Source organism: Candidatus Pantoea edessiphila (assembly GCF_002933355.1).
GTDB classification, from domain to species: Bacteria; Pseudomonadota; Gammaproteobacteria; order Enterobacterales; family Enterobacteriaceae; genus Pantoea_C; species Pantoea_C edessiphila.
In genome coordinates this window covers 1-57,671 of sequence record NZ_PDKU01000005.1, presented here as the reverse complement: position 1 = coordinate 57,671, position 57,671 = coordinate 1, and the positions used below count along the sequence as shown (strand labels likewise).

General features: G+C 28.0%; 47 protein-coding genes, 1 rRNA gene, 1 other RNA gene and 2 pseudogenes. 33 read left to right on the top strand and 18 right to left on the bottom strand.

What is annotated here, in order from left to right; genetic code table 11:
- Positions 1-112: 112 nt before the first annotated feature.
- Positions 113-970, top strand: coding sequence for a bifunctional methylenetetrahydrofolate dehydrogenase/methenyltetrahydrofolate cyclohydrolase FolD (gene folD, locus CRV10_RS03405; protein ID WP_136130418.1), 858 nt, complete (start codon positions 113-115; stop codon positions 968-970).
- A gap of 6 nt (positions 971-976) precedes the next feature.
- Here folD and cysS read toward each other — a convergent pair whose 3' ends face one another.
- Positions 977-2,380: a cysteine--tRNA ligase gene (cysS, locus tag CRV10_RS03400; RefSeq protein WP_136130417.1), complete on the bottom strand. Its 1,404-nt coding sequence runs from the start codon at positions 2,378-2,380 to the stop codon at positions 977-979.
- 572 nt (positions 2,381-2,952) lie between these two features.
- Here cysS and purE point away from each other — a divergent pair.
- On the top strand, positions 2,953-3,468 hold the full coding sequence (gene purE, locus CRV10_RS03395; protein WP_136130416.1) for a 5-(carboxyamino)imidazole ribonucleotide mutase: 516 nt from the start codon (positions 2,953-2,955) through the stop codon (positions 3,466-3,468).
- Positions 3,468-4,568: a 5-(carboxyamino)imidazole ribonucleotide synthase gene (gene purK / locus CRV10_RS03390; RefSeq protein ID WP_136130415.1), complete on the top strand. Its 1,101-nt coding sequence runs from the start codon at positions 3,468-3,470 to the stop codon at positions 4,566-4,568. Before purE ends, purK begins: the two co-directional genes overlap by 1 nt.
- A 43-nt stretch (positions 4,569-4,611) precedes the next feature.
- Here the strand turns inward: purK and proC are convergent, their stop codons facing one another.
- Complete coding sequence (proC, locus tag CRV10_RS03385) at positions 4,612-5,418, bottom strand: pyrroline-5-carboxylate reductase (RefSeq protein WP_136130414.1); 807 nt, start codon at positions 5,416-5,418, stop codon at positions 4,612-4,614.
- 317 nt (positions 5,419-5,735) lie between these two features.
- Here proC and brnQ point away from each other — a divergent pair, with 317 nt between their 5' ends.
- The 10 genes from brnQ (at position 5,736) to thiL (ending at position 16,087) form a co-directional block, all read left to right on the top strand.
- Positions 5,736-7,046, top strand: a complete 1,311-nt coding sequence (gene brnQ / locus CRV10_RS03380; RefSeq protein WP_136130434.1) for a branched-chain amino acid transport system II carrier protein — start codon at positions 5,736-5,738, stop codon at positions 7,044-7,046.
- Positions 7,047-7,077: 31 nt separating this feature from the next.
- Entirely contained in the window at positions 7,078-8,151 is a 1,074-nt protein-coding gene (gene queA, locus CRV10_RS03375) for a tRNA preQ1(34) S-adenosylmethionine ribosyltransferase-isomerase QueA (RefSeq protein ID WP_136130413.1), read from the top strand.
- A gap of 41 nt (positions 8,152-8,192) precedes the next feature.
- Positions 8,193-9,308 carry a tRNA guanosine(34) transglycosylase Tgt gene (gene tgt / locus CRV10_RS03370; protein ID WP_136130412.1) on the top strand — a complete coding sequence of 372 codons (1,116 nt, stop codon included), beginning with the start codon at positions 8,193-8,195 and terminating at the stop codon, positions 9,306-9,308.
- A 34-nt stretch (positions 9,309-9,342) separates the two neighbouring features.
- Entirely contained in the window at positions 9,343-9,675 is a 333-nt protein-coding gene (yajC, locus tag CRV10_RS03365; protein ID WP_136130411.1) for a preprotein translocase subunit YajC, read from the top strand.
- 19 nt (positions 9,676-9,694) lie between these two features.
- On the top strand, positions 9,695-11,548 hold the full coding sequence (secD, locus tag CRV10_RS03360) for a protein translocase subunit SecD (RefSeq protein ID WP_136130410.1): 1,854 nt from the start codon (positions 9,695-9,697) through the stop codon (positions 11,546-11,548).
- 10 nt (positions 11,549-11,558) lie between these two features.
- Positions 11,559-12,488: a protein translocase subunit SecF gene (gene secF, locus CRV10_RS03355; protein ID WP_136130409.1), complete on the top strand. Its 930-nt coding sequence runs from the start codon at positions 11,559-11,561 to the stop codon at positions 12,486-12,488.
- Positions 12,489-12,966: 478 nt separating this feature from the next.
- A complete protein-coding gene (gene ribD, locus CRV10_RS03350) occupies positions 12,967-14,085 on the top strand; it encodes a bifunctional diaminohydroxyphosphoribosylaminopyrimidine deaminase/5-amino-6-(5-phosphoribosylamino)uracil reductase RibD (RefSeq protein WP_136130408.1) in 1,119 nt (372 codons plus the stop codon).
- Positions 14,086-14,164: 79 nt separating this feature from the next.
- The gene (gene ribH, locus CRV10_RS03345) at positions 14,165-14,635 is read left to right on the top strand and encodes a 6,7-dimethyl-8-ribityllumazine synthase (RefSeq protein WP_136130407.1); all 471 of its coding nucleotides are present in this window, start codon (positions 14,165-14,167) and stop codon (positions 14,633-14,635) included.
- Between the two features lie 26 nt (positions 14,636-14,661).
- Positions 14,662-15,084 carry a transcription antitermination factor NusB gene (gene nusB / locus CRV10_RS03340; protein WP_136130406.1) on the top strand — a complete coding sequence of 141 codons (423 nt, stop codon included), beginning with the start codon at positions 14,662-14,664 and terminating at the stop codon, positions 15,082-15,084.
- A gap of 22 nt (positions 15,085-15,106) precedes the next feature.
- On the top strand, positions 15,107-16,087 hold the full coding sequence (thiL, locus tag CRV10_RS03335; protein WP_136130405.1) for a thiamine-phosphate kinase: 981 nt from the start codon (positions 15,107-15,109) through the stop codon (positions 16,085-16,087).
- A 34-nt stretch (positions 16,088-16,121) separates the two neighbouring features.
- Here thiL and dxs read toward each other — a convergent pair whose 3' ends face one another.
- Positions 16,122-17,987 carry a 1-deoxy-D-xylulose-5-phosphate synthase gene (gene dxs / locus CRV10_RS03330; protein WP_136130404.1) on the bottom strand — a complete coding sequence of 622 codons (1,866 nt, stop codon included), beginning with the start codon at positions 17,985-17,987 and terminating at the stop codon, positions 16,122-16,124.
- 361 nt (positions 17,988-18,348) lie between these two features.
- On the opposite strand from dxs, the pseudogene thiI reads away from it, so the two are divergent.
- Positions 18,349-18,582: pseudogene (gene thiI / locus CRV10_RS03325) on the top strand (thiazole biosynthesis protein); the annotation flags it as partial.
- Between the two features lie 35 nt (positions 18,583-18,617).
- Here the strand turns inward: thiI and CRV10_RS03320 are convergent.
- From CRV10_RS03320 to cyoA, 6 genes are all read right to left on the bottom strand, one after another.
- Positions 18,618-19,985, bottom strand: coding sequence for an MFS transporter (locus tag CRV10_RS03320; RefSeq protein WP_136130402.1), 1,368 nt, complete (start codon positions 19,983-19,985; stop codon positions 18,618-18,620).
- Between the two features lie 47 nt (positions 19,986-20,032).
- On the bottom strand, positions 20,033-20,887 hold the full coding sequence (gene cyoE / locus CRV10_RS03315) for a heme o synthase (protein WP_136130401.1): 855 nt from the start codon (positions 20,885-20,887) through the stop codon (positions 20,033-20,035).
- Positions 20,888-20,899: 12 nt separating this feature from the next.
- Positions 20,900-21,229, bottom strand: coding sequence for a cytochrome o ubiquinol oxidase subunit IV (gene cyoD, locus CRV10_RS03310; protein WP_136130400.1), 330 nt, complete (start codon positions 21,227-21,229; stop codon positions 20,900-20,902).
- Entirely contained in the window at positions 21,229-21,813 is a 585-nt protein-coding gene (cyoC, locus tag CRV10_RS03305) for a cytochrome o ubiquinol oxidase subunit III (protein ID WP_136130399.1), read from the bottom strand. The genes cyoD and cyoC overlap by 1 nt, the downstream gene beginning before the upstream one ends.
- The gene (cyoB, locus tag CRV10_RS03300; RefSeq protein WP_136130398.1) at positions 21,803-23,794 is read right to left on the bottom strand and encodes a cytochrome o ubiquinol oxidase subunit I; all 1,992 of its coding nucleotides are present in this window, start codon (positions 23,792-23,794) and stop codon (positions 21,803-21,805) included. The genes cyoC and cyoB overlap by 11 nt, the downstream gene beginning before the upstream one ends.
- A 90-nt stretch (positions 23,795-23,884) precedes the next feature.
- A complete protein-coding gene (cyoA, locus tag CRV10_RS03295) occupies positions 23,885-24,760 on the bottom strand; it encodes a ubiquinol oxidase subunit II (protein WP_136130397.1) in 876 nt (291 codons plus the stop codon).
- Between the two features lie 612 nt (positions 24,761-25,372).
- On the opposite strand from cyoA, the gene bolA reads away from it, so the two are divergent.
- The 7 genes from bolA (at position 25,373) to ppiD (ending at position 34,082) form a co-directional block, all read left to right on the top strand.
- Positions 25,373-25,690, top strand: a complete 318-nt coding sequence (bolA, locus tag CRV10_RS03290) for a transcriptional regulator BolA (protein WP_136130396.1) — start codon at positions 25,373-25,375, stop codon at positions 25,688-25,690.
- 249 nt (positions 25,691-25,939) lie between these two features.
- Positions 25,940-27,256, top strand: a complete 1,317-nt coding sequence (gene tig, locus CRV10_RS03285) for a trigger factor (protein WP_136130395.1) — start codon at positions 25,940-25,942, stop codon at positions 27,254-27,256.
- A 100-nt stretch (positions 27,257-27,356) separates the two neighbouring features.
- A complete protein-coding gene (gene clpP / locus CRV10_RS03280; protein ID WP_136130433.1) occupies positions 27,357-27,947 on the top strand; it encodes an ATP-dependent Clp endopeptidase proteolytic subunit ClpP in 591 nt (196 codons plus the stop codon).
- An 87-nt stretch (positions 27,948-28,034) separates the two neighbouring features.
- Positions 28,035-29,291 (top strand): ATP-dependent Clp protease ATP-binding subunit ClpX, encoded by a 1,257-nt coding sequence (clpX, locus tag CRV10_RS03275; RefSeq protein WP_136130394.1) that lies wholly within the window; start codon positions 28,035-28,037, stop codon positions 29,289-29,291.
- A gap of 208 nt (positions 29,292-29,499) precedes the next feature.
- Positions 29,500-31,830, top strand: coding sequence for an endopeptidase La (lon, locus tag CRV10_RS03270; RefSeq protein ID WP_136130393.1), 2,331 nt, complete (start codon positions 29,500-29,502; stop codon positions 31,828-31,830).
- Between the two features lie 120 nt (positions 31,831-31,950).
- Positions 31,951-32,223: an HU family DNA-binding protein gene (locus tag CRV10_RS03265; protein WP_136130392.1), complete on the top strand. Its 273-nt coding sequence runs from the start codon at positions 31,951-31,953 to the stop codon at positions 32,221-32,223.
- Between the two features lie 17 nt (positions 32,224-32,240).
- Positions 32,241-34,082 (top strand): peptidylprolyl isomerase, encoded by a 1,842-nt coding sequence (gene ppiD / locus CRV10_RS03260; protein WP_136130391.1) that lies wholly within the window; start codon positions 32,241-32,243, stop codon positions 34,080-34,082.
- 91 nt (positions 34,083-34,173) lie between these two features.
- Here ppiD and queC read toward each other — a convergent pair whose 3' ends face one another.
- Positions 34,174-34,869: a 7-cyano-7-deazaguanine synthase QueC gene (gene queC, locus CRV10_RS03255; RefSeq protein WP_136130390.1), complete on the bottom strand. Its 696-nt coding sequence runs from the start codon at positions 34,867-34,869 to the stop codon at positions 34,174-34,176.
- 507 nt (positions 34,870-35,376) lie between these two features.
- Here queC and CRV10_RS03250 point away from each other — a divergent pair.
- From CRV10_RS03250 to ffs, 3 genes are all read left to right on the top strand, one after another.
- On the top strand, positions 35,377-37,128 hold the full coding sequence (locus CRV10_RS03250; RefSeq protein ID WP_136130389.1) for a SmdA family multidrug ABC transporter permease/ATP-binding protein: 1,752 nt from the start codon (positions 35,377-35,379) through the stop codon (positions 37,126-37,128).
- Between the two features lie 17 nt (positions 37,129-37,145).
- The gene (locus CRV10_RS03245; protein WP_136130388.1) at positions 37,146-38,894 is read left to right on the top strand and encodes a SmdB family multidrug efflux ABC transporter permease/ATP-binding protein; all 1,749 of its coding nucleotides are present in this window, start codon (positions 37,146-37,148) and stop codon (positions 38,892-38,894) included.
- A 144-nt stretch (positions 38,895-39,038) separates the two neighbouring features.
- Positions 39,039-39,135, top strand: an RNA gene (ffs, locus tag CRV10_RS03240) — signal recognition particle sRNA small type.
- An 81-nt stretch (positions 39,136-39,216) separates the two neighbouring features.
- Here ffs and CRV10_RS03235 read toward each other — a convergent pair.
- On the bottom strand, positions 39,217-39,432 hold the full coding sequence (locus tag CRV10_RS03235) for an HHA domain-containing protein (RefSeq protein WP_136130387.1): 216 nt from the start codon (positions 39,430-39,432) through the stop codon (positions 39,217-39,219).
- Positions 39,433-40,035: 603 nt separating this feature from the next.
- Between CRV10_RS03235 and dnaX the strand changes: the two are divergent.
- The 5 genes and pseudogenes from dnaX to hemH all read left to right on the top strand — a co-directional run.
- Positions 40,036-41,109, top strand: a pseudogene (dnaX, locus tag CRV10_RS03230) (DNA polymerase III subunit gamma/tau); the annotation flags it as partial.
- A gap of 300 nt (positions 41,110-41,409) precedes the next feature.
- Positions 41,410-41,739 carry a YbaB/EbfC family nucleoid-associated protein gene (locus tag CRV10_RS03225; protein ID WP_136130385.1) on the top strand — a complete coding sequence of 110 codons (330 nt, stop codon included), beginning with the start codon at positions 41,410-41,412 and terminating at the stop codon, positions 41,737-41,739.
- A 242-nt stretch (positions 41,740-41,981) separates the two neighbouring features.
- Positions 41,982-43,847 carry a molecular chaperone HtpG gene (htpG, locus tag CRV10_RS03220; RefSeq protein ID WP_136130384.1) on the top strand — a complete coding sequence of 622 codons (1,866 nt, stop codon included), beginning with the start codon at positions 41,982-41,984 and terminating at the stop codon, positions 43,845-43,847.
- Between the two features lie 178 nt (positions 43,848-44,025).
- The gene (gene adk / locus CRV10_RS03215) at positions 44,026-44,670 is read left to right on the top strand and encodes an adenylate kinase (protein WP_136130383.1); all 645 of its coding nucleotides are present in this window, start codon (positions 44,026-44,028) and stop codon (positions 44,668-44,670) included.
- Positions 44,671-44,740: 70 nt separating this feature from the next.
- The gene (hemH, locus tag CRV10_RS03210; RefSeq protein WP_136130382.1) at positions 44,741-45,700 is read left to right on the top strand and encodes a ferrochelatase; all 960 of its coding nucleotides are present in this window, start codon (positions 44,741-44,743) and stop codon (positions 45,698-45,700) included.
- A gap of 15 nt (positions 45,701-45,715) precedes the next feature.
- Here hemH and ybaL read toward each other — a convergent pair whose 3' ends face one another.
- The 3 genes from ybaL to CRV10_RS03195 all read right to left on the bottom strand — a co-directional run bounded on the left by ybaL (position 45,716) and on the right by CRV10_RS03195 (position 50,681).
- Complete coding sequence (gene ybaL / locus CRV10_RS03205) at positions 45,716-47,404, bottom strand: YbaL family putative K(+) efflux transporter (protein WP_136130381.1); 1,689 nt, start codon at positions 47,402-47,404, stop codon at positions 45,716-45,718.
- 792 nt (positions 47,405-48,196) lie between these two features.
- On the bottom strand, positions 48,197-49,450 hold the full coding sequence (hpxK, locus tag CRV10_RS03200; protein WP_136130432.1) for an allantoate amidohydrolase: 1,254 nt from the start codon (positions 49,448-49,450) through the stop codon (positions 48,197-48,199).
- On the bottom strand, positions 49,440-50,681 hold the full coding sequence (locus tag CRV10_RS03195; protein WP_136130380.1) for a pyridoxal-phosphate-dependent aminotransferase family protein: 1,242 nt from the start codon (positions 50,679-50,681) through the stop codon (positions 49,440-49,442). Before CRV10_RS03195 ends, hpxK begins: the two co-directional genes overlap by 11 nt.
- 231 nt (positions 50,682-50,912) lie before the next feature.
- Between CRV10_RS03195 and CRV10_RS03190 the strand changes: the two genes are divergently transcribed.
- From CRV10_RS03190 to CRV10_RS03180, 3 genes are read left to right on the top strand one after another with little or no spacing between them, the layout of a single operon-like run.
- The gene (locus CRV10_RS03190; RefSeq protein WP_136130379.1) at positions 50,913-52,511 is read left to right on the top strand and encodes a gamma-glutamyltransferase family protein; all 1,599 of its coding nucleotides are present in this window, start codon (positions 50,913-50,915) and stop codon (positions 52,509-52,511) included.
- 13 nt (positions 52,512-52,524) lie between these two features.
- Positions 52,525-52,710, top strand: a complete 186-nt coding sequence (gene hpxX / locus CRV10_RS03185) for an oxalurate catabolism protein HpxX (RefSeq protein WP_136130378.1) — start codon at positions 52,525-52,527, stop codon at positions 52,708-52,710.
- Entirely contained in the window at positions 52,707-54,104 is a 1,398-nt protein-coding gene (locus CRV10_RS03180) for an AtzE family amidohydrolase (RefSeq protein WP_136130377.1), read from the top strand. The genes hpxX and CRV10_RS03180 overlap by 4 nt, the downstream gene beginning before the upstream one ends.
- Before the next feature lie 56 nt (positions 54,105-54,160).
- Here CRV10_RS03180 and puuE read toward each other — a convergent pair whose 3' ends face one another.
- The 3 genes from puuE to dnaQ all read right to left on the bottom strand — a co-directional run bounded on the left by puuE (position 54,161) and on the right by dnaQ (position 57,006).
- Positions 54,161-55,129 carry an allantoinase PuuE gene (gene puuE, locus CRV10_RS03175; RefSeq protein ID WP_136130376.1) on the bottom strand — a complete coding sequence of 323 codons (969 nt, stop codon included), beginning with the start codon at positions 55,127-55,129 and terminating at the stop codon, positions 54,161-54,163.
- An 11-nt stretch (positions 55,130-55,140) separates the two neighbouring features.
- Entirely contained in the window at positions 55,141-55,875 is a 735-nt protein-coding gene (locus tag CRV10_RS03170) for an aspartate/glutamate racemase family protein (RefSeq protein ID WP_136130375.1), read from the bottom strand.
- Between the two features lie 381 nt (positions 55,876-56,256).
- Positions 56,257-57,006, bottom strand: a complete 750-nt coding sequence (dnaQ, locus tag CRV10_RS03165; RefSeq protein WP_136130374.1) for a DNA polymerase III subunit epsilon — start codon at positions 57,004-57,006, stop codon at positions 56,257-56,259.
- A gap of 47 nt (positions 57,007-57,053) precedes the next feature.
- Here dnaQ and rnhA point away from each other — a divergent pair, with 47 nt between their 5' ends.
- On the top strand, positions 57,054-57,515 hold the full coding sequence (gene rnhA / locus CRV10_RS03160) for a ribonuclease HI (RefSeq protein ID WP_136130373.1): 462 nt from the start codon (positions 57,054-57,056) through the stop codon (positions 57,513-57,515).
- An 87-nt stretch (positions 57,516-57,602) separates the two neighbouring features.
- Here the strand turns inward: rnhA and CRV10_RS03155 are convergent.
- Positions 57,603-57,671, bottom strand: a 16S ribosomal RNA gene (locus tag CRV10_RS03155); the annotation flags it as partial.

Below are 57,671 nucleotides of genomic sequence, written 5' to 3'. Positions count from 1 at the left end.
GTATATGATTAAAATCTAATTATAGTATTATGAAATGATATTTTATGGTACTATAAAATATATATTATTTCTTACTTTCTTAAGTGTAATACAACTATAGTAGATATATTATATGATAGCAAAGATCATTAATGGTAAAATAGTTGCACAAGAATTACAATTGCAAATAGCAAAAAAAGTTGAAAACCGTCTTAAAAGAGGAAAAAGATTGCCAGGTATAGCCATTATACTTATAGGCAATAATCCAGCATCAAAAATTTATGTTATTAATAAGCGTAGAGTGTGTAAAGAAGTTGGTTTTTTATCTTTCTTTCATGCCTTACCATCCAATATTAGTGAATCTAAATTATTACAATTAATTGATAAACTTAATGATGATATTACAGTTGATGGTATTTTAATACAACTACCTTTACCAAAGAATATTAATTATTTTAGAATATTAGATAGAATAAAGCCGGATAAAGATGTAGATGGTTTCCACCCTTATAACATAGGAAGTTTATGCCAAAGAATACCTAAATTAAGTCCATGTACTCCACATGGTATTGTAACTTTACTTAAATATTATAATATTAATACTTACGGTCTTAATGCTGTAATTATAGGTGCTTCAAATATTGTAGGTAGACCAATGAGTATGGAACTACTGTTGGTCGGTTGCACTACTACTGTTACACATCGTTTTACTCAAAATCTTATTTATCATGTAAAAAATGCAGATCTTTTAATTGTAGCTGTTGGTAAACCAAAATTTGTCCCTGGTAACTGGATTAAACCGGGCGCAATAGTAATTGATGTAGGAATAAATCGTCTTAACAACGGTAAATTAGCTGGTGATGTAGATTTTGAAACAGCTTTTGATAGAGCATCTTTTATAACTCCTGTACCAGGAGGTGTTGGTCCTATGACAATTGCTATGTTAATTCAAAATACTTTACACGCATGTGAAAAATTTCACAATTACTAGTCGAATTTATTTGTATCTCCACGTAGATTCGTATAAATTATCTTCTACAATAACTCCAAGCTTATCAAGCTTACTACGTGCAATGTCAGCTTCTTTCCAGTTTTTTAAATTCCTAGCTATATTACGAATTTTTATTAATCTATTAATTTCATCTGATATGTCAGTATTTGTTGTATTTTTCTTCTGCAAAAATAAATCTGGATCTTGCTGTAATATTCCTAATATACTGGCTAGGTTACGTAATTGTAAAGATATTCTATTAGCTAATTTCATATTTTTGTTTTTTAGGCGATTTATTTCATGAGCCATATCAAACATTATGGAATATACTTCTGGTATGTTAAAATCATCATTCATGGCATTTAAAAAGCGATTTTCAAATTTCTTATTTATTTCATTACCTTTTAAGATATCACTGTTATTTATTATATTAGTACCTCGCAAAGCGGTATATAAACTTCTTAATGACATATTAGATTGAGATAGATTATTAACGGAATAATTTAATTGATTGCGATAATGAGAAGACATTAAAAAATATCTTAAAGTTTCTGAATCAGAATCAAATAACGCTTCACGTAAAGTCAGAAAATTACCTAATGATTTTGACATTTTTTTGTTATTTACCATTACCATACCACAATGTATCCAATATTTGATAATAGTATCTTTGTAAGCACACACAGACTGAGCAAATTCATTTTCATGATGCGGAAATATTAGATCTGATCCACCTCCATGGATATCTAAATTTAATCCAATTTCTTTATTCTGCATAGCAGAACATTCAATATGCCATCCAGGACGACCATGACCCCATGGAGAATTCCAATAAGGCTCATTCTGTTTCGATATTTTCCATAATACAAAATCCATAAAATTACGTTTAATTTCTAAAGTTTTATTCTGTTTACCAATCCATAATTCTTTTAATTTTTGACCAGATAACTTACCGTAATCATGATATTGTTGAACATCAAACATTACATCACCATTATTAGCAATATATGCATAACCATTATTTATAAGTTTTTTTATTATATTAATAATTTCTAAAATATGGCATGTAGCTCTTGGTTCACTATCTGGTGGTAGTATATTTATAGATGCAAAATCATTTTGCATATTTTTAATCATTATATTTGTAAGATTTTTAATAGATTCATTTTTTTTATTAGCACGATTTATGATTTTATCGTCTATATCAGTTATATTACGAACATAATTTAATCTATAACCTATATAACGTAGATAACGTGAAATAACGTCAAAAACTACAAATGTTCTTCCATGTCCTATATGACAAAAATCATATACTGTCACTCCACAAACATACATATTAATCTTATCTTTATTTATAGGTTTAAAAATTTCTTTCTTATGGCTTAGAGTATTATAAATTTTTAGCATCTAACCTATTTCCGCTGTCAAATTTTAATATTTAGTATCAATTCATTTATATCATAGAACTTATTAAATAAGCTAAGTTATAAATACAATAATACATGTAACTTTAATAATTAATGAATAAATTAAAATAAAATTGATAGAATTTTAATATATTGTATTATACAATAGTATTGCTACTAAAATTTAGTGAATAATTTCGTTAGAATATTTTTTGATTATGCAACTAATGTATTTTATTATCTGAAGTAATTATCAATTTTTACTTTAGTATAATAGAATGAGCTATTAAAATAAATTTTTTAATCATTTAAAAATATTTAAGATAATTATTCTCATAGGCAATTTCAGACTGTTATTTATTAACAGTTTTAAATTATTTCAGTTTACTTTGTATCGTAACAAAGACATATTAATAATATGACTAACTTTGATAAGGAGATAGGATAATTGTTTAATAGAAACTATAAAACAATTATTTAATATAAATGTAAAAAGATTTAAAACAAAAATTTTTCTTATTATTATCTAATCTAAGTAGCAGATTTTATATCTTTAATTAAGAGTTATTTATTATGTTATCTAATAAAGATTCATCAGTGGATGTAGCGATTATAATAGGTTCAAAAAGCGATTGGTCTATTATGAAATATGCCGGGGAAATTTTAAATGAATTTGAAATTTTATTCCATACCGAAATAATTTCAGCACATAGAACTCCAGATAGATTATTTAGTTTTGCTGAAAGTACTTTAAATAATTCCTATAAGGTTATAATTGCAGGTGCTGGAGGTGCAGCTCATCTACCAGGAATGTTAGCATCAAAAACTATAATTCCAGTATTAGGAGTACCAATACCAACTACTTATCTTAATGGTGTGGATAGTCTTTATTCTATATTACAAATGCCAAGTGGAATACCTGTTGCTACGTTAGCAATTGGTAAAGCAGGTGCTGTAAATGCTGCTTTATTTTCCGTAGAAATACTTGCAGTTAATAATAAAAATTTATCTTTAAACCTTGTTAAATGGCGCCAAAAACAAACTAATAAGATATTGAATCATCCAAATCCGAGGGAAAAGAAAAATTAATGCAATCTATTATTGTGTTAGGTAATGGTCAGCTTAGTCGTATGCTACGTCAAGCTGGAGAGTTGCTAGGTATTATGGTTTATCCTGTTAATTTTAATAGTGATTTAAATCATATTCCAATATCAAATAGTGTAATTATTGCTGAAATAGAATATTGGCCAAAAAATAGTGTTATAGAAAACTTAAGACATCATATTTCGTTTATTAATAGACATATTTTTCCACTTATAGTAGATCGATTAGAACAAAAAAAGATGTTAAATTCACTAAAAATGAGTACCGTACCTTGGCAAGCGTTGTCAAACAGACATGATTGGCCAAATATATTTGATGTTTTGGGTGAATCAGTGATAGTTAAAAGTCGTTTTGGAGGGTATGATGGTCACAGTCAGTGGCATGTAAATCCACAAAAAACTCATGAAATACCTGATTTGTGTTACGGTAAGTGCATTGTTGAAAGAAAGGTTAATTTTATTAAAGAGGTCTCTATTATAGGTGCACGTAATAAAGAAGGTGAAACTGTTTTCTATCCTCTTACTAACAATTTACATGAAAAAGGTATTTTACTGATTAGTAGTACAGTGCCGCAAGTTAATCCATTTTATCAAAAACAAGCAGAAAATATGCTTAAGATAATAATGCAAACACTTAATTACATCGGAGTGATGACAATGGAATGTTTTATTACTTCAGAAGGATTATTAATTAATGAGTTAGCACCAAGAGTCCACAATAGTGGACATTGGACACAAAATGGAGCATCTATCAGTCAATTTGAACTACATTTACGTTCAGTACTGAATTTAGCTCTTCCAAGTCCTATTGTATTTGGATATTCAGTAATGATCAACCTTATTGGTATTTTAATAAATTTTGAATGGTTCAAACAACCTATATTACATTTACATTGGTATAATAAAAAGGTAATTAAAGGAAGAAAAGTGGGTCACTTAAATTTACATGATTACAACCAATCTCGTTTAAAAACAGCTTTAAATTCTTTGATATCACAATTTCCTGTCGATTATTCTAATGCCATTAAATGGGCAACTGCTAACATATCTTGTATAAAAAATAGAGAAGACAGTATGCAATATTAAATAACATGTAAGTTAATTTATATCAATTAAAATTTATTTTATATTACATACTTAATTCCCTAGATTTTAATATACACTTATAAACAGCTTCTATTATAGCTGACCGGAAGTTTTTTTGTTCTAATACCTTGATGGACTCTATAGTTGTACCTCCTGGTGAACATACCATGTTTCTTAATTCTCCTGGATGTTTTCTGGTCTCTAATAACATCTGAGCAGATCCTTTAACCGCTTGTGAAGCAAATTGATATGCTTTTGAATATGTCATACCGCTTAATACTGCTGCATCAGCCATAGCTTCTATCAAGATAAAAACATATGCTGGAGCGGAACTGCTTATTCCTATAACAGAATGAATTAATTTTTCATCTACAAGATGAGTTTCACTAAAACTTCTAAATATAGATTCTACTAAATCTATTTCAAATTTATTTAAAAATGAATTTGGTGTTATTGATGTCATACCTGCACAAATACTAGAGTTAATATTAGGCATTGCTCTAATAATTTTACGATTAACTCCAATTACCGATTCTATTGCATTAATAGTAATGCCAGCCGCTAATGATATTATTATTGTATTTTCTTTTATACTATTAGAAATATTTTGCAATTCTTTAAGAATTACATGAGGTTTTAATGATATAAATAAAACATCAACTTTCTTAACTAACTGTATATTACTTTCAGTATAATTAACCTTATATTTAAGACTAACTTCTTTATTGGTTGTTAATTTATGATCATAAATCCATATTTGAGAAGGAGCAATATATTCACTTCTTGATAATCCTTTAATGATTGACTGTGCTATATTACCTACACCAATGAAACCAATATTTTTTTTCAATTTATATATTTCCTATTAGAAAAATGCTTCCATAAAAATATAGTTAATATTATACTATAGTCTTAGGTATTTTTTATTTCAATACTCATGATATACTATTATATCATTTTAAACAGTTTCCAATGCTATATATACTATCATAAATTATAAGTTTTAATATAATTATACAATGCATCAACTAAATATATGCTGTTGTTATTTATTTGTAAAAAATCATTACAATATTTTATTTTAAAAAATTTACTTGATTTATAAAATAATACATTTCAATTAAGATCATTTTTAATTTGAACACAAATATTGATACTATAAATATTATGATATATCAATTATCCTTGAGAGATGTTTTAGCACTTGGTTTTATGACTTTTGCTCTATTTGTTGGAGCCGGAAATATAGTGTTTCCTCCTATGGTTGGTATTCAATCTGGTGAATATATATGGATTGCTGCTATAGGTTTTTTGATTACTGCGGTTGGTTTGCCAATCTGTACTATAATTGCATTAGCAAGATCAGGTGGCGGTATTGAAGTAATTAGCTCTCCTATAGGAAAAATAGCTGGCTTAATATTAGCAACAATATGTTATCTACTTATCGGACCTTTATTTGCTATACCTCGTACAGCAACAATTTCTTTTGAAGTAGGTTTTTTACCTTTAGTTAATAACCACAATGGTACACCATTGTTATTATATAGTATAATATATTTTTTATGTGTAACTGTTCTATCTCTATATCCTAGTAAATTACTAGATATTATCGGTTATTTTCTTGCTCCAGTGAAAATCATTGCATTAATTATTCTTAGTTTGTCTGTGTTTATTTGTCATCATGATAATACTTCCCTAACTTTAGCTACAGCTACTCAAGATTATCAAAAATCTGCATTTTGTACTGGTTTCCTTAATGGTTATTTAACCATGGATACATTAGGTGCATTAGTATTCGGTGTTGTGATTGTTAATGCAATTAAATCAAGGGGAATAAAAAAACCAGAAGTATTGGTATATTACACTATAATGGCAGGTTTAATTTCTAGCATTGGTTTAACAATAGTTTACTTAGGTCTTTTAAAATTAGGTTCTAGCACTAATGGATTAGTCAATCAACATGCAGATGGTGCAACCATTTTAAATGTTTACGTGAATAATACTTTTGGATATATAGGCAGTGTTTTCCTTGCTATATTAATTTTTATTGCTTGTATATTGACAGCAGTAGGTTTGACTTGTGCGTGGGTAGATTTTGTAACTAAATACTTTAAATTATCATATAAATCATTAGTTTGCTTTTTGAGTTTATTTTCAATGTTGATATCAAATCTTGGGTTAGATTTTTTAATAAAACTTTCTATTCCAATATTAACTATTATTTATCCACCTTGCATCATACTAGTGGTCTTAAGTTTTACATTAACATGGTGGTACAATAATACAAGAGTATTTATACCAACTATACTAATTAGCCTAATTTTTAGTACTTTAGATGCTTTAAAATTCATTGATTTGAAAAGTAAAATTAATTTACTAATTCATTGGCCATTAATAAATGAAATTTCCTGGTTATTACCAACAATTACAGTTCTAATTATTGCTGGTATTACCGATCGTATTATAGGTTTAAGATGAATATATTTTTTAATATAAATATAATATCTTTATGTTAATAAAAAATTTTAATTTTGACTTACCTAAGTCTCTTATTGCATATTTTCCTACGAAACAACGTAGAAAATGTAGATTATTATTTCTTAATGGATTATCTGGTTCTATAAATCATGGCATATTTAGTGATATAACAAATAGAATTAATCCAGGAGATTTATTAATATTAAATAATACTCGTGTTATTCCAGCTAGAATATTTGGAAGGAAAAAACTTAGTGGAGGAAAAATTGAAATATTAATAGAACAGATATTGGATAATAACTGTGTTCTAGCACAAGTGAAAGCATCACATAAATTAAAACCAGGTATGGAGATTCAATTAGAAAAAAATGGAAGTACTGTAAAAGCAATATCGATAATGCGTTATGGTAGGTTGTTTAAAATATTTTTTGAAGATAATCGAAATGTAATCGATATTATTAATAATATCGGACATATGCCGTTACCACCATATATTAAACGTCCTGATATTAATTTAGATCAAGAATTGTACCAGACTGTTTATGGTACTATTCCTGGTGCTATCGCCGCCCCTACTGCTGGACTACATTTTGATCAATTTTTATTAAATAAACTTCGAGAAAAAGGTGTCAATATAGCTTTCATTACATTACATATTGGTTCTAGTACCTTTCAACCAGTTAAAGTTAAAAATATCAAAGATCATAATATGCATCCTGAATACGTGGAAGTATCACAGGAAGTGGCAGATGCAGTTATTAACTGTAAAAATCAAGGAAAAAAAATTATAGCTGTTGGTACTACGTGTGTTCGTTCGCTTGAAAGTGCTGCTAAAATAAATGAAAACAAAATAATTTCACCATTTTTTGACTATACAAATATTTTTATCTATCCTGGTTATAAGTATAAAATTATAGATGCTTTGATAACTAATTTTCATTTACCTCAATCCACTTTGATTATGTTGGTATCCTCCTTTGCTGGTTATCAGCATACTATGAATGCATATCAAACAGCTATTCATAACAAATATAGTTTTCTTAGTTATGGTGATGCAATGTTTATAACTAAAAATCCTATGGCACCACAAGAAAAATTTAATTAGTAATTAAAAAAATATTTAGCTGATTATGAGGCTAAAGCATTATGAAATTTAAGATAGAATTCGTAGATAATCATGCACGTCAAGGTTACTTAATATCTGATCGTGGTGTAATAGAAACTCCAGCATTTATGCCAGTTGGTACTTACGGTGCTATAAAAGGTATTACGATTGAAGAAATCTTAAAATCTGGTACAAAAATTATTTTGTCAAATACCTTGCATCTTTTTATGCGTCCCGGTATAGAAATTATAAAACTGCACGGTAGTATACATGATTTTATGAATTGGCCAGGTCCAATATTAACTGATTCTGGCGGTTTTCAAATATTTAGTCTTAATAAAATTAATAGAGTTCAAGAAGAAGGTGTATATTTTTTAAATCCAATTAATGGTAGTAAGTTTTTTTTAAATCCAGAAAAGTCTATTGAAATTCAAAATGATATCGGTTCAGATATTCTAATGGTGTTTGATGAATGTATAAAGTACCCTGTTAATTGGAATGATGCTAAAATTTCTATGGAAATGTCTTTACGGTGGGCTGAACGAAGTCGTAACCAATTTGATCGTTTAGGTAACAAAAATTTGCTTTTTGGTATTATTCAAGGATCTACGTATGAAGATTTGCGTAGCATTTCTTTGAAGAATCTATTGGAAATTGGTTTTGATGGATATGCCATAGGAGGCTTATCAGTAGGCGAACCAAAAGAACAAATGTATAATATAGTTGATCATATTTGTAAAGAAATTCCATTACATAAACCACGTTATTTAATGGGAGTTGGTAAGCCTGAAAACATAATAGAATGCGTCATGCGCGGTGTAGATATGTTCGATTGTGTGATACCTACTAGAAATGCACGTAATGGTTATTTATTTGTAAATAATGGAGTAATTAAAATACGTAACACTCAGTATAAGTCTGATATTAAACCAATAGATACATCATGTGATTGTTACACTTGCTGTAATTATAGTAGATCTTATTTACATCATTTAGATAAATGTAATGAGATATTAGGTGCAAGATTAAATACTATTCATAATTTACATTATTATCAAAGTTTGATGGTTGGCTTACGTAAAGCTATTAAAGAAAAAAAACTGAAACAATTTATTAGTAAATTTTATCAAAAACTGGACAAAAAAATTTCTTTTTAATTAAAAATAATACTTGATTAGTGAGGTATATTTAATGAATTTTTTTATTTCTGATGTATTTGCTGCATCAGGAGAACGTTTTCAGAAAAATTATTATTCTTTAGTTATTATGCTAGTAACATTTAGTATAATTGTTTACTTTATGATTTTACGTCCTCAACAAAAACGTGTAAATGAACATAAAAAATTAATAGATTCAATCAGTAAAGGAGATGAAGTGATTACTAACGGTGGTTTGGTTGGGTTGGTAATAAAAATAACAAAATGTGATTATATTACTATATTATTAAATGACACTACTGAAGTAATTATTAAGCGTGATTTTATATCTTCTATTTTACCAAAAGGTACTATAAAAAAATTATAATTTGTTAAGAGCGATCATTGTGTTAAATCGTTATCCAATTTGGAAATGGAAATATATTTTTGTATTTACTATATTAATTGTAAGTTTATTATATGCAATTCCTAATTTATATGGGGAAGATCCTTCTGTACAAGTTATTAGTAAAAACGGTGATTTTGTAAATCAAAATGTTTTTCGTACTATTAAAGAAGTAATACAAAAAAATAGAATTAAATATAAATCTATTTCATTAGAACATGGAATTGTTACATTACGGCTCAACGATTTAAATACACAACTTTTAGCACATGATATAATTAAAAAAAGAATACAAAATAAATATATTACTTCACTAAATTTAATTCCGGCTACACCCAATTGGTTTAACTGGATATCGGCAAAACCAATGCAGTTAGGTTTTGATCTTCGTGGTGGAGTAGAATTATTAATTGAAGTAGATATAAAAAATCTAGTGAAAAATATTATAAATCAGAAAACTAGTAATTTAATAGGTGAATTACGTCAAAAAAACATCTTATATAATAAAATATATAGTGATAAAAATTTTAATATAAAAATTATTTTTAATAATTTTTATGATTGTAATCAAGCCTTGACTTATTTAAAATCAATTCATAAAGAATTATTATTTAACATCAATGATCATAATATCATTAACATCAACATATCTACGTCTTATATAAATCAACTACGTGAAAATGCTATCCAACAAAATATTATTATATTACGAAATCGTATTAATCAACTTGGTATATCTCAATCTTCAATTCAACGTCAAGGATTTGAACATATTTTAATTAATTTACCTGGTATTCAAGACATTTCTAGCGCTAAAAAACTCATAGGAACAACTGCAACATTGGAATTTCGTTTAGTAAATACTAGCATGCATTCAAATCTAATATCTCATAATATAATACCCTTTGATTCTGAAATTAAATATACAAGTAATGGACAACCAGTTTTGTTGTATAAGCATGTAATATTGACAGGAAATCATATAACATTTTCAACTGCCAGTCTTGATAAAGATAATAATCCTGAAATTAATATTGTTCTAGATAGCAAAGGTGGAGATATAATGTCTAATTTTACCAAAGACAACATTGGAAAATTTATTGCAACTTTATTTATAGAATATAAAGATAGTGGTAAAAAATATTCTCAAGGTAGTTCTATTTTAATGAAAAATGAAGAAATTATTAACATTGCTAATATTCAATCTCAAGTAAGCAATAATTTTCGTATAACTGGAATTAAAAACTTAAATTCAGCCCGTCAACTAGCAATATTACTTCGTGCAGGTGCTTTAGTCACTCCAATTCAGATTATAGAAGAACGCACCATTGGTCCTACAATGGGACAAAAAAACATTTCTCAAGGAATAAAAGCTTGTTTATTTAGTTTATTTTCTTGTGTTATCTTCATGATATTATTTTATAAAAAATTTGGATTAATTTCTGTCACTACTTTATTAATTAATTTAATTATTATAATTGCTATTACTTCATTACTTCCAAACGTAACACTCACAATGCCGGGTATTGCTGGTATTGTGTTAAGCTTAGCAGTAGCTATAGATGCTAATATTTTAATCAATGAACGGATTAAAGAAGAAATCTATAATGGATGTGCTATTGCTAAAGCAATTAATAAAGGATATAAGAATGCTTTATCTAGTATAATAGATTCAAACATAACCACTTTAATCAAGGCTATTATCCTTTACATATTTGGTATTGGTTCTGTCAGAGGATTTGCTATAATGACTATCATTGGTATAATGACATCAATGCTGACTTTAGTTGTGTTTACAAAATCCATTATAGATTTTTTTTACAGCAATAGAAATATTAAAAATTTATCTATATAGGATTACACTAATGTCACAAATTTCTTATATTAATGAATTTAATGAAAAAAATAAAATATTTGACTTTATGCGTTGGAATAAATTAGCATTTTTCATCTTAGGATTGCTTATTATATTTTCTTTTGTATTTATTTTTATGATTAAATTTAATTGGGGCGTTGATTTTACCGGAGGTACTGTAATAGAGATTAATTTAGAAACAGCAGTTGATCTTAATTTAATACGTAGTACTTTAATACAATCTGGTTTTAATAAACCTATAGTAAGCACTGCAGGTAGCAAGAGTATAATGATAAAAATTCACTCATATTTTAATTCAAAAAACAGCGATGATTTATCTAGTAAATTAATTAATGCAATTAATAAAAATATAAAACAAAAAATAATAATCAATCATATTGATTTTGTTGGACCAAGTGTTGGGATAGACCTAATAAAAAACGGTGTGATAGCTCTTTTATGTGCAATAGCAAGTGTTTTGTTATATGTTGGTTTCCGTTTTGATTGGTATCTTGCATTTGGTATAGTGGTAGCTTTATTTAGTGATTTGATTATTACTTGTGGATTTTTATCTTTATTTCACATAGAAATTGATCTAACTATCCTCGCATCATTAATGTCTGTAATTGGTTACTCACTGAATGATAAAATAGTTATTTCAGATCGAATTAGAGAAAACACAAGGCATATAAAATCTTTTTCTTATTATGAAATAATTAATATTTCGTTAAATCAAGTATTAAAACGTACGTTAATAACTTCTTTGATTACTTCAATAATGGTAATAATTTTATTATTATTTGGTGGTTCATTATTAACAGGTTTTTCATTAACTATGTTGATTGGTTTAATATTTGGGACATTATCATCAATTTATGTTTTTCTATCGTTAGCATTGATAGCACATAGTATAAATAATCGAGTATTTTTATATCAATAAGAAATTTTAAAAATTATAGAATTAATAAAATATACTGAAATTTTTGTGTTTATGATCAATAAATCTATATAAAATAATTTAATTTCTTATTAACTTATTAATATGATAAAATATAAATCATTGATTATTTAATTTTTTAATATATTATGTACTCTAAATTTCAATATATTTAATAACGTTTTACTAAATTATAAATATTTACAATAAATGATTTATTTTAATATTAAAATAATTAGCTTATTAAGAGAATAATTTTTAGAAAATCACTCCATAGTATAAATATAATAAAAACATAGGTAATAAATTTAAATTAAGTGATACCGCTGAATATTTAATGTAATAGAAAACAACCAGTAAGTTTAATTATATATTATTTAAAAATTTATTAAAAATTAATCATGTTATTTTTTTATATTATACATTTGGATTTATTATTAATGACACTAAAGAAAAATATTAAGTTAATTAGGATTATATTTTGACAGATGAATTATATATGGCACATGCTTTAAAGTTAGCAAAAAGAGGTTGTTTTACTACTACTCCAAATCCAAACGTAGGTTGTGTAATAGTATTGCATGGTAATATCGTAGGTGAAGGATGGCATCAAAAAGCAGGTGGAAATCATGCAGAAATACATGCTTTACATGCAGCTGGTGATAAAGCTAGAGGATCTACTGTATATGTAACTTTAGAACCATGTAGTCATCATGGATTGACACCACCTTGTTGTCAGGCATTAATTGATGCTGGAGTTGATCGAGTAGTAGTTGCAGCACAAGATCCTAATCCCAAAGTATCAGGAAAAGGTTTTATTTTTCTTAAGCAAGCTGGCATAAAAGTTAGTCATGGGTTAATGATGAAAGAAAGTAAAGAAATTAATCGTGGATTTTTTAAGAGAATGGTTACTGGATTTCCTTGGGTACAGTTAAAATTTGGTATATCTTTAGACGGCTGTATTGCAATGAATAATGGTCAAAGTAAATGGATTACTTCACATCATTCACGTCTTGATGTTCAGCGTTATAGAGCACAAAGTTCTGCCATACTTAGTACCAGTAATACAATATTAGCTGACAATCCTTTTCTTACTGTACGTTGGCCACAATTAAAGAAAGATATAGAATTTATACCCGATCAAAAATTATTACGTCAACCTATAAGAGTAATTATGGACAGACAAAATCAGGTTACACCTAAGCATAAAATAATTAATCAACCTGGTGAAACTTGGTTAATACGCCAAAGTCATGATAATCAATGTTGGCCAAATAACGTAGTGCAAATGATATTACCTGTAAATAAGCAAAAAATTAATTTGTCGGAAATGTTGTTACTGTTAGGTAAAAATCAAATTAATAATATATTAGTTGAAGCTGGTGCGAAATTTGCTGGTGCATTAATTCAAGATAATATGATAGATGAATTAATAATTTATATTGCTCCTAAAATACTAGGTGACAGTAGCATAAGATTTTGTAAATTACCAAATTTAATTGATTTAAATAGTACACCAAAATTTTCATTTACTGATATATGTAAAATAGGTAGTGATATCCGTATGACTTTAATACCAGAAGAACAGAAATCTATATAATATATTAAATATTATATATTTATATTAAATGAAATTTAAACATTCAATTAACTGATATTCTAATCAATAAAGGATCAACATGAAAGTAATCGAAGCTACCATTACAGCTCCTGAAGCTAATATTGCTATTATTGTTTCACGTTTTAATAACTTCATTAATCATAATCTTCTAGATGGTGCAATATCTTCTCTAAAACGCCTTGGCCAAGTAAAACATGAAAATATAACTATCGTTTGGGTACCAGGTGCTTATGAATTACCACTGATAGCTAATGTATTAAGTAAAACGGATAAATATGACGCAATAATTGCCTTAGGTACTATTATTCGTGGTAATACTTCTCATTGTGAGTATATAGCTCATGAATCCAGTTCAGGTATTGCTAAAATTTCAATAAGTAGCTGTATCCCTATTGCTTTTGGATTATTAACTACTGAAAATATTGATCAAGCTATTGAACGTTCTGGTACTAAAGCTGGGAATAAAGGTGCTGAAGCGGCAATAGCTGCTCTTGAAATGATTAATTTATTAAAAATCATTAAAAATTAATTAACAGATAAGAGAGATATCACATTATGAATGTTATTGCTCGTCGTCGTGCTCGTGAATGTGCTGTACAAGCGCTTTATTCTTGGCAATTATCTAAAAATGATATATCAGAAATAGAATTATATGTTTTAAATGAACAAAATATAGTTGATATTGATATTGTTTATTTTCATAAATTATTGCTTGGAGTAACAAAAAACAATAATTATTTAGATCAACTTATGAAACCATATCTATATCGTGAATTAAAACAATTAGGTAATATAGAAAAAGCTATTTTACGTATAGCATTATATGAAATTAGCAAATGTAATGATATGCCATATAAAGTTGCAATTAATGAAGGCATTGAATTAGCAAAAATTTTTGGAGGTGAAGATAGCTATAAATTCATTAATGGAGTGTTAGATAAAGCCGCTATGAATATTCGATTAAATCGTACAAAATAAATAATTAAGAGATTTATCAAACATGAATTCTGGTGAATTTGAGTTAATAAAAAAATATTTTAATCATACAAAAAATACATATAATTATAGTAATTATATTGAATTAGGAATTGGTGATGATTGTGCACTGTTAAAAATACCAAAAAACCAAATTTTAGCCGTTAGTAATGATACATTTGTAGCTGACGTGCATTTTTTAAATAATATTAAACCTTCTGATTTAGCTTATAAAGCTTTATCAGTGAGTCTTAGCGATTTAGCTGCAATGGGAGCAGATCCAACCTGGGTTACATTATCAATAACTTTACCTAAATTAAATGATTCATGGTTATTTAGTTTTAGTAAAAGCCTTTTTAAATTATTAAATTATTATAATATAGAACTTATTGGTGGAGATACTACTCGGGGTCCATTAAGTTTAGGTTTTAATGTTTATGGTATAATTCCAAAAGGCTGTGCGATTAAACGTTCAGGAGCAAAATTAAATGATTTAATTTACGTAACTGGAAATTTAGGTGATAGTGCAGCTGGTTTACAATTACTTCAAAATAACTTAAAAATAAAAAATGCAAAATCATATAGATCACTAATTAAACGCCATTTACGTCCAGTGCCTCGTATTGAACAAGGGAAAGCATTGCGAAGTATTGCATCATCAGCAATCGATATTTCAGACGGCTTAATTTCTGATTTGGGTCATATACTACAACATAGTAGTTGCGGAGCTTATATAAATTTAGATAATATTCCTTTATCACACGATCTTACTAGTAATTTTGAATTCAATCAAATTTTATCTTGGGCATTAAGTGGAGGAGAAGACTATGAACTATGTTTTACTATTCCAGAAAAAAATATCCATAAATTAGATACAGCATTTAATGATCTTGATTTACCATATACTTATATAGGAAGAATTACACATAAATCTAAAGGTTTAGTTTGTTTTAAAAATGGAAAACCCCTAGAATCATATAATAAAGGATTTGATCACTTTAAATAAAATATTAAATCTAAATTACGCACACAACCATAAATTACGCACACAACCATTCGTAAATTTGCTCTTGTATACCCTTAGCATCAAGCTTATATTCTCTTCTTATTTCGTTTTGTTCGCCTTGAGGAATAAATTCATCAGGTAAACCAATATTTAGAACTGGTATTTTTAATTTTTTAATCATTACAAATTCATTTACTCCACTACCAGCTCCTCCTTTAATACTGCCTTCTTCTAAAGTTATTAAAAATTCATGATTATTAGCTAATTGCAAAATTAATGATTCATCTAATGGTTTAACAAATCTCATATCTGCTAGTGTTGAATTTAATACTTCTGCAACATTGATAGCTTCTATTAATAATGTACCAAAATTAAGAATTGCTATTTTTTTGCCCTTACGCTTTATAATACCTTCGCCAATATTTATTGTTTTTAGAGATGTTAATGGTATTCCAATACCACTACCACGAGGATAACGTACAGCAGTAGGACCTTCCATATATTGGTATCCTGTATACAACATTTGACGACATTCATTTTCATCACTCGGTGTCATAATTACCATATTTGGTATACAGCGTAAAAAAGATATATCAAAAGCACCTTGATGAGTTTGCCCATCTGCTCCTACAATACCGCCTCGATCAATAGCAAACATTACAGGCAATTTTTGAATAGCTACATCATGAATTAATTGATCATAAGCACGCTGTAAAAATGTAGAATAAATAGCTACAATAGGCCTGTAACCACCAATAGCTATACCTGATGCGAATGTCACTGCATGTTGTTCGGCAATCGCTACATCAAAATATTGATTTGGGTATTCACGTGAAAAATCTACCATGCCAGAACCTTCACTCATTGCTGGTGTTATTGCTATAAGTTTAGAATCTTGAGAAGCCATTTCACATAGCCAATCACCAAAAATCTTTGAATAACTTGGTAAAGATTTTAAATGTTTTGGCAATATTCCACTTATAGGATCAAATTTAGGAACAGCATGCCATGTAACTGGATCTTTTTCAGCAGGATCATATCCTTTACCTTTTTTTGTAATCACATGCAAAAACTGTGGTCCTTTAAGTTTACGCATATTTTTTAAAGTATTAATGAGTGTTAATACATCATGTCCATTAATAGGTCCTATGTAATTAAATCCTAATTCCTCAAATAATAGTCCTGGTACTGCAATGCTTTTTAAATATTTTTCAGTTCTTTTGAAAATATTTTTTATTGGAGGGATATTAGTTAAAACTTTTTTACTTCCTTCCCGAAATCTCAAATATGTTCTTCCAGATAAAATCTGTGCTAGACGATTATTAATAGCACCTACATTTTTAGAAATAGACATTTCATTATCATTTAGAACTACAAGTATATTAGGTTTAATATCACCAGCATGATTCATCGCTTCAAATGCCATACCAGCAGTTATTGCTCCATCACCAATAATGCACACAATATGACGACCTTTATTGTCATATTTCTCTGTTATAGCTATACCTATACCTGCACTAATAGATGTTGAAGAATGTCCTACAGTTAAAACATCATATTCACTTTCATCCCGACATGGAAATGAATGCAAACCATTTTTCTGACGAATTGTATTGATAAGATCACGTCTTCCCGTTAGAATTTTATGTGGATATGCCTGATGCCCAACATCCCATATTAAATAGTCAAAAGGTGTATTATATACATAATGTAATGCTACGGTTAGCTCAATAACTCCTAATCCAGAAGCAAGATGTCCACTAGAATGACTTACACTATTTAATAAATATTGACGCAATTCAGCACACAATATAGTCAGTATTTCTAACGGTAAACAGCGCAATTTCTGAACAGTTTTTATCAATGATAGAGTTGGATATTTTTTATGATCAAAAATCATGAAATACTCATTATTCTCAAATATAAATAATTTTATCACAATTATAAATTTATTGATTTTTAATTAATATAGTTATAATTGGCTGTTAATAATCAAAATCAATTGTTCAATAAAAATTATAAACTAGTCCTATATCATATTTTATACAATCAAATATTTTATGTTACTATCTAAATGACAGAATAAAATTAAAATATTAATATATACTACTATATTTGTTTTAATATAGCTCTGAAATTTTCAGATAAAATTTTTATCATTTTATTACTAAAAATTTTTAATATCTTTAATTACAAAGCGTATTATTTTGAAATATAAACAGAGGTACATTTTGGCAACTAACAGTATAGAATTTTTACATATTATTGACATTCGTTCTGTTGATGAACAAGAAAAAAAACCACTAAAACTAAATAATGCTAAAGTTAAATCAATTCCTTTTTATGATCTTAATAGAAAATTTAAAACACTAGATCAAAATAAAATTTGGTTTCTTTATTGCGAAACAGGTATAATGAGTCGTCTACAAGCTTTGTATTTAATTGAGCAGGGTTTTAATAACGTAACAACTTATAATATACATACATCCTTTTAAGAAAAACTAAGTTAAAATATACTAAGCAATTGAAATTAGAAATTTAAAAGAAATTGTTCGATTTTACTTCTATTAGTAATTTTGCTGTCAATTTTAATATATAAATTTTTTTCTTCAAAAACTACTAATACTTCTACAACACCTGGTTGTAGCCTAATTTTTTTTTCGATGTTAGGTATAGACAACATCTTATTATTTAATGTAATACGTGTACTCATTATATAAGGTGGTTCTTTCATATTAAGACTAATCAATAACCAAAATATAGAAATTAAAATACAAAATAATAATACTGTTTGTATATTATAATTACCTAGTATCCAACCACCAATGCTACTGCCACAAGCTACACCAAAAAACTGGCAAGTTGAATAAAAACCCATAGCAGTACCTTTGTAACCTAATGGAGATTCTTTGCTAACTAAAGAAGGTATAATTGCTTCCATTAGACTGAAGGCAAAAAGAAAAAGTTGTATTCCAATAAATAATATCCAAAAATTATTAAAAGCAATTTGCAGCACTATTTCTGATATTATAATTATTAAAACACCAATTAAAAACGTTCTTTTTATAGATCTCTTTATTTCAGTATAAACAATACAAGGTATTACAAAAGTAAATGCTATCAGCATAGTTATTAAATAAATTTTCCAATGCATTGATATAGGAAAGCCTGCTGTTTCGAATTGATGTGGTAAAACAATTAAATTACATGTTAATAGTGTGTGTAAAAAGAAAATACTAATATTCAACTGCATTAATTTATTGTTATATAAAATTTTAAAAAAACTATTTTTTATAATTCCTATTTCACGATTCGTCACATGATTTGTTTCTTTTGGAACTATGAACATTATGATATAAATACAAAATAAAGAAAAAAAAGTAATGATCCAAAATAGAAAATGCAAACCAAATTCATGTACAACTATAGGACTAATTATTATTGCAATAGCAAAAGTAATACCAAAATTAATGCCAACATAAGCAGTGACTTTGCTTAAATTCTGTTCACGTATTAAATCAGATAATAAAGCCATTATTACAGCAGATACTGCACCTGATCCTTGCAATGCTCGACCAATAATCAGACCCCAGATAGAACAACTATTAGCAGAAATTAAACTACCTAATATTAGTAATGATAAACCAAAAATAATCAATGGCTTACGACCAACACGATCAGAAATCAAACCAAAGGGAATTTGAAATATTGCTTGAGTGAATCCATATATACCAATCGCTATACCTATAAGAGTTTTGTTTGCGTTCTGCAATAACATGCCATAAGTAGTTAGTACTGGAAGCACCATAAACATTCCTAACATTCGTAATGCAAATATCATGCTAAGACCTAAGCTAGCACGTAATTCAGTAGGATTTAATTTACTATTATTATTCATTTCATATTTTTTATTTTTTTCAAAATTATATATTAATATAAAATTCTTTATTTCCTTGCATCTAAAGACATCATTACACTTAATACTGTAATAGTAACAATAGAAAAAATGAATACTTGACGTGCCCAAACATTATTTTCAGAAGTCTTATAACCTAATAACGCAATAATTAACCATATTAAAGTCACTATAGATGAAACTATTAAATAGCTATAATTAGTGTACCCACCGATTGATAACATCGAAATAGATATAAAAAAGATTACAATATAAAATACAATATGATTCTTAGTTATCTCGATACCTTTTATTACAGGTAACACAGGAATATTTGCTATTTGATAATCTTTAAGACATAATATTGCTATAGCATAAGAATGTGGTATTTGCCACAAACTAAAAATTAATGCCAGAATTACTGTGCATGCATCAATTTTATTACTAATAGCAGAGTAACCAACAATAGGTGGTATAGCACCTGCAATACTACCAACTATAGTACTATAGATAGATCTACGCTTCATATATAAACTGTAAATAACTACATAAACAACAAATCCTATAATTGTTAGTTCAGTTGATAAAAAATTTACATTAAAATATAATAGATAAATTCCTAATAAACCTAGTATCAATGAAGATAAAATACTTGCTCTTGTTGATATAAGACCTCTTACCAAAACCCTATGTTTAGTTCTTTCCATTTTTTTATCTATGTCACGGTCTATAATATTATTCAATATACAACTTGAAGCAATGACTAAAGACTCTCCAATTAAACACATTATTAGTAATTTATAATTAATACTACCTTGTGATGCAAGAAAAAAACCACCCATAACTGAAATCAAATTCCCAAAGATTATCTTTGGCTTTATTAACTGTAAGTATTGTGTAAACATTAAAATCAGATTTTATCTAACCATCATATTATAATTCAAGTTCCACATAATCCAGATCGACCCTGAAACAATTATCAAAATAATTATTAAAGAAAAAACCAATGATATCATATTCCATCCATTTTCAGATTTACTATCTAAATGGAGAAAACAAAATAAATGTACTAAGACTTGTACAATTGCACAACTCGTAACTATACCAAGCGTTACATAATAAGAAGAACTTCTAGTCATTACTATCCAAAAAGGAATAGTGGTCAAAATAATGGATAAAATGAAACCTATAAGATATGATCTTATATTTATATGAGATAAATTATTTTCATTCAAGATATGATTCATTACATATCCCCCATTAGATAAACAATGGTAAACACACAAATCCAAATGACATCCAGAAAATGCCAAAAAAGGCTTAAACACATAATACGAGTAATGTTTTTTGCGTTTTTATCATACATTAATAGTTGAATAATTAAAACTAACATCCAAATTAAACCAGAAATCACATGAAGCCCGTGAGTACCTACTACAGTAAAAAAACTAGATAAAAAAGCGCTTCTATTAGGACCATAACCTTCTTTTATTAAGTAATGAAATTCATAAAACTCCATACCTATAAATCCAAGGCCTAATAAAAAAGTTATACATAACCAAATAACAATATTAATTTTATGTTTTCTTAATGATATTAAAGCCATCCCACATGTAATAGAACTAAGCAGCAACAAACAAGTTTCTATGAGTACAAAGGGCAACTCAAATATATCCTTCCCTGAAGGACCATCTGCTGTATTATTAACTAGGACTGAATAAGTTGCAAATAAAGTCGCAAATATAATACAGTCACTCATAAGATAAATCCAAAACCCAAAAATTTTATTAGATTCTATACCTTTATGCTGTTTAAGAGTTTCAATTGCCATTGTTCAAACCTATTTTGCTAATCTTATCAAAATGACGTTTCTCAATTTCTTCAATTTCTTTAACAGGAACGTAATAATCTGTATGATAATCAAAACTTTTTATAATCCAAGTAATCATCATACCACCAAAAGATATAATAGCTAACCACCAAATATACCATATTAGTGAAAAACCTAATGCTGTACCTAAAACAGCAAAAATAAATGCTGTACTGCTGTTTTTAGGCATGTGAATTTCTTGATACTCTTTTGGTTTTTTATAAGCTTTTCCCGATTTTTTAATACTCCAAAATGCATCACGATCATCCACATATGGAATAGTAGCAAAATTATAAAATGGAGGAGGTGAAGAAACTGACCATTCCAATGTACGTCCATTCCATGGATCACCAGTTAAATCTTTATTTTGATGTCTATCACGAATGGAAACATAAAACATAATTAATTGACACAGTATTCCCACTGCAATTAAACCTACACCACATGCCGCTACTAGTAGAAATGGATGAAATTGAGGATCTATATTTTGACTAATACGGCGAGTCATACCCATAAAACCTAGCGCATATAATGGCATAAAAGCAACAAAAAACCCAATTATCCAAAATGCAAATGAAATTTTTCCCCATTTTTCATTTAGAGTAAAACCAAATATTTTTGGAAACCAATAAGTTATTGCAGCCATACAACCAAACACTACACCACCAATAATAACATTATGGAAATGTGCAATTAAAAAAAGGCTATTATGTAACATAAAATCAGCACCAGGCATAGCCAATAAAACACCACTCATTCCGCCTATAGAAAAAGTAATTAAAAAACCAATAGTCCATAACATCGCTGAGTGCATTTTAATTCGTCCTTGATACATAGTAAATATCCAATTAAATATTTTTACTCCAGTTGGAATCGCTATTACCATAGTCATAATACCGAAAAATGCATTGACATTTGCACCTGCGCCCATAGTGAAAAAATGATGTAACCATACAATAAAAGATAAGATAGTAATAGCAATAGTTGCCCATACTAAAGAAGTATAACCAAACAAACATTTTCTAGAAAAAGTTGCAGTAACTTCTGCAAAAACACCAAATATTGGTAAAATTAGTATGTATACTTCTGGATGTCCCCACACCCAAATTAAGTTAATATACATCATCATATTACCACCCATATCATTTGTAAAAAAATGAAATCCTAGATAACGATCTAGTGTTAATAAAAATAATGTAGCAGTAAGCACAGGAAACGAAATGATAATTAAGATATTTGTACAAAGGACAGTCCATGTGAACACTGGCATTTTAAATAAATTCATACCTGGAGCCCGCATCTTAAGAATAGTAACAAAAAAGTTAATTCCTGTAAGTGTGCTACCGATACCAGAAAGTTGAATGCTCCAAAGCCAATAGTCAACTCCAACACCTGGACTATAATCACTTCCAGAAAGTGGAGGATATGCTAACCATCCTGTTTGAGCAAATTCACCTATACCTAAAGATAAATTAACTAAAATAACACCAATAATAGTAAACCAAAAACTTACACTATTTAAAAATGGAAAAGCAACATCTCTTGCACCTATTTGTAATGGAATAATAATATTCATTAACCCAACAACTAAAGGCATCGCTACAAAAAATATCATAATGACACCATGTGCAGTAAATATCTGATTGTAGTGATGTGCTGGTAAAATTCCTACTTCACCAGCAGAAGATAATGCTTGTTGAGCACGCATCATTATTGCATCGGCAAAACCGCGTAATAACATAACAAATGCAACAATGATATACATTATACCTATTTTTTTATGATCTAATGATGTGAACCATTCTGACCATAAATATGTCCATTTTTTATAATAAGTAATTGTAGAAATTATCAACAGGCTAATTAATATAATACAAGATACCGTTACCATAATTATGGGTTCATGGTAAGGTATTGAATTCAATGTTAATCTTCCTAACATATTAATATTCCTTTCTTCTTACTTATTTTGCATTTAATAAGCGATTTAGTTTAATATACATAATTTAATTAAATACTGATAAACTACTAACTAATGCTTCATATTCATTGTATGATTCATTTTAAATTTATCAATTACATGTAAGAATAAATCTGGATCAATTACAGAAAAATATTTTACTGGATTATTTTCACTGGGCAATGCAATTGATTCAAAAATATTCATATTATCTAATTTGTTATTAGATTTTTTAACTTTAGTTATCCATTTTGCGAAATCTTCGTTGTTTTTAGTTACAATAGTTTTAAATTTCATATCAGAAAACCCTGGACCACTAAAATTCGCAGAAATACCGTTGTAAACACCTGGTTCATTAGCAATTAAATTAAGTTTTGTTTCCATTCCAGCCATTGCGTAAATTTGGCTTCCAAGTTGAGGTATGAAAAAGGAATTCATAACAGAGTTAGAGGTGATTTTAAAATTAATTGGAGTATTTACTGGAAATGCAATTTGATTAATAGTAGCAAGATTTTGTTTTGGATATATAAATAACCATTTCCAGTCCAAAGCTATTACATCAATTTCTATAGGTTTAATTGTAGAAACAATTGGTTTACTTGGTTCTAATTCGTGAGTCGATTTCCAACTTAGTACACTAAGAAAAAGTACTATTATTATAGGAACAGTCCATACTATAATTTCTATCTTATTAGAATGAGACCAGTCTGGACTGTATGTTGCATTTATATTAGACTCCCTATATTTCCATGCAAATAATATCGTCATAACAATAGCTGGAATAACAACTATTAACATTAAACAAAATGCAATTAATATTAATGAACGTTGTTGTAATGCAATTTGTCCTTTTGGATTTAATACAGCACTTTCACATCCACTTAATAACGAAGTACATAAAATAAGCATCAAGTTCTGTAATATTATTTTATACTTATTAAATATCATTAAATTACCTCATTAATAAAGGTTATTATCTTCAAATAACATGAATTACAATTTGTTATTAGAATTGCAATATTAATATTTTTGTTAAATATCATGGTTAATTATATACTACCTTAATTAATATTAATTATAATTTTATCATTATTTTCAGTGTATATTCTTATTATTTAGTATTATATTTTATACTCACATTAATATTGCATATTTACAATACATAAATATAAAGGTTTATAATTTGTAAATACATATATAATATATTAACAATTTATTTATCTCATTATTTCATTTAAAAATAACTTTATTGCATTTTTGAAATTTAAAAAAAAGAGATATAATAATATGTATATAAATATTTTATTTTGGTTTGCAATTATTTTGCAATTTTATAATTTAAAGAAAGTTCTAAGAAACTTTTTCTTACCTTTGACAAACAAAACATTACAAGATTTTATGTATGATTTTTTAAAAAACAAAGTAACAATCAAAAAAGCTAATTAAGCAAATTAATCATATATTATAAATACCAAATTTACTGAAAGAGTTTTAAAGCTACTAATATTTAATTATTATATGCTGCATAGCGCTTTCTACTTTACTTTAAGGAGCAAAATAATGATTCGCGAACAAATAGAGGATAAACTTCGCCTGGCCTTTAAGCCACTTCATCTTGAAGTGCATGATGAAAGTTACAGACACAATGTCCCTGCAGGTTCAGAAAGTCATTTTAAAGTAATCATTATCAGTGATCAATTTAAAGGTCAAAAGTTTTTAGTGCGTCATCGTGCTATTTATAGTGAGCTTGCATCAGAGCTATTATCTAATATCCATGCACTAGCTTTACATACATATACATTAAAGGAATGGTCAGTACTACAGCATGCTGTACCTATTTCTCCTCATTGTAGTAATAATAAAACTCAATTTGCTTAGGTGATTTGTTTTTAAAACGGCCCTTAGGCCGTTTTTTATGAGCTTAGCGCTTTTATTATACTCGACTTACTTTTATGATTTCGCTATAATATTTAACTAATTTTAGTATTGCATTATTTAAAACAATTACAAACATCTCTCTCCGTAAAACAAATATTTTTTTAATTCGCAATCTAAAACGATTTATTATTAATTATTTGTAACTTAATAAATAAAATAATAAAGAGCGTAATACTATGGAGTAATAAAATGCAAGTTTTATCAGAAACCAATAAAAACTTAAATCATGTAATTACAATGACTGTAAATTACGAAACAATTAATGAAACTATAAAGCAAGAGCTTATTAATTTATCAAAAACAATTAAAGTGAATGGTTTCCGAAAAGGTAAAGTACCAATTGATATTATATCGCAACGATATAAAAAGTATGTAACTCAAGATATTCTAAATAATTTGATGAAAGATAATTTTGTTAAAATGTTAATTGAACGAAAAATTAATATAATTGGCTCACCTATTTACGTTCCAGATAAATATATCGAAAAACAAGATTTTAAATACACAGTTAAGTTCACTATTTATCCAACAATGGATTTCAAAAAATTAGAAAATATTAAAATTGAAAAACCGTTAGTGACCATCACTGAAAATGATATTGACACAACTATAGAAACAATTCAACAAAAAAATATCCAATGGATACAACAAAACAGACAAGTGCAAAACAAAGATCGTGTTACAATAGATCTTGTCAGTTATAATGATAAGGGAATAAAAATCAAAGATGGAGTTGTTTCTGATTTTATCTTACCCTTAGGAATGGGGTATATGGTACCTGATTTTGAAAATAATATTATTGGCCATGAAGTAGGTGATGAATTTTATATTCATTCAACTTTCCCTATTGATTATCATTCAACATTTTTAAGAGGAAAAACAGTAAGTTTTAATATAAAAATTAAAAAAATTGAAACACCTATTATTCCTGAAATAAATGAAACATTAATTAGGAGTTTAGGAATAAAAGATACATCAATATCTAATTTTCGTAATGAAATACGTAAAAATATTGAATTAGAAATAGAATCAGCTGTTTATAAAGATATTAAAAATCAGATTCTCGAAGAAATTATTAATTTAAATATCATAAATGTACCAATGATGCTAATCAAAGACGCAGTTAATTTAATTAATCGCAAATCTTTAAAAAAAGATGACAGTACAAAACAACAAAATGACCAAATACCAAAAAAATCATTACAGTATCAAGCAAAAAAAAGAGTTACTATGGAATTGTTATTGAATAACATGATAAAAAAATACAACTTAAATATTGAAGCTGAAAAATTCGATATTAAAGAGATGCTAAAAAAAACTGCTTGCTACAAAAACTCAAAAGAAATCATTAATTTTTATAAAAAAAATGATAATATACTGAATAATATTAAAAACATGGTAATCGAAAAACAAGTGATTGACATAATACTTAGCAAAGCAAAAGTAATAGATAAACCAATAACTTTGAATACATTAATAAATAAATTAAACAACAACTTTAACTAATTTGCTTTGATTAAAAGATATACAATTGATATTATTAAAAACATAAATAAAACCTAGGAGATAGTCACTAGTGTCAGAAAGTATTAATGGATACTATACAATGCAAAAATATTTAATACCTTTAGTAGTTGAACAAACTACTCATGGTGAACGTTCCTATGATATATATTCTCGTCTTCTTAAAGAAAGAGTGATATTTTTAACAGGTCCAGTTGAAGATTATATGTCCAATTTGATTGTTGCCCAAATGTTGTTTTTAGAAGCAGAAAATCCAGAAAAAGATATTAGTGTATACATAAATTCCCCAGGAGGAGTTATCACATCTGGAATGTCCATTTATGACACTATGAAATTTATTAAACCAGAAGTAAGTACTATTTGTATAGGTCAAGCTTGTTCAATGGGTGCTGTTTTATTAGCTGCTGGAACTAAAGGAAAACGTTTTTGCTTACCGCATTCTCGTATTATGATTCATCAACCTCTTGGAGGATATCAGGGACAAGCTACCGATATAGAAATTCATGCTAAAGAGATTTTGAAAGTAAAAAAATGTATGAACGAATTGTTAGCTACACATACTGGTAAATCTTTAAAACAAATAAAAATTGATACAGAACGTGATTATTTCTTATCAGCAAAAGAAGCACTAGAATACGGCATTATAGATTCAATCTTAACTGCTCGTGAATAGATTAAACATATAATTATGAGATATAAATACAAATAATTTAATACACTCTTTTTCTAGTATATATCATAATAAAAAATGAGTTAAATGATGAAAGATAAGAATAAAGACAATATAAATAAAATGCTTTGTTGTTCTTTTTGTGATAAAAAACAACATGATGTTCGTAAATTAATTGCTGGGCCATCGGTTTATATATGTGATGAATGTGTTTTTATGTGTAGAGATATTATTTATGAAGAGAATAATAAAGAAGCATCTTTAAATAAAGAAATTCATAAAATTCCTACACCACATGAAATTTGTTCTTACCTTGATAATTATGTAGTAGGTCAAGAATTAGCAAAAAAAGTGCTATCTGTGGCTGTTTATAATCATTATAAAAGATTGTATAATAATAGAAACAATATTGAGTTAGGAAAAAGTAATATATTGCTTATTGGACCCACAGGTAGCGGAAAAACATTACTAGCTGAAACTTTAGCTAAGTTTTTAAAAGTACCTTTTACTATAGCGGATGCAACTACATTAACTGAAGCAGGATATGTAGGAGAAGATGTAGAAAACATAATACAAAAATTATTACAAAAATGCAATTACGATGTACAAAAAGCACAGCATGGTATTATATATATCGATGAAATTGATAAAATTTCCCGCAAATCTGAAAATCCTTCTATAACTAGAGATGTTTCTGGTGAGGGTGTTCAACAAGCTCTTTTGAAGTTAATTGAAGGAACTTTAGCTTCAGTACCACCTCAGGGAGGACGTAAACATCCGCAACAAGAATGTTTGCAAGTTGATACTTCAAAAATTCTTTTTATTTGTGGTGGTGCTTTTACAGGTCTAGATAAAATAATTGCTCAACGTATTAAGGTAAATTCAGAAATTGGTTTTGTTGCAAATATAAAAGATCACTCAAAATATTTTTATGAAAATCAGCTGCTTTCCAAATGTCAACCAGAAGATTTGATTAAATTTGGATTGATTCCAGAATTTATTGGTCGTTTACCCGTTATTACAATTTTAAATGAATTAAATGAAGAAGTATTAATTGAAATTTTATACAAGCCTAAAAATGCTTTAACAAAGCAATACCAAGCTTTGTTTAAATTAGAAGGGGTTAAATTAGAATTTCACGATAATGCATTAAGAGCTATATCTAAAAAAACTTTGTCACATAAAACAGGTGCACGTGGTTTACGGTCAATTATTGAAGGTATATTATTAGATATAATGTACAACTTGCCTTCAATGAAAGGAGTAGGAAAGGTATTGATCGATCAATCAGTAGTAGAAGAAAAATCAGCACCAACACTAATTTATATTAACTCAGAATCTAAATAATATTTTAGATGGTCACATATGTTGTTGATTTTATTTTTTATAAACATCAAAAAAGATAATTTACTTTTATTTTTCTTGTGATTTATAATATTGAATGTCGAACAATCATCCCCATATGATTAGTACCCTGTAGATTTTTAAATAAATTTTATAAAAATTTAAACAATGTAGTTAATATCTAGCAGATTTAGAATTAAGAGAGAGCTCCATGAATCCTGAGCGTTCTAGACGTATTGAAATACCCGTGTTACCCTTGCGGGATGTGGTGGTATATCCTCATATGGTAATCCCATTGTTTGTTGGACGGGAAAAATCAATTCGATGCTTAGAAATTGCAATGGACCATGATAAAACAATAATGTTAGTTGCGCAAAAAGAAGCATCAACAGATGAACCTGGAATTAATGATCTTTTCTCGGTAGGAACGGTATCGTCAATTTTACAAATGCTTAAATTACCTGATGGTACTGTTAAAGTTCTCGTTGAGGGTTTACAACGTGCTCATATTAAGACATTAGCTGATAATGGTGATCATTTTATTGCTGAAGCTGAATATATTATTTCACCGAAAATTGAAGAACGTGAACAAGCAGTACTAGTCCGAACAGCAATGAATCAATTTGAAGGATATATTAAACTTAATAAAAAAATTCCACCTGAAGTTCTAAATTCATTAAATAATATTGAGGATGCAGCACGTTTAGCAGATACAGTAGCTGCTCATATCCCGTTAAAGTTGGGGGATAAACAATCAGTTCTTGAAATGTCAGATATAAATGAGCGCTTAGAATATCTTATGGCAATGATGGAATCTGAAATAGATTTAATGCAAGTTGAGAAGAGAATTCGACATCGCGTTAAAAAACAAATGGAAAAAAGTCAACGTGAGTATTACTTAAATGAGCAAATGAAGGCCATTCAAAAAGAATTAGGAGAAATGGATGAAGTTCCAGATGAATATGAAACTTTAAAAAGAAAAATTGAAGTTGCGAAAATGCCAACAGAAGCTCGTGATAAGACTGAATCCGAATTGCAGAAACTAAAAATGATGTCGCCTATGTCAGCAGAAGCAACGGTAGTGCGTGGTTATATTGACTGGATGCTTCAAGTTCCTTGGTATAGACGTAGCAAAGTGAAAAAGGATTTATGTAAGGCACAAAAAATATTAGATTTAGATCATTATGGTTTAGAACGTGTTAAAGATAGAATATTAGAATATCTTGCAGTACAAAGTAGAGTCAATAAAATTAAAGGACCGATCTTATGTTTGGTAGGGCCACCAGGTGTAGGTAAAACATCTTTAGGTCTATCAATTGCTAGAGCTACTGGTCGCAAGTATATTCGTATGGCACTTGGTGGAGTTCGAGATGAAGCTGAAATTAGAGGACATAGACGTACATATATTGGTTCAATGCCAGGTAAAATAATCCAAAAAATGGCTAAAATAAGGGTAAAAAATCCTCTTTTTTTACTAGATGAAATTGATAAAATGTCTTCTGATATGAGAGGAGATCCAGCATCTGCTTTGCTGGAGGTTTTAGATCCAGAACAAAATATTTCATTTAATGATCATTATTTAGAAGTAGATTACGATCTTTCTGATGTGATGTTTATAGCAACTTCAAACTCAATGAATATACCAGCGCCTTTATTGGATCGCATGGAAGTGATTAGGCTTTCAGGCTATACAGAAGATGAAAAATTAAATATAGCGAAACAATATCTTTTACCTAAACAAATCAGCTGTAACGCATTGCAATTAGAAGAAATTAACATAGAAGATGATGCGTTTCTTGGTATTATCCGTTATTATACTCGTGAAGCAGGAGTTCGTAATTTAGAACGTGAAATTTCTAAATTGTGTCGTAAAACTGTAAAATTATTATTAATAGATAAAACAAAAAAACATGTATTAATCAATCTTGAAAACTTAAAAGATTTTTTAGGAGTACAACGATTCGACTATGGTAAAGCTGATAATAAGAATAGAATAGGACAAGTAATGGGATTAGCTTGGACTGAAGTGGGAGGAGATTTACTCACTATAGAAACTGCATGTATTCCTGGTAAAGGAAAACTCACCTACACTGGTTCTTTAGGTGAGGTTATGCAAGAATCTATTCAAGCAGCATTGACTGTAGTTCGTGCTCGTGCTAAAAAATTAGGTATAAACATAGATTTTTATGAAAGTAGTGATATTCATGTTCATGTTCCAGAAGGTGCAACACCAAAAGATGGTCCTAGCGCAGGAATTGCCATGTGTACTGCACTAGTTTCATGTTTAACTTGTAATCCAGTACGTTCTGATGTAGCAATGACGGGAGAGATTACATTACGTGGTCAAGTATTGCCAATTGGTGGATTAAAAGAAAAATTATTAGCTGCACATAGAGGTTATATTAAAACAGTGCTTATTCCAGACGATAATAAACGTGATCTGCAGGAAATACCAAAAAATATAATTTCTAATTTAATTATTCATCCGGTTAAACGTATTGAAGAGGTATTGAATTTAGCTTTAGAAAACAAACCATTATAAATTTATAGAAAAATTTTATTTTATTTGTTTGTCATTACTTTAATAATAATTAAGTGAAATTAAGGTTTTTTCAATAAAAATTTACTGATTTAATCAAAATTGATGACGGAGATTTTAACAGTGAACAAATCACAACTAATTAACAAGATTGCTGTGGACTCTGGTATTTCCAAAACAGTAGTAAGTCGTGTCTTAAATGCATTTACCGATTTGATTTCTTCAGCTTTGAAAAGTGGTGATGAGGTTGTTATAATTGGTTTTGGTACTTTTTCTGTACGTAACCGCGCTGCCCGTATAGGAAGAAATCCTCAGACAGGTCAAGAAATTACTATCCCCGCTAGTAAAACACCGGGTTTTCGTGCTGGAAAGACACTAAGAAATGCTATTAATTAATATTGAGTTGTATTATTATGACCGGTTTTCGTGTATTATCTAATTCTTTGATGACTAAAATTATTTTAGGAATAACAATCTCGCTATTTATTCTAACTAGTATTGGTACCTATATAATTAATGATAGGAAGGATTATATAGTTAAAATTAATGGTCAAAAAATAACTAATGCTGATTTAGAACAAGTGTTTAACAATGAACTGAATCATCAAAAAATAATTTTAGGTAACCATTTTTATACTGCAATAAAGAATGATCTTTATTTAAATAGACTACATCAACAATCGTTAGTTTATTTAATTGACAAATTATTATTGGATGATTATGCAAATAATTTACATTTATATGTCAATGATGACCAAGTTAAATCAGTGATTTTTGATCAAAAAATCTTTCAAGTAGATGGTAAGTTCAATAATAATAAGTATAATACTCTTATTAACAGGTTAGGTTTAACTGCAGATCAATATGCGGATATATTACGTAAAGAATTATCAACTCAACAACTATTTCAGGGTATAATGAATAGCGATTTTTTGCTACCAAATGAGATTAAAAAACTAGCAGATATGATTGCTCAAAAAAGAAATATACGTCAAGCAGTTATCAATACTAGTGTATTAGCAAGAAAACAACATGTGAATAATAATGAAATCGAACAATACTATAAAGAGTATAAAAATGATTTCTTAATACCTGAAAAATTTCGCGTCAGCTATATTAAATTGAGTTCAAATAATATCAAACAAATTGTTCATGAATCAGATATTGAAAAATGGTATAATAATCATAAAGAAGAATATTTAATTCCAGGTAAAAATAGATATAAAATAATTCAAACTAAAAATGAAATTGATGCAAAGTATGTTTTAAATCAGTTGAATCAAGGTGTGTCTTTTTCTAAATTAGCTAAAACTATCTCTGTTGACCCAATTTCTGCACCTAAAGGAGGAGATTTAGGTTGGATAGAACTTTCCAGTATACCTAAAGAAATAAAATTTTCTGGACTGAAAAATAAGGGTCAAATATCTGATATAATTAAATTATCTAATGGTTATTTAATAGTATCTCTAGATGATGTTGTGCACAGTACAATTCAACCAATCTCAGAAGTTCGCGATAACATCATAAAAAAAATAAAACAACAAAACATTACTAAATTATTTACTCAACTTAATGAAAAAGTTAGCATGGCTGCTCTTAAAAATAATGAATCTTTAAAAATTGCAGAGTCAGTTGCAGGTGTAAAAATAATCAAAACTAAATGGTTTAGTATTAATAGTATACCCAAGGAAATCAATTGTGATTCAGTAAAAAATATATTATATAATGGTATATTACATACTAATTCTAATCTAATTGAATTAGATGACAAAAATTCTATTATAGTACGTATAGATGAACATAAAGAAAGAAGTATACAACCTATGAGTCAAGCTAAATTAAAAATTATCAATATAATAAAAAGGAAAAAAGCATATCAACAAGCAAAACTAATTGCATATAAAATATTAAACTCTAAAGATAAAATAAAAACATTAAGTGTGTTAGGAATACATTTAAGTAACTATAAGCTTATTGGTCACAATATCAATGATCCTATAAACCAAAAAGCATTTAGCATTGCAATTACTGATAAAAACAAACATTCTTGGGGTCAAACTGAAGATGCTCAAGGAAATATAGTATTAATTATGTTAGATAAAGTAATTCCATCGCATTTACCAAGTGATAAGACATACGAATTAATGCGTATTATTATAAAAAGCAATAATGAAGTAACACTTAAAATGCTACTGGATAATTTGTCTAAACATGCAAGTATTAAATATAATAATAATTTAGAAAAATTTATTTAATATATAATTTAGTTCTATTAGTTCTAGTAAAATAGATAATATCCGTGGGGGTTTAGAATTGACAATAAAAGAGTAAATTTTTATATCAATTTTATTTAAGGTTATTTTTCAATTTTACTTCTTTTAATATGTTATAACGATCTTTAAGATAAACATTTAATCCATTAGAACGTAAATGACAGGCAGAGCAATAACCGCAACCATTACCTATTATTCCATTATAACAAGTTAGTGTTTTTTCTTTAATTAATAAAAATTGATTCCAATAGTCAGCCAGTGCCCAAATTTCAGCCTTATTAAGTTTCATCAATGGAGTTTCAAAACGAATATTGCTAGTAATACCTAAATTAATAACCTTATTTAAAGATTTTATAAATGTTTCACGACAATCTGGATAACCAGAAAAATCTGTTTCACAAATTCCAGTAATTATTGTTTCTGCCTTTACTGTATAAGCGTATATTGAAGATAATAGTAAAAAAAGGATATTTCTTCCTGGTACGAATGTATTGGGTAGTTCTCCTTTGAGTTCTTGATGATGAGGTACTGATATATTTTCATTTGTTAAACTACTGATAGCTAATTCTTTGAGAATTGTAATATCTAAAATTTTGTGAATTTTTAATTTTAATATAGATATTAATTGACTGGCAACCATAATCTCTTTGTGATGACGTTGCTTATAATCGAAGGTTATACAATGAATTTCATCGTACTGATGCAATGCTTGAACAAGACAAGTAGTAGAATCTTGTCCACCACTAAATAGAACAATAGCACGCTTCATAACTTAATCCCAATAAAATTTTAGTTAAATTAGTTTGTATATCTAAAAATATTTTAATCATGATATATTTTATAATTCATGATATATGTTTTATATCTTAAAAACATTAGAAGGTAATTACAATATTAATAACAAATACGAAATATTTTTATATGTTTATATTTTGATGATCCCAATTTAAATTATTAAAATTGTAATTTATAATCCAAATATTTTATATTTTGGAATATCTTTTAATGATACCATTCATATTAATATAATATTATTCTAACTTAATGTTCAATTAGAAATATATTTAATAAATAATATTCTATTAATTAAAAAATCACATAATAAATTAATAAAAACTAATGAAATATAATAAAAATATAATTTATTTTAATTTATATAATATATTTAGTTAAATTTATAAAAAATATTTTATCTTAAATACAGAATTTTTAAATAAAAATTTTAAATAAAATTTATTATCCTATTAATTCATATTAAAAGAATGAGAACAATTTTGTGCGATTATTTAATAAATTAGGTTGGTATTTTAGAAGAGAATGGAAACGTTATTCAGGCGCTATTATCTTGTTAATTATTATTGCTGTTATGCAATTATTACCACCATATGTAGTCGGTATTTTAATAGATGGAGTCACATATCAAAATATGACTAATAACGATATATTTATGTGGATTATTTTAATGTTGATAACTGCAATAGTAATTTACATATTACGTTATATATGGCGTATTTTATTATTTGGTGCATCTTATAAATTAGCCATTGAATTAAGAGATAGTTTTTACCAGCAACTAAGCATACAACAAACAGCTTTTTATTTAAAATATCGTACTGGAGATCTTGTCGCTCGTGTTACGCATGATGTTGATTGTGTAGTGTTTGCAGCAGGTGAAGGTGTATTAACTTTAGTAGATTCTATAGTTATGAGCTCAATAGTTCTTGTAACTATGAGTGTTCAAATAAATTGGCAATTGACTTTAATATCGCTTATTCCGATGCCATTAATGGCCTATTTTATTTATTACTATAGTGAAAAACTACATAAATGCGTTAAAATAGCTCAAGCTTCATTTTCTATTCTTAATAATTACATACAAGAAAGTATGATTAGTATTCGTATGATTAAATCATTTGGCATTGAACATAGTCAATTAAGTAAATTCGTTACAATCGCGAATGATAATAGCAAAAAAAATATATGCGTTACTAAAATAGATGCACGTTTTGATCCTACAATATATGTTGCTATTGGAATATCAAATATACTAGCAGTAGGTTGTGGAAGTTGGCTAGTATGGCATAACCAAATGTCTTTAGGTCAACTTACAAGATTTATAATGTATTTAGGTTTAATGATCTGGCCAATGTTAGCACTAGCTTGGACCTTTAATATAGTTGAACGCGGAAATGCTTCTTGGAATCGTATTAACAATATATTATCAGAAAAAGCTTCTGTTGAAGATAATAGCAGCGTTGTTTTACCAAATAAACCAGGGATTTTACAAGTTTCGATTAACAAATTTTGTTATCCTAATAGCGTTGATTTGACATTAAAAAATTTAAATTTCATATTAGAACCAGGTAAAATACTAGGTATTTGTGGACCAACTGGAAGCGGTAAAAGCACTTTAATTAGCTTAATCCAACGTTATTTCGATGTAAAAAATGGTGATATATTGTACCATGATATATCGTTAAAGAATCTAAAACTTAACAATTGGCGTAGTCGCTTAGCAGTAGTTAACCAAGTACCTTTTTTATTTTCTGATACTATATTGAATAATATTGCTTTAGGTAAACCCAATGCTAATATCAAGGAAATACAATATGTTGCGAGAACAGCTTGTGTACATGATGATATATTATCACTTACTAAAGGTTATGAAACAGAAGTAGGGGAAAGAGGTACTATGTTATCAGGAGGTCAAAGACAGCGTATTACTTTAGCTAGAGCTTTATTGCTTGATTCTGAAATCCTAATCTTAGATGATGCTTTATCTGCAATTGATAATTCTACTGAAAATAAAATTCTAATCAATTTAAAAAACTGGATAAAAAATCATACTTTAATTATGATTACAAATCATTTATCATCTTTAATAGAAGCTGATGAAATTTTAGTGCTAAATAAAGGTGAAATATTAAATCGTGGAAAACATAGTAAGCTTATAAAAAAACCTGGTTGGTACAAAGATATGTATAGCTATCAACAGCTAGAAGCAGCGCTGTATACAAATGAAAGTTAATTAGGAGCATGTGCTGTATGAATAAATCGAGACATTGGTGGCCAGTTTTAAAACGTTTGCTATATTATGGGAAAAAATGGAAAAGATATTTATTATACGCTTTAGGAATGTTGTGGATTGCTGTGATCATTGAAGTTAGCGGACCAATGCTAATTACATATTTTATAGATCATTTAGTATCAAGACACCAACTACCGAGTACATTATTTAAATGTTTAATAGCAATTGTTATTATTTTACAGCTTTTAGCAGCATTTCTACATTATTGGCAGGTTTTTTTATTTAATACTGTAGCTATTAATGTTATCCAAAAATTACGTACAGATCTAATGAACGTTGCACTATATCAACCAATTACTACTTTCGATAAAAAACCAATAGGCCAAATAATTTCACGTATTACTAATGATACTGAAGTAATACGAGACCTATATGTTACGGTAATTGCTGCAGTTCTAAGAAGTACAACGTTAATTATTACGATGATAGTAGCTATGTTAATGCTAGATTGGAAAATGGCAATTTTAGCTATGCTGTTATTTCCAATGGTTATATTAGTTATAGCTATCTACCAGTATTATAGTACACCTATTACTCGTCAGGTGAAAAATTATTTTGCTGATATTAATAATAGTTTTAACGAAGCAATAATTGGAATGAATGTTATACAACAATTCCGTCAAGAAGAACGTTTTAGTCAAAAAATCCGTGAACTTAGTAAGTTACACTATTTGGCTAGGATGCAAACATTAAGATTAGATGGTTGTTTACTTAGACCTTTACTGAATTTGTTATCTACATTAATATTATGTGGTTTATTAATATTATTTAACTTATATATAAATAATATTTTTAAAATAGGTGTTCTCTATGCTTTTATAACATACCTTAGTAGATTAAATGAACCTTTAGTGCAATTTGCTGCTCAACAACCAGTGTTACAACAAGCAGTTGTGTCTGGAGAACGTATTTTTGAATTAATGGATTCCAATAAACAGACATATGGAAAGGATAATTGTCCATTAGCTTCAGGACAAATCACATTAAAAAAATTAAACTTTTCTTACGATCAAAATCGTAATGTTTTATGCGATATTAATTTACAGGTTCCTTCTTGTAGTTTTGTTGCTATTGTAGGGTATACTGGCAGTGGTAAAAGTACACTTGCGAACCTACTAATGGGTTATTATCCTATTAAACATGGTGAAATTTATTTAGACAATCGTCCAATTAACCAATTAACTCATTCTGTATTAAGGAATGGTGTTTCCATAGTTCAACAAGAACCAATAATTTTAGCTGATAGTTTATTAGCAAATGTATGCTTAGGTAGAAATATTAGCGAAAAAACTGTTGTAAAAGTATTAGAGCAAGTTCAATTAATCAGTTTAGTTAATTCTATGTCCGAAGGCATTTACACAAAATTAGGAGAACAAGGTAGTAACTTATCAGCAGGACAAAAACAATTATTATCATTGGCGCGTGTACTAGTAGAATTACCTAAAATCATTATTTTAGATGAAGCAACTGCTAATATTGATTCTGGTACAGAACGTGCTATACAACAAACGTTAGATAGAATACGTCATAATACCACACTAGTAGTAATAGCACATAGATTATCCACCACTATAAAAGCTGATAATATTATAGTACTTTACAAAGGAAAAATCATTGAAGAAGGAAATCACCAAAAATTAATGTCAAATAAAGGACATTATTGGCAAATGTATCAACTACAACAATCTAAAAATAATTTAATATAATTCAAAAAAAGACGTAAATAAGATCTCACAAACAATCATACAGTTGAAAAAAATTATAAATATTATTTTTATATAATAAAAAGTTGCATTTTTTTTAATTTATTGCTACATTCTATCAGGATTAGTGGATTTAAATGGTGAACTTGTTAGTACTTTTGCAATGTTAGCTTGTTAATTTGGTCAGGTCTGGAAAGAAGCAGCCACAATAGGTAATACATGTGCTGGAATGCAACTAACAGGGGCACCAGCCCTCACCTCTGCTAGTTGTTTACAATCGTATTGTACTGATCTAAAAATCTAGAATTTATATAAAATATGATGATTAACGTACAAATCTCCATACACAACTAGGAACTTTATCGTAAAGCTTATTCATTGTTAATTCTGCTAATCTATGGTCTGCTGCTGAATAAAATATAGCTAGTTCATCATCAGATAGCTCGTATTTATTTTTTTCAATAATTCTTTCAAGCGTATCAATGGAACGACAACGTCTTAATTTCATTAAATAATCTATTTTGGTCATGGATTTGTTCATAAATAAACCATTCTAAATATGTACTTTATCATAAATAGGTATTTCGATAATAAAATAGATATTATATTTAGCCATTATGGTTCGTATCTTACTCTAATGTTAATTATTTATAATAACAAAAAACTATATTAAGTTATTTAATTAACTATTAATTTCTAATTTTTAATCAAGATGATAACTATACATAGAGTATAGTAAAAATTTATATATTTTGCTTGAATTTTAAAAAGAAGATTACCAAAATTATGTTTAATTTGATTTGATAATCTAATCAACAAACATCCTGAACTCTGAAAAATTTATTGTATATTAATGATTAAATGTATATGATATTTATTATGGTTTATTAGTATTTATTAGTAACATTATTTTAATGTAATTATGTTATTATTAAATCACTAATTATTTATTAAAATAATTTTATTTTTGAAAAAATGTGGACATTAATTATCTATTGTTTATATGTTGTCTATTTTTATATCTTATTTATTTTTATGTATTATTTATACTTAGAATACATTAATAAAAATAAATAAAATTAAATTTAACGATTGTTTTATATAATTATTATTTTCTGATTAAATATAAATAAAATATTCTTTTATGATTAACACAGTACTTGCTACAAAATGGCGTCCAAAAAATTTTTCTGATGTAGTTGGTCAAACACATGTTGTGACAGCATTAACAAATGGATTATCTTTAGGAAGAATTCATCATTCATATCTTTTTGCTGGGATAAGAGGTATAGGAAAAACTACTATTGCACGTATTTTAGCAAAATGTTTTAGTTGTAAAATTGGAATTGTATCAATTCCGTGCGGCAACTGTAATCATTGCCTAGAAATTTCACAGGGTAAATTTATTGATTTCATTGAAGTTGATGCTGCTTCTCGTACTAAAGTTGAAGATATGCGAGATTTATTAGATAATGTACAGTATGCACCAGTTAGCGGTAGATTTAAAATTTATTTAATAGATGAAATTCACATGCTATCACGACATAGTTTTAATGCATTATTAAAAACTTTAGAAGAACCGCCTAAACACGTAAAATTTTTACTTGCTACTACAGATCCGCATAAAATCCCAGCAACTATTTTATCTCGCTGTATGAAATTTTATCTTAAAACAATTAGCGTTGTTCAAATATATGAAAAAATATACCATATCCTAAAAAAAGAAAAAGTAATCAGTGAACCAGGTACATTGGAATTATTATCTAGAGCAGCAGACGGCAGTATGAGAGATGCTTTAAGTCTTACTGAACAAGCTATTGCAATCGGTAATGGCCAAATAACTAATAATACTTTAAAAAATATGTTAGGTATTTCTGATAGCGAATATCCTATCAATATTATTGAAGCTTTAGTAGAAGGTAATGCCAATAAAATTATGAATTTGTTAAATCAAATAGAATCAATAGGTTATATAGATTGGGATCTATTATTAGTAGATGTACTTCGTTTATTACATGCTGTTTTTATGATTCAGTTACTCCCAAAATCTCAAAATGAAAATAAATATAACATACGTTTAAATAAATTAGCAAATATAGCATCTCCTAATGATTTACAACTATATTATCAAATAATTTTAATGGGAAGAAAAGATTTACCAAATGCACCAAATTATCGTATGGGAGTTGATGTAACATTATTACGTGCATTAGCATTTCGTTTTGAAAATTAATTGATTGTCTTAAAAACTATCAATTTAAAGGTAAATATTAATTTTATAAAAGTATTTTTTATTTTACGACATTAAATTTCGTTATTAATTAGGTCATTTATTATTGTATAAAAATAAATATTTTTTATACAATATAATTTTTTAGATAGTAACAAATTAACATATCATGATCGCTAAATAATCAACATTATTAAATTATTTTAGAATATTACTTGGTGGATATTATTGTATTTATTCTAAATAATTTTATATTAATAAATTTCAGATTTGTATTGAGAGAAAATTATGTTTGACAAAGGCGGATTAAGTAATTTAATGAAACAAGCTCAACAGATGCAAGAAAGAATGACTAAGGTTCAGAAAGAAATCGCTTTATTAGAAGTTACTGGCGAATCAGGTGCAGGTCTAGTCAAAGTTACTATTAATGGTTCACACAATTGTCGGCTAGTTAAAATCGCTCCAAGTTTATTAGAAGATGACAAAGATATGTTAGAGGATTTAATTGCGGCAGCATTTAATGATGCCGCTCGTCGTATTGACGATATTCAAAAAGAAAAAATGGCTTCTCTATCTTCTGATATGCACATACCATTAGGTTTTAAAATGCCTTTTTAACGAGGAATCGAAAAAATAATAGTTATATATAATTTAATTTATTTACTATTGTAACATTTAATATGATAATAAAGCTAAATACTAATAATCAAAATGAAACTTTAGGAAATATAACTATGAAATTTATTTCTAATATATTTAAATTATAGTTTTTTATTATAAGTAATTTTTTTAATATTACGAGTATTGGCTAAACTCGAAAAAATTTTTTAATTTTACTTTTATTTGAGGTATTTGTTAAAATGAAAGGACAAGAAACTCGTGACTTTCAATCTGAAGTTAAACAGCTTTTACATTTAATGATTCATTCCTTATATTCAAATAAAGAGATTTTTTTAAGAGAACTAATATCTAATGCATCAGATGCAACGGATAAGTTACGTTTTCTTGCTTTATCTAACTCTAAATTATATGAAAATGATAGTGAATTACATGTAAGGATTTCTATAAACAAAGATAATCGTACCATTAAAATTGACGATAATGGAATTGGGATGTCTCGTCAAGAAGTTATTGATAACATAGGTACTATTGCAAAATCTGGCACTAAATTGTTTCTTGAATCAATAAAAGCTAATAAATCCAATGACAAACTTATTGGTCAATTTGGGGTAGGTTTTTACTCAGCATTTATTGTGTCTGATAAAGTTTCTTTACGTACTAGGACAGCTGGTACCTCTTTAGATGAGGGGGTATTTTGGGAATCAACAGGTGAAGGTGAATACACTATTGCTGATGTTAAAAAAGCTGACCGAGGTACTGAAATTACATTGCATATTCGTAAAGGAGAAGATGATTTCCTTGATGCATGGAATATTCGTCGTATTGTTAGTAAATATTCCGATCATATTGCACTACCAGTAGAATTTGAAGTTCAAGATAAAGACAATAATTCGACTAAATGGGAACAAATAAATAAAGCGCAGGCATTATGGATTAGAAATAAATCTGAAATAACTAATCAAGATTATAATGAATTCTATAAGCATATTACACATGATTTTCAAGATCCATTAATATGGAGTCATAATAGAGTAGAAGGTATACAAGAATATACTAGTTTATTATATATTCCTTCACATGCGCCTTTCGATATGTGGAATCGCGATCATAAAAGAGGCATTAAGTTATACATACAACGTGTTTTTATAATGGATAATGCCAAACAGTTTATACCTAATTACTTGCGTTTTGTACGTGGTTTAATAGATTCTAGTAATCTTCCCCTGAACGTATCACGAGAAATTTTACAAGATAGCAAAATTACAAAAAATTTATGCACAGCATTAACTAAGCGTGTGCTTCAAATGCTAGAATCATTATCGAAAAATGATTGTGAAAAATACAAAGTATTTTGGAAAGAATTTGGTTTAGTTCTAAAAGAAGGACCAGCTGAAGATAATATTAACCAAAAAACTATTGCTAAATTGCTGAGGTTTACTTCAACAAAAAATAATACTAGCGAGCAAACTATTTCTTTAGAAGACTATGTTAGTCGTATGGTAGAAGGGCAAGAAAAAATTTATTTTATTACTGCTGATAGTTACAGTGCAGCAAAAAGTAGCCCAAATTTAGAATTGTTTGATAAAAAAAACATAGAAGTTCTATTACTTTCAGATCGTATAGATGAATGGATGATGAGTTATTTAAATGATTTTAATGGTAAATCTTTCCAATCTGTTAGCAAAATAGATGATTCATTAAATAAATTATTAGATAAAGAAATTACAGAACAACGAAAAATAGAAAAAGAACTAGAACCTTTTATCAAACGAATACAAAAATCATTAAATAATAGAGTTAAAGAAGTTAGATTAACTCATCGCCTTACTAATACACCAGCAGTTGTCACTACTGCTTCTAACGATATGACAACACAAATGGCAAAATTGCTATCAGCTGCAGGTAAAGAACTACCAGATGTTAAATATATTTTTGAGATAAATCCAGATCATTCATTGGTTAAATTTATATCAGATATTAAAGATGAAACTAATTTTAATGAATGGATTGAATTATTATTAGAACAATCTCTTTTAGTAGAATGTGGTACCTTAGAAGATCCTAATAAATTTATTTTAAGAATGAATAAATTATTAATGTCTTAAAAAAAGCAGATTTTTGATAATGAATATAAAAATTTGAAATTAACATATGTAAATTTTTCAATAATCTAAATTAATAAACAGTTAAATTAAAATATTGACCTAATAAGGTTATTATTATTCATAATAAAATAATTTTTTTTGGATTTTATTGTAATCCTTTTTTAAGGAGATTGATGTAATGCGTATTATTTTAATCGGAGCCCCAGGTACGGGCAAGGGTACTCAAGCTCAATTTCTTTCAGAAAAATACGGCATTCCACAAATCTCAACAGGAGATATGTTACGTAATTTAATAAAAGAGGATATAAAAATTAGTAAATCAGCAAAAAATATTATGGATACAGGTAAATTAATTACAGATGATATAGTAATTTCTTTAGTAAAAGATCGTATTAGTGAGTTAGATTGTATGAATGGTTTTTTATTAGATGGTTTTCCGCGTACCATTTGTCAAGCAGAAGCAATGAAAAAAATAGGGATTAAAATAGATAAGGTATTAGAATTTATTGTGCCTAAAGATATAATAGTTAAAAGATTAATAGGTCGTAGAGTGCATATTCCATCAGGACGTGTATATCATGTATTATTTAATCCTCCTAGATTGGAAAATAAAGATGATATAACAGGTGAAGAACTAAATATCCGTAAAGATGACAAAAAAGAAGTCGTACTGAATAGACTTAAAGAATATTATAAGACTACAACTCCATTAATTGAATATTATACTAAAGAAGCGCAACTAGGTAATCTTGCTTACTCTAAAATAGATGGAGTTAAACAAGTAAACGAAGTAAGTTTGCAATTAACTAAAATTCTTGGTTAAGATAAAATATCTTTTTTAACAAGTTAAATATCTTAATTAATATAAATTCATATTTATTTAGGTAATTATGATGATAAAAAAAAAATCAGGTATACTATTAGCTAACTTAGGTACTCCTGATGCTCCGACTAAATCTGCGATTAAACGATATTTAAGACAGTTCTTAAGCGATAAACGCGTTATTAATATGCCAACTTGGATTTGGTGGCCAATTCTTAATTTAATCATTTTACCAGTAAGATCAATATCTTTATCAAAGATGTATGTATCTATTTGGAAAGAAGAAGGATCTCCATTAATGATAAATAGTCAAAAACAAAGAAATGCTTTATCATCTAGACTTAATATACCAGTAGAAATTGGCATGAGTTATGGTAATCCTAGTATAAAATACTCTGTAGATAAATTAATGACAAAAGGAATAGATAGGATCATTATCTTACCTTTATACCCACAATTTTCTTCCGCAACTGTAGCTGCAGTTTGGGATAGTTTATGTAAAGTATTTACAAAATATAAATCAATCCCTGATATATGTTTTATTAGAGATTATGCTGACCATCCAGCTTATATTAATGCACTAAAAATCTGTGTTAAACGTTCTTTTGAAAAAAATGGAATACCAGATTTATTAGTTATTTCTTATCATGGAATTCCAAAACGTTTAGTTAATGAAGGTGATGACTACCTTAATCGTTGTTTAGATACTACGAATGCATTAACTAAAGAGCTCGGATTAAATAATGAACAATTCATATTGACTTTTCAATCACGTTTTGGGTATGAACCTTGGTTAACTCCATATACTGATCATATTATAAAAGAACTTCCATCTAAGGGAATTAAACATATTCAAGTAATAAGTCCTGGTTTTGCATCTGACTGTTTAGAAACTCTAGAAGAGTTAGATAGTCGTAATAGAGATTATTTTATGAATTCTGGTGGAGAAAGATTTGAATATATTCCAGCCTTAAACGATGAAGAATCACACATTGATATGATGTGTCAATTAATTAATAAATTTTTATAATTTATTTATTTATTATCATGACGCTAATGATACATGTTTTTCTATATCGGATTTAAGTATATGTAATATACTGTTAGCAATTTCTCTTTCACCCATTACTACTTGATTAGCACCTCGTTCCATAATATATTTTACTTCGTCATCGTAATGAGCTCTTGCAATAATCTCAATACTTTGATTTTTTCCTCTTACTATAGTTACCACTTCAGCTGCTTCATATCCGTTTGGAATTGTCAGCAACAACCAACGTGCACGATCTATATATGTCAGATTTATGATATCTTCATTAGTAGCATTGCCAAGAACTGCATTGATTTTTTGTTTTTTTAATAATTCAACCATTAGATGCGAATTTTCAACAACTACTAAAGGTATATCTAAATCATTTAATTTTTTCCCAATTATACTACCAACACGACCATAACCTATAATAACTGCATGGTTACTGATATTTACGGGAACTGGAATTTGTTTTATTTCTTTGTTCATTTCTTTTAAAGATTGTTTTTTAACATTTTCATCATTTTGATTCAAATATTTTTCTAGTAAACCAAACATCATGGGATTGATAATTATTGAAAGAATAGCTGTAGCCAATATTATACTTCCTACTTCATCACTGAGGAGTCCTAAGGAAATACCAAGTCCAGTTAGAATGAAAGCAAATTCACCAATTTGTGCTAAACTAACTGAAATTGTTAAAGCGGTTTTACGTGAATGACCTAACAATATAACTAAAGTCCAAGCTACTATTGACTTTCCAAATAAAATAATAATTAATGATCCTAATAGTGCTATAGGTTGTTTAATTAAAATCATTGGGTTAAATAACATACCTACAGAAACGAAAAATAATACAGCAAATGCATCTCTTAATGGTAAAGTATCATGAGCTGCACGATGACTTAACTCAGATTCATTTAATGTCATACCAGCAAAAAAAGCACCAAGTGCAAAAGAAATCTTAAAAAATTTTACTGCACCAAATGCAATACCTAATGCTAATGCCAAAACCGCTAAAGTGAATAGTTCACGTGAGCCTGTTGCAGCACTTTTGGCAAGCATCCAAGGTATTGCACGACGTCCTACTATCATCATTAATGCCATAAATGAAATGACTTTACCTATTGTTAACAAAAAATCTAATATTAATAAATTAAAACTTGTATCACCTTCTTTTACTATACTAGCTATGGTTGGTAGTAATACTAATATTAGTATCATTACTATATCTTCAACAATCAACCAACCTATAGCAATTTGACATCTTTGAGTATTAATTAGTTTTCTTTCTTCAAATGCACGCATTAAAACAACTGTACTTGCTGTTGATAATGCTAGACCAAAAACTAGACCTGTTGCCCATGGCCAACCTATTGCCCAAGATAAACCCATTCCCATTATAGTTGCCATAGTAATTTGAGTAACAGCTCCAGGAATGGCTATATTTTTTACTTCGAGTAAATCTCTTAAAGAAAAATGTAAACCAATACCAAACATAAGTAAAGTTACACCTAACTCTGCTAATTCAGGTATTAAATTAATATCTGCAACAAATCCCGGAGTAAAAGGACCAGCTAATACACCTGCAGCTAGATAACCTACTAGAGGAGAAATTCTTAAACGATGTGCTATCATACCAAAGACAAAAGCTAAAATAAATGCACCTACAATAGTATTAATTAAAGGTGTTGAATGATGCATAATGAAGACCTCTAGACGTTATCTTAAGATACGAACTATGATTTTAATAAACTATTAAATAATTGTTCAATACAAAATGTTTGTATTGTAAAAATTTAAATGATATTAAAATAATTAATTTAAAGGTTATAAACTCATTACTTAAAGTGCTAGAATAAAACAATAATTTATTTTTATCAGTAAGATAATTAATTTAATATTTATTCTTATCAATTCATTAAATGAAACTTTGTTATTTAAAGCTATACGCAAAACATCAATATTAGATAGCTAAGTTTAAACATAATTAAGTTATATAATTTAAAAACATTTTTAATAATATTTGTTTTTGATAATTAATATAATAGAATTAACAATTAACAACTTAAATTATGTTTTTAGAAGTAAATGAATTTAATTTATTCTTGCATTTATTTTATTATTAATACTTTGACATAATAATGTCAGCTAAAAGAAGTATTAATTCGTAATTAATACTGTAATTTCCTTATTAAATTTATCACAATTAAATATTGTTATATCTAAAAAACAAACATTATTAATTTTTATTTGCATACTAAAATTATTTGTAATTTATTAATGTATTATTTATTATAGTATATAGTATCTAACATAGATTAATGTAAAAATAATAATTTTATTAGTGTAATAAGATTAATTGATTGATTATTTAAAAAAATGGTGTATTCTAAATTTCCTATATCTTAACAATTAATAATAAAACTAATTATAATTAACATAAATAGATTTTTATTAAAAATGAATTAAGTATTTCATATTATAGTTAAATTACTAGAATTTTTTAACTATTTTACATATTGCATCAGAATAAGCTTGTAAAGATAAGATAATATCTTCCAGGTTAACTGATTCTTTGGGATTGTGACTAATGCCACGATAATTTCGTATAAATAACATACCAACTGGCCAGCGTTCAGCTATAGCAATTGCATCATGACCTGCTCCGCTTGATAAAAAAAAACTTCTTCCTTGTACTGTTTCTATTGAACTACTCAAAATTTTTTGTAATGCAATATCACATAATGTTTCATAAGTCCGATAATATTCTTTATAATTAAAGATCATATTTCTACGAGTCGCGATCATTTTAGCCTCTGATAATAAAATAGAAGCAAAAGATTCTAACATATCATCTTGAGGACCTCGAATATCCAATGAACAATTCACTACTCCAGGAATTACATTTATAACTCCAGGATCACAATCTATGTACCCTACTGTAGATACTAATTGAGGATGGTTTTCCCTAGTATTAGACTCAATAAAAATTATCCATTCAGCACAAGCTACTAAGGCATCTCTGCGATAACGCATTGGTACTGTACCAGCATGTCCAGCTTCACCTATAAACTTACAATTAAAACGGCGTGTTCCATTAATTGTTGTTACAACAGCAAGAGGTAAGTTCTCTTTTTCTAAACAAGGACCTTGTTCTATATGCAATTCAATATAAGCAACAATATCTTTTATATTTCTAGACGCATCATTAATCTTATTGCTTTTTAATCCGAAATCACTCATAGCTTGATGCATAGTAATTCCATCGTTATCAGTATAAGATAACCATTTTTCATTCCATGTACCAGTGATACCTCTACTACCAAGAAGTGTTATGCCAAATCTTGTACCTTCTTCATCACTAAAACCAATTACTTCAATTGCTAATTGAAAACGAATATTTTTTTTATTAAACCAATATACTAACTCAATAGCAGTTAATACACCTAATATACCATCATATTTACCAGCATTTTTTACTGTATCTAAATGTGAACCTAGCATTATTGCTGGTGCATTTTTAAAATAAGAATCATAACGGCCACAAATATTTCCTACAGCGTCTTGCCATACTAACATACCCGCTTCTTGCATCCATTTTCCTACTAATTTATTAGCTAGTAGGTGTTCTTTAGATAAATAAATACGTGTTATTCCAATTTCTTTACAAGTGATCTTAGATAACTCATTGCATCTTAAGATCACGCGCATTGCAGAAATTTTTGCTTCTCTACTATCAATCATTATTATGTTTCTCGTAATAATCCCATGCAGCTTGTAATGAAGCACCTTGTACTGTTCGATAACCAAGATAATTTAAAACACTATCTAAAGCACATAGAGTTTGCATCACGCAGTCTTTACGAGCATTGTAACCCATAGTTCCAATACGCCAAATTTTCCCATCTAAAGCACCAAAAGAAGTACCTATTTCTATTGAAAAATCTTCTAACATTATTTTTCTTACCTGATTACCATTAATAGATAAAGGTATTACTACTCCTAAAATATTATTCATTTTATAGTTTATATTACCAAAAATTTCTAATCCCATCGCTTGAATCCCAGCTAACATTGCTCTACCATGTTTCTTGTGGCGAGAAATATTTTTATTTAGTCCATCTTGTAAAATAATACGTGCACACTCACGAGATCCATAAAGTGCAGTAGTAGCTTCTGTATGATGATTTAGACGTTGTGGACCCCAATAATCCATAATCATGCTTAGATCAAAATAATTAGAATATATTATCTCATTACAACCATCTTTATGCTCTTGAGTACGAATACCTGATTCTACACAACTTCTTTTTCTAATTACCTTTTCTATTTTAGAACTTAAAGTAATAGGGGAAGTACCAGAAGGACCTCCAAGACATTTTTGCATACCTGCAGATACAGCATCTAACTTCCATTTATCTGTTTCTAATATATTACCACCTATTGATGCAGTTGCATCAGTATAAAATAAAACGTTATATTGTTCACAAACATCACCTATTTCTTGTAAGGGTTGCAGCATAGTAGTTGATGTGTCTCCATGTACTGTAAGTAACAATTTCGGTTTTATTTTCTTTATAGCATCTTCTACTTTATCAGGTATAACGATTTCACCCCAAGGAACAACTATAGTATAAACTTCTGCCTTACAACGGCGAGCAATTTCACATAGCAAATGACCAAATCTTCCAAATACTAAAACTAATACTTTATCCCCTGGATGAATTGTAGATATTAAAATAGATTCTATACCTGCTCTAGACGTTCCATTAATTAATATAGTCCAATAATTTTTTGTTTTAAATAAATCACGATATAATGCCATTACTTCATTCATATAATCAGTCATATAAGGATCATACTGACCAATCAACTGAGTTGCCATAGCACGCAGAACTCGTGGATCTGCGTTTATAGGTCCTGGTCCCATGAGTAAACGTTGTGGTGCATTAATTTGATGATATTGAAAAATATCCATATTTGATTTTCCACTGTTAGTTCATTAATAATAATAAAATAATTTATTTTAATAAAAAAAATAAAACAGTATGATTTTAATTGTTAATAAATCAATTATTAATAATATTTATTTTTAATACATAATAAATTTATATAACATAAATCATTATCATAATAATACTTATTCTTTTCATAAAACGATTTTTAGTTTACATTAATCATATTCATTAATTTATCTAATAAAAATATAATGATTTATAGTAATACAGCACTATTTGGTATGGTGGTTACCCCTCATCACTTAGCAAGTGGTACTGCAGTAAAAATATTAAAACAGGGAGGTAATGCAATTGAAGCAATGGTTGCAGCTGCAGCAACCATATCTGTAGTTTATCCTCACATGAATGGTTTAGGTGGAGATGGGTTCTGGTTAATTCTTCCTCCTCAAGGAAAACCAATAGCTATAGATGCTAGTGGTGCCGCTGGTTCTTTAGTTAATTTAGATTGTTATTATAATGAACAGAACATTCCACATCGTGGTCCAAAATCAGCTATAACTGTAGCTGGAACATTAAGTGGTTGGCAAGAAGCTCTTTGTATATCATCAGAATTTAATATTCAAAAACAATCTCAAATATCATTAACAGAGTTATTAAATGATGCAATTTTATATGCTAATGATGGATTTCCCATTACTCATTCACAATTTATTGCTACTAAAAAGAAAATAACAGAATTAAAAATTCAACCAGGTTTTTATACAACTTTTTTATCTAATGGAAAAATACCTGAGATAGGTAGTCGGTTTATACAACCAGAATTAGCAAAAACATTACATCAATTGGCTGACGAAGGTCTTGATAGTTTTTATCATGGAAATTTAGCGCATAAACTAGCGAAACAAATGTTATATCTTAAAATGCCTATTACCCTACAAGATTTAAAACAACATAGAGCTCATCGATACACACCATTAAGTATTTCTCATAGCAAAGGAGATATATGGAATACAATGCCACCAACTCAAGGAATTACATCTTTGATGATATTAGGTATCCTTGATCAATTAGACATGTCAAATGCTGATACTGTAAAAACAATACATAACATAGTAGAAGCAACAAAAAAAGCTTTTATAATACGTGATAAATATATTACAGACTCTAGATATATGAATGAGAATTTATATTCATTTCTTAATAAAGAAACTTTTATTAATATGGCCAATCAAATTAATGATAAAAAAGCATCAAGCTATCAACAATTAAGATATAGTGATGGTGATACAGTTTGGATGGGTATAATAGATAAAAACGGTTTAGCTGTATCATTTATCCAAAGTATTTATCATGAATTTGGTAGTGGAATAGTAATACCTAATACTGGTATTGTTTGGCATAATCGCGGTGTTGCATTCAGTCTTAATCCTACACATATTTTAGCCTTATATCCTGGCAAAAAGCCATTTCATACACTAAATCCGGCTGCTGCAAGACTTAAAAATAATCGTGTTATGGTTTATGGATCAATGGGTGGTGACGGGCAACCTCAAATTCAAGCAGCTATTTTTACTAGATACGTAGTTCAAAATTTACAACTTCAACAATCAATTACTATGCCAAGATGGATATTTGGAAGGACTTGGGGAGAATATTCTCATTCTTTGAAAATTGAGAAACGTTTTGATGTAAAGACTATAGAAAATTTGCGTAATTTAGGACATCAAATAGAATTGCTAGATGAATTTAGTGAAGCAGTTGGTCATGCTGGTGCTATAGTTCGTCACAATAACGGTATGTTAGAAGGCGCAAGCGATCCTCGGTGTAATGGTAGTGCTAACGGATTTTAATAATAGGAAAAAAATGAATAATAATATTAATTGGAACAACTATGTAATACAAATGGAAAAGATAATGGATCTTAATATAGATGATCGAAATCGTTCTGAATTACTGAATCAAATACAACATATTGCTAATATTGCTTCACCATTAATGTCTTTTCCGTTGGAAGATCGTCTACCAGTAGCAGGGGTTTACAAAGCATGAAATTAAGTGATATGTCTATTGTAGATTTAAATAAGGCCATTAAAACAGGTGCAATAAGTGTAATAGAAATTGCAAATAAAACTATTGAAATGATTAAACAATATAATTCTAAATTAAATGCTTGGACTGAAATTACTACAGAACGTATATTAAAAGAAGCTAGTACAGTAGATCAAAAAAAACATAGGAACGAAAAATTAACTTTATTATCTGGTATTCCCTATGCTGTTAAAAATTTGTTTGACGTACAAGGGTATACAACTTTATCTGGTGCTAGTATGTTTATTGGATATCCTGCTGCGCAAAAAGATGCATGGGTTATATCAAAATTATCTGAGTCAGGTGCAATTCTTTCTGGAATGTTGAATATGGATGCTTATGCTTATGGATTCACTACAGAAAATAGTTATTATGGTGCTACTCATAATCCACATGATTTAACACGTATAGCAGGAGGTTCTTCTGGAGGTTCTGCTGCTGCAGTAGCAGCAGGATTAATACATTTTTCATTAGGTACAGATACCAACGGTTCAATCAGAGTTCCAGCTTCATTATGTGGTGTTTTTGGTTTAAAACCTACTTTTGGAAGACTGTCACGTACTGGAACACATACTTTTGTTTCTAGCCTTGATCATATTGGTTTATTTGCCCGTAGAGTGGAAGATTTAGCTATAGTATATGATTGTATGCAAGGGAAAGATATTAATGATCCATTTCAAACAGATTATCCTACTTCTCAAACATTCTTAAACTTAAATAAGGAAAAAAATATATTAAGATGTGCTTTATTAGGGGGATTTTTTTCTTATTGGTCTAATGAAGAAGCTCATAGAGCAATGGCTATTGCAGGAAAAGCACTAAAAGCTAGTGATGAAATTGTGATTCCTGAAGCTGAATTAGCTCGTTCTGCTGCTTTTATTATCACAGCTGGAGAAAGTGGTAATCAATATTTGCCTTTACTTCGTCAAATACCGGAAAGATTTGAATTAAATTCACGTGAAAGACTAATAGCCGGTGCTATAATGCCAAGTAATTGGTATATTCAAGCACAACGTTTCCGAAATTATTTTAAACAACAAGTTTTACCTCTTTTTAACAAGTTTGATATACTCATTGCTCCTGCAACACCATGTACTGCTATAACCATAGGTCAACAAGAAATTCATGTTAACGGTTACGATTTACCTGCAAAATCTAGTATTGGTATGCTAACTCAGCCAATTTCTTTCCTTGGTCTACCTGTTTGTACAGTCCCATTTATCACACAAAACAGATTACCCATAGGACTCCAACTAATTGCTGCTCCATTTCAAGAAGAATTAGTTTTACATGCAGCAAAAAATTTAGAAAACAACGGATTAACTATGCAACCAATTGATATTGCTAGTAAATGATAAAATAAATTATAAATTATTAAATATTTCTTAGTATCAAAATATGTAAAAACTGATTATTTGCAGAAAGAAAGAGAGCATTTATTAATCCAATGATCTGCAATTTGTTGACGTGTGCAAATCCATATATCTTGATAATTTTTAATATAGTCAAGAAAATTCTTCAATGCAATAAATTTTCCTGGACGACCTAATATTCTACAATGCATGCCAATTGACATCAATTTAGGTTTAATTTTACCTTCCTCATAAAGCACATCAAATGTATCTTTAAGATAAATAAAGAAATGTTTTGCAGTATTAAATCCTTGTGGTAAAAAAAATCGCATATCATTACAATCAAGCGTATAAGGAATAATTAAGTGTTTTTTAGAATTTCCATCCTTGCAATTAACAGATATCCAAAAAGGTAAATCATCACCATAATAATCACTATCATAGGTAAATCCACCTTGTTCTATTAATAAATGACGTGTATTTGGACTATCTCTGCCTGTATACCAACCAGTAGGAAGCTTTCCAAATAAATCTAAGTATAATTGTACTGATTTTTGAATATGTGTTCTTTCTGTTTCAATGTCTACTGTTTGATAATTTATCCAACGCAATCCATGGTTAACTACATCATAATTAGCTTTTTTAATTGCCTTAACTACTTCATTATTTCTAGCTAATGCAACGGAAACTCCAAAAATTGTTAATGGTAAATTGCGTTTCTGAAATTCATTATGAATACGCCAAAATCCAACTCGTGAACCATATTCATAAATAGATTCCATAGACATATGACGATTTGAATAACTATCAGTTATAATAAGATCGGAAAGAAATTTTTCAGAGTATTGATCACCATCTATTATATGACTTTCAGCTCCTTCTTCATAATTCAAAACAAATTGTATTGCTAAACGAGCATTTTTTGGCCAATGAGCATAAGGTGGATTAGATCCATAACCTATTAAATTTCTTTGATGTTTTTCATGGAAATCATACGATTGATTTGTTATGTTACTAAAATTTTTCATAGATTTTTATTTTAATTTAAGTACTGAAATATACCAGAAAGTGTTTTTTTTGAAGGAAAATCTAGATCACCGTATTTACTTGTGCTTAATCCTGATTTTATCAGTAATTCAACTATATTAATTGCAGCACTAATACCGTCTATAACTGGTATTCTAAGTTCTTGCATTAGTAATGGTGCTAAATTAGACATAGCAGCACAACCTAAGATAATAGCTCCAATACCATCCTTCATTTTTGATTCTATACAACATTCGATTATTTTTTCTTTTGCCTGTTCTTGTTTACTAACTAATTCTAATACTGAAAAGTCAACATTATGTATTGCACTACAATGATGTATTAATCCATATTGTTGTAATAATTGTTTAGTAATCATTAATGTACGGGGTAATGTAGTTATTATAGAAAACTTAGTAGCTAATAGTGTAGCAATATGCATAGCTGCTTCAGCCATACCGATCACAGGTTTTACTGCTATTTCACGTGCTGCAAGTAAACCTGGATCACTAAAACAAGCAATAACATGACCTTGAACACCTTGTAATTCACCAATTTTAACTTGATCTAAAACACCTATATTAGCAATTGCCACATCAAAATTTCCTTCTATAGAAGGCACTCCTCCTTTAGTTGGAGATATTACTGAAATATCAATGTAATCTGATTTCAGATTATTGGCTGTTTGATTAATTATTTCAGTAATATCTATACTAGTATTAGGATTAATTACTTGAATTAAATGCATAATTTTATTTCCTTGTATTATTCATTTATTGACTATTGACAAAAAATAAAAAATCACTAAATAGATAAAATCTTTAAAATTTATGTTAACAAATCATTATTTTAATGAAGATGATGCAAAATACATGCTATAATGTCCTATATAAGATGAAATTAGTATACATAGAAATATCTTTATTTAATCCTTAATTGAGGATAAATCAAAAATAGCATATTACTATGAGAATTATTTTATTTTCTTTTCTATCAAAATAATTTATTTTTCATCAATAGATCTTTATTAGAGATAAAAATAAGCATAAATACCATGATAATACAATATTCTTTAAAATTTAAATAATATTAATCTATATAATATCATTCGATGATGTTAGTAGATTATTTATCCATCATAGTCTACAAATTTTTCTTTCCACATGCAAAAACCTGAATATTTCTGTATTAAATCTAGATTTTCTTTATGAGATAAGATTTCTTTCTCATTTGCCATGATAATTCTTAAAGATGATCTTTTAATATTAATATTTTCAAAAAATTTTAATTCCTTTTGAGAACTGGATTTGTTTTGTGTGAAAGGTAAAGATATTTGACCACTAGTCATAAGTAAAAAAATTTTAGATAAAATCTCAGCATCTATGATTGCGCTATGCAATTTACGTTTGCTAGTATCTAATTTATAACGGACACAGAGAGCATCAAGATTGTTTTTTTTTCCAGGAAACATCTTTCTCGATGTTTCAAGGCTATCTGTAATATGGCAAATATTTTTAATATTTTTTATACTTAAATTTAGTTTACTTAATTCATAGTTTATAAAATCAACATCAAACATTGCGTTATGTATTATTAATTCTGCACCATAAACATAGTTAATAAATTCTTCAGCTATTTCACTAAAAGTTGGTTTGTTGATTAAAAAATCATTTGAAATACCATGAATTTTAAATGATTCATGAGTTATTGATCTATTAGGATTTAAATATTTATGAAAATTATTACCTGTTGGAAGACGATTAATTAATTCAACTGCACCAATTTCTATTATTTTATGACCTTCATAATAAGTTCCAGTAATATTTATTCCAGTAGTTTCAGTATCTAGAAATATTTGGCGATTATGTATGGTATTCATGTGAAAAATTTTTATTATTAAGTTATTTATTAGAGTGTAATATAAAAATGTATAGAAAAATAGAAATATTCACAGACGGATCTTGTCTTAAAAATCCTGGACCTGGTGGTTATGCTTTTATTTTAAAAGATATTTTTTATGAAAGAACATTTAGTGCTGGTTATTATTTAACTACAAATAATCGAATGGAACTTATGGCAACTATTATATCTTTAGAACTTCTAAGGCAACCTTGTAATATATTATTAAGTACTGATAGCCAATATGTACGGTATGGCATTACTACTTGGATTCATAATTGGAAAAATCACGATTGGAAAACTTCTAATAAAAAATTGGTAAAAAACATAGACTTATGGCAAAGACTTGATTTAGTGATCAATTATCATAAAATTAATTGGAAATGGATTAAAAGTCACACGAATCACTCTGAAAACAACCGTTGTGATATTTTAGCTCGTAATATGGCGAAAAATCCTACTTACCAAGATATTGGATATCAACAATAAGCCTGCTGGATTTTAATTTTATAAAAAACTATCAAACAATTTATGTAGGTACTTCGTAGAAAAGCATCTTAATTATTACGTATTAAATAAGGAGGTGATCCAACCGCAGGTTCCCCTACGGTTACCTTGTTACGACTTCACCCCAGTCATGAACCA

What these genes read in the sequence shown, in the direction of transcription:
- ybaL (WP_136130381.1), bottom strand. Translation starts at nt 47,404, where the DNA reads ATGCATCATTCAACACCTTTAATTAATACTATTGTAGGTGCATTTATT.
- dxs (WP_136130404.1), bottom strand. Translation starts at nt 17,987, where the DNA reads ATGATTTTTGATCATAAAAAATATCCAACTCTATCATTGATAAAAACT.
- CRV10_RS03195 (WP_136130380.1), bottom strand. Translation starts at nt 50,681, where the DNA reads ATGGATATTTTTCAATATCATCAAATTAATGCACCACAACGTTTACTC.
- ribH (WP_136130407.1), top strand. Translation starts at nt 14,165, where the DNA reads ATGAAAGTAATCGAAGCTACCATTACAGCTCCTGAAGCTAATATTGCT.
- CRV10_RS03320 (WP_136130402.1), bottom strand. Translation starts at nt 19,985, where the DNA reads ATGAATAATAATAGTAAATTAAATCCTACTGAATTACGTGCTAGCTTA.
- CRV10_RS03235 (WP_136130387.1), bottom strand. Translation starts at nt 39,432, where the DNA reads ATGAACAAATCCATGACCAAAATAGATTATTTAATGAAATTAAGACGT.
- lon (WP_136130393.1), top strand. Translation starts at nt 29,500, where the DNA reads ATGAATCCTGAGCGTTCTAGACGTATTGAAATACCCGTGTTACCCTTG.
- dnaQ (WP_136130374.1), bottom strand. Translation starts at nt 57,006, where the DNA reads ATGAATACCATACATAATCGCCAAATATTTCTAGATACTGAAACTACT.
- CRV10_RS03180 (WP_136130377.1), top strand. Translation starts at nt 52,707, where the DNA reads ATGAAATTAAGTGATATGTCTATTGTAGATTTAAATAAGGCCATTAAA.
- cyoE (WP_136130401.1), bottom strand. Translation starts at nt 20,887, where the DNA reads ATGTTTACACAATACTTACAGTTAATAAAGCCAAAGATAATCTTTGGG.
- clpX (WP_136130394.1), top strand. Translation starts at nt 28,035, where the DNA reads ATGAAAGATAAGAATAAAGACAATATAAATAAAATGCTTTGTTGTTCT.
- queC (WP_136130390.1), bottom strand. Translation starts at nt 34,869, where the DNA reads ATGAAGCGTGCTATTGTTCTATTTAGTGGTGGACAAGATTCTACTACT.
- thiL (WP_136130405.1), top strand. Translation starts at nt 15,107, where the DNA reads ATGAATTCTGGTGAATTTGAGTTAATAAAAAAATATTTTAATCATACA.
- brnQ (WP_136130434.1), top strand. Translation starts at nt 5,736, where the DNA reads ATGATATATCAATTATCCTTGAGAGATGTTTTAGCACTTGGTTTTATG.
- bolA (WP_136130396.1), top strand. Translation starts at nt 25,373, where the DNA reads ATGATTCGCGAACAAATAGAGGATAAACTTCGCCTGGCCTTTAAGCCA.
- hemH (WP_136130382.1), top strand. Translation starts at nt 44,741, where the DNA reads ATGATAAAAAAAAAATCAGGTATACTATTAGCTAACTTAGGTACTCCT.
- cyoA (WP_136130397.1), bottom strand. Translation starts at nt 24,760, where the DNA reads ATGATATTTAATAAGTATAAAATAATATTACAGAACTTGATGCTTATT.
- htpG (WP_136130384.1), top strand. Translation starts at nt 41,982, where the DNA reads ATGAAAGGACAAGAAACTCGTGACTTTCAATCTGAAGTTAAACAGCTT.
- rnhA (WP_136130373.1), top strand. Translation starts at nt 57,054, where the DNA reads ATGTATAGAAAAATAGAAATATTCACAGACGGATCTTGTCTTAAAAAT.
- puuE (WP_136130376.1), bottom strand. Translation starts at nt 55,129, where the DNA reads ATGAAAAATTTTAGTAACATAACAAATCAATCGTATGATTTCCATGAA.
- purE (WP_136130416.1), top strand. Translation starts at nt 2,953, where the DNA reads ATGTTATCTAATAAAGATTCATCAGTGGATGTAGCGATTATAATAGGT.
- tig (WP_136130395.1), top strand. Translation starts at nt 25,940, where the DNA reads ATGCAAGTTTTATCAGAAACCAATAAAAACTTAAATCATGTAATTACA.
- tgt (WP_136130412.1), top strand. Translation starts at nt 8,193, where the DNA reads ATGAAATTTAAGATAGAATTCGTAGATAATCATGCACGTCAAGGTTAC.
- secF (WP_136130409.1), top strand. Translation starts at nt 11,559, where the DNA reads ATGTCACAAATTTCTTATATTAATGAATTTAATGAAAAAAATAAAATA.
- purK (WP_136130415.1), top strand. Translation starts at nt 3,468, where the DNA reads ATGCAATCTATTATTGTGTTAGGTAATGGTCAGCTTAGTCGTATGCTA.
- queA (WP_136130413.1), top strand. Translation starts at nt 7,078, where the DNA reads ATGTTAATAAAAAATTTTAATTTTGACTTACCTAAGTCTCTTATTGCA.
- folD (WP_136130418.1), top strand. Translation starts at nt 113, where the DNA reads ATGATAGCAAAGATCATTAATGGTAAAATAGTTGCACAAGAATTACAA.
- nusB (WP_136130406.1), top strand. Translation starts at nt 14,662, where the DNA reads ATGAATGTTATTGCTCGTCGTCGTGCTCGTGAATGTGCTGTACAAGCG.
- cyoB (WP_136130398.1), bottom strand. Translation starts at nt 23,794, where the DNA reads ATGTTAGGAAGATTAACATTGAATTCAATACCTTACCATGAACCCATA.
- CRV10_RS03245 (WP_136130388.1), top strand. Translation starts at nt 37,146, where the DNA reads ATGAATAAATCGAGACATTGGTGGCCAGTTTTAAAACGTTTGCTATAT.
- yajC (WP_136130411.1), top strand. Translation starts at nt 9,343, where the DNA reads ATGAATTTTTTTATTTCTGATGTATTTGCTGCATCAGGAGAACGTTTT.
- hpxX (WP_136130378.1), top strand. Translation starts at nt 52,525, where the DNA reads ATGAATAATAATATTAATTGGAACAACTATGTAATACAAATGGAAAAG.
- ppiD (WP_136130391.1), top strand. Translation starts at nt 32,241, where the DNA reads ATGACCGGTTTTCGTGTATTATCTAATTCTTTGATGACTAAAATTATT.
- CRV10_RS03170 (WP_136130375.1), bottom strand. Translation starts at nt 55,875, where the DNA reads ATGCATTTAATTCAAGTAATTAATCCTAATACTAGTATAGATATTACT.
- CRV10_RS03190 (WP_136130379.1), top strand. Translation starts at nt 50,913, where the DNA reads ATGATTTATAGTAATACAGCACTATTTGGTATGGTGGTTACCCCTCAT.
- cysS (WP_136130417.1), bottom strand. Translation starts at nt 2,380, where the DNA reads ATGCTAAAAATTTATAATACTCTAAGCCATAAGAAAGAAATTTTTAAA.
- cyoD (WP_136130400.1), bottom strand. Translation starts at nt 21,229, where the DNA reads ATGAATCATATCTTGAATGAAAATAATTTATCTCATATAAATATAAGA.
- clpP (WP_136130433.1), top strand. Translation starts at nt 27,357, where the DNA reads ATGCAAAAATATTTAATACCTTTAGTAGTTGAACAAACTACTCATGGT.
- adk (WP_136130383.1), top strand. Translation starts at nt 44,026, where the DNA reads ATGCGTATTATTTTAATCGGAGCCCCAGGTACGGGCAAGGGTACTCAA.
- cyoC (WP_136130399.1), bottom strand. Translation starts at nt 21,813, where the DNA reads ATGGCAATTGAAACTCTTAAACAGCATAAAGGTATAGAATCTAATAAA.
- CRV10_RS03225 (WP_136130385.1), top strand. Translation starts at nt 41,410, where the DNA reads ATGTTTGACAAAGGCGGATTAAGTAATTTAATGAAACAAGCTCAACAG.